This is a genomic window from Halomonas faecis, assembly GCF_010993975.1.
Classification (GTDB): domain Bacteria; phylum Pseudomonadota; class Gammaproteobacteria; order Pseudomonadales; family Halomonadaceae; genus Halomonas; species Halomonas faecis.
In genome coordinates this window covers 1-57,362 of the sequence record NZ_JAACZO010000004.1, presented here as the reverse complement: position 1 = coordinate 57,362, position 57,362 = coordinate 1, and the positions used below count along the sequence as shown (strand labels likewise).

At 64.8% G+C, this 57,362-nt stretch carries 51 protein-coding genes (1 of these 51 running past the window's edge); 28 read left to right on the top strand and 23 right to left on the bottom strand.

The features are described from left to right. Positions 1-367 carry the final stretch of an amidoligase family protein gene (locus GFD32_RS02685; RefSeq protein ID WP_163575027.1) on the top strand. 650 nt of this gene lie to the left of the window's left edge, so 367 of the gene's 1,017 nt are visible here — the last part of the coding sequence; its start codon lies beyond the left edge, outside the window; its stop codon occupies positions 365-367. Continuing rightward, entirely contained in the window at positions 364-1,050 is a 687-nt protein-coding gene (locus GFD32_RS02680; RefSeq protein WP_163575026.1) for a gamma-glutamyl-gamma-aminobutyrate hydrolase family protein, read from the top strand. The genes GFD32_RS02685 and GFD32_RS02680 overlap by 4 nt, the downstream gene beginning before the upstream one ends. A gap of 39 nt (positions 1,051-1,089) precedes the next feature. On the opposite strand, the gene GFD32_RS02675 is transcribed toward GFD32_RS02680, so the two are convergent. Further along, positions 1,090-1,521: an OsmC family protein gene (locus GFD32_RS02675; protein ID WP_163575025.1), complete on the bottom strand. Its 432-nt coding sequence runs from the start codon at positions 1,519-1,521 to the stop codon at positions 1,090-1,092. A 151-nt stretch (positions 1,522-1,672) separates the two neighbouring features. Between GFD32_RS02675 and GFD32_RS02670 the strand changes: the two genes are divergently transcribed. After that, positions 1,673-2,560: an aldo/keto reductase gene (locus tag GFD32_RS02670; RefSeq protein WP_163575024.1), complete on the top strand. Its 888-nt coding sequence runs from the start codon at positions 1,673-1,675 to the stop codon at positions 2,558-2,560. A 4-nt stretch (positions 2,561-2,564) separates the two neighbouring features. Here GFD32_RS02670 and nfi read toward each other — a convergent pair whose 3' ends face one another. Continuing rightward, a complete protein-coding gene (gene nfi / locus GFD32_RS02665) occupies positions 2,565-3,248 on the bottom strand; it encodes a deoxyribonuclease V (RefSeq protein WP_240455524.1) in 684 nt (227 codons plus the stop codon). Positions 3,249-3,323: 75 nt separating this feature from the next. Here nfi and GFD32_RS02660 point away from each other — a divergent pair, with 75 nt between their 5' ends. From GFD32_RS02660 to GFD32_RS02650, 3 genes are all read left to right on the top strand, one after another. Then, on the top strand, positions 3,324-4,574 hold the full coding sequence (locus GFD32_RS02660; protein WP_163575022.1) for an exonuclease SbcCD subunit D C-terminal domain-containing protein: 1,251 nt from the start codon (positions 3,324-3,326) through the stop codon (positions 4,572-4,574). Next, positions 4,571-7,873 (top strand): AAA family ATPase, encoded by a 3,303-nt coding sequence (locus GFD32_RS02655; RefSeq protein WP_163575021.1) that lies wholly within the window; start codon positions 4,571-4,573, stop codon positions 7,871-7,873. Before GFD32_RS02660 ends, GFD32_RS02655 begins: the two co-directional genes overlap by 4 nt. 89 nt (positions 7,874-7,962) lie before the next feature. Then, positions 7,963-8,376, top strand: a complete 414-nt coding sequence (locus GFD32_RS02650; RefSeq protein ID WP_163575020.1) for a gamma-glutamylcyclotransferase family protein — start codon at positions 7,963-7,965, stop codon at positions 8,374-8,376. A 16-nt stretch (positions 8,377-8,392) separates the two neighbouring features. On the opposite strand, the gene GFD32_RS02645 is transcribed toward GFD32_RS02650, so the two are convergent. Together GFD32_RS02645 and GFD32_RS02640 are read right to left on the bottom strand one after the other, a co-directional pair. After that, positions 8,393-8,812: a SpoIIAA family protein gene (locus tag GFD32_RS02645; RefSeq protein WP_163575019.1), complete on the bottom strand. Its 420-nt coding sequence runs from the start codon at positions 8,810-8,812 to the stop codon at positions 8,393-8,395. A 150-nt stretch (positions 8,813-8,962) separates the two neighbouring features. Then, positions 8,963-9,322: a DUF1428 domain-containing protein gene (locus GFD32_RS02640; protein WP_163575018.1), complete on the bottom strand. Its 360-nt coding sequence runs from the start codon at positions 9,320-9,322 to the stop codon at positions 8,963-8,965. Positions 9,323-9,512: 190 nt separating this feature from the next. Here GFD32_RS02640 and argE point away from each other — a divergent pair, with 190 nt between their 5' ends. Next, a complete protein-coding gene (argE, locus tag GFD32_RS02635; RefSeq protein WP_163575017.1) occupies positions 9,513-10,667 on the top strand; it encodes an acetylornithine deacetylase in 1,155 nt (384 codons plus the stop codon). A gap of 117 nt (positions 10,668-10,784) precedes the next feature. On the opposite strand, the gene GFD32_RS02630 is transcribed toward argE, so the two are convergent. Next, a complete protein-coding gene (locus tag GFD32_RS02630; RefSeq protein ID WP_163575016.1) occupies positions 10,785-12,485 on the bottom strand; it encodes a DEAD/DEAH box helicase in 1,701 nt (566 codons plus the stop codon). A 421-nt stretch (positions 12,486-12,906) separates the two neighbouring features. On the opposite strand from GFD32_RS02630, the gene GFD32_RS02625 reads away from it, so the two are divergent. Next, the gene (locus tag GFD32_RS02625) at positions 12,907-13,356 is read left to right on the top strand and encodes a YaiI/YqxD family protein (RefSeq protein WP_163575015.1); all 450 of its coding nucleotides are present in this window, start codon (positions 12,907-12,909) and stop codon (positions 13,354-13,356) included. Positions 13,357-13,424: 68 nt separating this feature from the next. Here GFD32_RS02625 and GFD32_RS02620 read toward each other — a convergent pair whose 3' ends face one another. Next, positions 13,425-14,429 carry a glutathione S-transferase family protein gene (locus GFD32_RS02620; protein ID WP_163575014.1) on the bottom strand — a complete coding sequence of 335 codons (1,005 nt, stop codon included), beginning with the start codon at positions 14,427-14,429 and terminating at the stop codon, positions 13,425-13,427. Positions 14,430-14,509: 80 nt separating this feature from the next. Then, the gene (locus GFD32_RS02615; protein WP_163575013.1) at positions 14,510-15,427 is read right to left on the bottom strand and encodes a LysR family transcriptional regulator; all 918 of its coding nucleotides are present in this window, start codon (positions 15,425-15,427) and stop codon (positions 14,510-14,512) included. Positions 15,428-15,526: 99 nt separating this feature from the next. On the opposite strand from GFD32_RS02615, the gene GFD32_RS02610 reads away from it, so the two are divergent. The 4 genes from GFD32_RS02610 (at position 15,527) to GFD32_RS02595 (ending at position 20,822) form a co-directional block, all read left to right on the top strand. Then, the gene (locus GFD32_RS02610) at positions 15,527-16,387 is read left to right on the top strand and encodes a pirin family protein (protein WP_163575012.1); all 861 of its coding nucleotides are present in this window, start codon (positions 15,527-15,529) and stop codon (positions 16,385-16,387) included. A gap of 207 nt (positions 16,388-16,594) precedes the next feature. Further along, complete coding sequence (locus GFD32_RS02605; RefSeq protein ID WP_163575011.1) at positions 16,595-18,313, top strand: peptidoglycan DD-metalloendopeptidase family protein; 1,719 nt, start codon at positions 16,595-16,597, stop codon at positions 18,311-18,313. An 87-nt stretch (positions 18,314-18,400) separates the two neighbouring features. Then, positions 18,401-20,257: an ABC transporter ATP-binding protein gene (locus tag GFD32_RS02600; RefSeq protein WP_407081065.1), complete on the top strand. Its 1,857-nt coding sequence runs from the start codon at positions 18,401-18,403 to the stop codon at positions 20,255-20,257. 316 nt (positions 20,258-20,573) lie between these two features. Next, a complete protein-coding gene (locus GFD32_RS02595) occupies positions 20,574-20,822 on the top strand; it encodes a DUF1127 domain-containing protein (protein WP_163575010.1) in 249 nt (82 codons plus the stop codon). Between the two features lie 113 nt (positions 20,823-20,935). On the opposite strand, the gene GFD32_RS02590 is transcribed toward GFD32_RS02595, so the two are convergent. Next, positions 20,936-22,540: a L,D-transpeptidase family protein gene (locus tag GFD32_RS02590; RefSeq protein ID WP_163575009.1), complete on the bottom strand. Its 1,605-nt coding sequence runs from the start codon at positions 22,538-22,540 to the stop codon at positions 20,936-20,938. Between the two features lie 138 nt (positions 22,541-22,678). Between GFD32_RS02590 and GFD32_RS02585 the strand changes: the two genes are divergently transcribed. From GFD32_RS02585 to GFD32_RS02570, 4 genes are all read left to right on the top strand, one after another. Beyond that, the gene (locus GFD32_RS02585; protein ID WP_163575008.1) at positions 22,679-23,395 is read left to right on the top strand and encodes a murein L,D-transpeptidase catalytic domain family protein; all 717 of its coding nucleotides are present in this window, start codon (positions 22,679-22,681) and stop codon (positions 23,393-23,395) included. 276 nt (positions 23,396-23,671) lie between these two features. Beyond that, a complete protein-coding gene (locus GFD32_RS02580) occupies positions 23,672-25,024 on the top strand; it encodes a NarK family nitrate/nitrite MFS transporter (RefSeq protein WP_163575007.1) in 1,353 nt (450 codons plus the stop codon). A 133-nt stretch (positions 25,025-25,157) separates the two neighbouring features. After that, on the top strand, positions 25,158-25,448 hold the full coding sequence (locus tag GFD32_RS02575) for a nucleotidyltransferase family protein (protein ID WP_163575006.1): 291 nt from the start codon (positions 25,158-25,160) through the stop codon (positions 25,446-25,448). Next, positions 25,445-25,807 carry a HepT-like ribonuclease domain-containing protein gene (locus GFD32_RS02570; RefSeq protein WP_163575005.1) on the top strand — a complete coding sequence of 121 codons (363 nt, stop codon included), beginning with the start codon at positions 25,445-25,447 and terminating at the stop codon, positions 25,805-25,807. The genes GFD32_RS02575 and GFD32_RS02570 overlap by 4 nt, the downstream gene beginning before the upstream one ends. Here the strand turns inward: GFD32_RS02570 and GFD32_RS02565 are convergent. The 4 genes from GFD32_RS02565 to GFD32_RS02550 are packed head-to-tail and all read right to left on the bottom strand — an operon-like array spanning position 25,786 to position 30,432. Further along, positions 25,786-26,178 (bottom strand): AtuA-related protein, encoded by a 393-nt coding sequence (locus GFD32_RS02565; RefSeq protein WP_163575004.1) that lies wholly within the window; start codon positions 26,176-26,178, stop codon positions 25,786-25,788. The genes GFD32_RS02570 and GFD32_RS02565 overlap by 22 nt on opposite strands. Then, the gene (locus tag GFD32_RS02560) at positions 26,162-27,553 is read right to left on the bottom strand and encodes an acyclic terpene utilization AtuA family protein (RefSeq protein WP_163575003.1); all 1,392 of its coding nucleotides are present in this window, start codon (positions 27,551-27,553) and stop codon (positions 26,162-26,164) included. Before GFD32_RS02560 ends, GFD32_RS02565 begins: the two co-directional genes overlap by 17 nt. Next, positions 27,550-29,445, bottom strand: coding sequence for a TRAP transporter permease (locus GFD32_RS02555; protein WP_163575002.1), 1,896 nt, complete (start codon positions 29,443-29,445; stop codon positions 27,550-27,552). Before GFD32_RS02555 ends, GFD32_RS02560 begins: the two co-directional genes overlap by 4 nt. Positions 29,446-29,466: 21 nt before the next feature. Continuing rightward, positions 29,467-30,432, bottom strand: a complete 966-nt coding sequence (locus tag GFD32_RS02550; RefSeq protein ID WP_163575001.1) for a TAXI family TRAP transporter solute-binding subunit — start codon at positions 30,430-30,432, stop codon at positions 29,467-29,469. A gap of 175 nt (positions 30,433-30,607) precedes the next feature. Between GFD32_RS02550 and GFD32_RS02545 the strand changes: the two genes are divergently transcribed. The 6 genes from GFD32_RS02545 (at position 30,608) to GFD32_RS20045 (ending at position 39,698) form a co-directional block, all read left to right on the top strand. After that, entirely contained in the window at positions 30,608-31,498 is an 891-nt protein-coding gene (locus tag GFD32_RS02545; RefSeq protein WP_163575000.1) for a LysR family transcriptional regulator, read from the top strand. Between the two features lie 72 nt (positions 31,499-31,570). Next, on the top strand, positions 31,571-32,260 hold the full coding sequence (locus GFD32_RS02540; RefSeq protein WP_163574999.1) for an SDR family oxidoreductase: 690 nt from the start codon (positions 31,571-31,573) through the stop codon (positions 32,258-32,260). Between the two features lie 36 nt (positions 32,261-32,296). Next, positions 32,297-32,779, top strand: a complete 483-nt coding sequence (locus GFD32_RS02535; protein WP_163574998.1) for a peroxiredoxin — start codon at positions 32,297-32,299, stop codon at positions 32,777-32,779. Between the two features lie 108 nt (positions 32,780-32,887). Then, on the top strand, positions 32,888-33,751 hold the full coding sequence (locus GFD32_RS02530; RefSeq protein WP_240455523.1) for an ATP-binding protein: 864 nt from the start codon (positions 32,888-32,890) through the stop codon (positions 33,749-33,751). After that, positions 33,748-35,076, top strand: coding sequence for an HD domain-containing phosphohydrolase (locus GFD32_RS02525; RefSeq protein WP_163574996.1), 1,329 nt, complete (start codon positions 33,748-33,750; stop codon positions 35,074-35,076). The genes GFD32_RS02530 and GFD32_RS02525 overlap by 4 nt, the downstream gene beginning before the upstream one ends. After that, positions 35,073-39,698 carry an EAL domain-containing protein gene (locus tag GFD32_RS20045; RefSeq protein ID WP_320416205.1) on the top strand — a complete coding sequence of 1,542 codons (4,626 nt, stop codon included), beginning with the start codon at positions 35,073-35,075 and terminating at the stop codon, positions 39,696-39,698. Before GFD32_RS02525 ends, GFD32_RS20045 begins: the two co-directional genes overlap by 4 nt. 20 nt (positions 39,699-39,718) lie before the next feature. Here the strand turns inward: GFD32_RS20045 and cobA are convergent, their stop codons facing one another. Both cobA and GFD32_RS02510 read right to left on the bottom strand, forming a co-directional pair. After that, on the bottom strand, positions 39,719-40,621 hold the full coding sequence (gene cobA / locus GFD32_RS02515) for a uroporphyrinogen-III C-methyltransferase (protein ID WP_240455522.1): 903 nt from the start codon (positions 40,619-40,621) through the stop codon (positions 39,719-39,721). After that, on the bottom strand, positions 40,609-43,326 hold the full coding sequence (locus GFD32_RS02510; RefSeq protein ID WP_163574995.1) for a nitrate reductase: 2,718 nt from the start codon (positions 43,324-43,326) through the stop codon (positions 40,609-40,611). Before GFD32_RS02510 ends, cobA begins: the two co-directional genes overlap by 13 nt. Positions 43,327-43,701: 375 nt before the next feature. Here GFD32_RS02510 and GFD32_RS02505 point away from each other — a divergent pair, with 375 nt between their 5' ends. The 5 genes from GFD32_RS02505 to nirD all read left to right on the top strand — a co-directional run bounded on the left by GFD32_RS02505 (position 43,702) and on the right by nirD (position 49,922). Next, complete coding sequence (locus GFD32_RS02505) at positions 43,702-44,298, top strand: ANTAR domain-containing response regulator (protein WP_163574994.1); 597 nt, start codon at positions 43,702-43,704, stop codon at positions 44,296-44,298. Further along, complete coding sequence (locus GFD32_RS02500) at positions 44,298-45,329, top strand: CmpA/NrtA family ABC transporter substrate-binding protein (protein ID WP_163574993.1); 1,032 nt, start codon at positions 44,298-44,300, stop codon at positions 45,327-45,329. Before GFD32_RS02505 ends, GFD32_RS02500 begins: the two co-directional genes overlap by 1 nt. 385 nt (positions 45,330-45,714) lie before the next feature. Beyond that, on the top strand, positions 45,715-47,043 hold the full coding sequence (locus GFD32_RS02495) for an NAD(P)/FAD-dependent oxidoreductase (protein WP_163574992.1): 1,329 nt from the start codon (positions 45,715-45,717) through the stop codon (positions 47,041-47,043). Continuing rightward, entirely contained in the window at positions 47,040-49,541 is a 2,502-nt protein-coding gene (gene nirB, locus GFD32_RS02490) for a nitrite reductase large subunit NirB (RefSeq protein WP_163574991.1), read from the top strand. Before GFD32_RS02495 ends, nirB begins: the two co-directional genes overlap by 4 nt. A gap of 12 nt (positions 49,542-49,553) precedes the next feature. Beyond that, positions 49,554-49,922 carry a nitrite reductase small subunit NirD gene (gene nirD, locus GFD32_RS02485; protein WP_163574990.1) on the top strand — a complete coding sequence of 123 codons (369 nt, stop codon included), beginning with the start codon at positions 49,554-49,556 and terminating at the stop codon, positions 49,920-49,922. Between the two features lie 102 nt (positions 49,923-50,024). Here the strand turns inward: nirD and GFD32_RS02480 are convergent, their stop codons facing one another. From GFD32_RS02480 to GFD32_RS02445, 9 genes are all read right to left on the bottom strand, one after another. Next, the gene (locus tag GFD32_RS02480; RefSeq protein WP_163574989.1) at positions 50,025-50,510 is read right to left on the bottom strand and encodes a VOC family protein; all 486 of its coding nucleotides are present in this window, start codon (positions 50,508-50,510) and stop codon (positions 50,025-50,027) included. 97 nt (positions 50,511-50,607) lie between these two features. Further along, on the bottom strand, positions 50,608-51,603 hold the full coding sequence (locus GFD32_RS02475) for an alpha/beta hydrolase (RefSeq protein WP_163574988.1): 996 nt from the start codon (positions 51,601-51,603) through the stop codon (positions 50,608-50,610). A gap of 92 nt (positions 51,604-51,695) precedes the next feature. Then, the gene (locus GFD32_RS02470) at positions 51,696-52,250 is read right to left on the bottom strand and encodes a PhzF family phenazine biosynthesis protein (RefSeq protein ID WP_240455521.1); all 555 of its coding nucleotides are present in this window, start codon (positions 52,248-52,250) and stop codon (positions 51,696-51,698) included. Further along, entirely contained in the window at positions 52,183-52,344 is a 162-nt protein-coding gene (locus GFD32_RS20105) for a PhzF family phenazine biosynthesis protein (RefSeq protein WP_205599016.1), read from the bottom strand. Before GFD32_RS20105 ends, GFD32_RS02470 begins: the two co-directional genes overlap by 68 nt. A gap of 124 nt (positions 52,345-52,468) precedes the next feature. Next, positions 52,469-53,155 (bottom strand): DUF4336 domain-containing protein, encoded by a 687-nt coding sequence (locus tag GFD32_RS02465; RefSeq protein WP_163574987.1) that lies wholly within the window; start codon positions 53,153-53,155, stop codon positions 52,469-52,471. A gap of 26 nt (positions 53,156-53,181) precedes the next feature. Next, positions 53,182-53,625 carry a hypothetical protein gene (locus GFD32_RS02460; protein ID WP_163574986.1) on the bottom strand — a complete coding sequence of 148 codons (444 nt, stop codon included), beginning with the start codon at positions 53,623-53,625 and terminating at the stop codon, positions 53,182-53,184. A gap of 91 nt (positions 53,626-53,716) precedes the next feature. After that, positions 53,717-54,493: a class I SAM-dependent methyltransferase gene (locus GFD32_RS02455; protein WP_163574985.1), complete on the bottom strand. Its 777-nt coding sequence runs from the start codon at positions 54,491-54,493 to the stop codon at positions 53,717-53,719. 90 nt (positions 54,494-54,583) lie between these two features. Then, positions 54,584-55,120 (bottom strand): GNAT family N-acetyltransferase, encoded by a 537-nt coding sequence (locus tag GFD32_RS02450; protein WP_163574984.1) that lies wholly within the window; start codon positions 55,118-55,120, stop codon positions 54,584-54,586. A 167-nt stretch (positions 55,121-55,287) separates the two neighbouring features. Next, positions 55,288-56,187 carry a LysR family transcriptional regulator gene (locus GFD32_RS02445; RefSeq protein ID WP_163574983.1) on the bottom strand — a complete coding sequence of 300 codons (900 nt, stop codon included), beginning with the start codon at positions 56,185-56,187 and terminating at the stop codon, positions 55,288-55,290. A gap of 98 nt (positions 56,188-56,285) precedes the next feature. Here GFD32_RS02445 and GFD32_RS02440 point away from each other — a divergent pair, with 98 nt between their 5' ends. Continuing rightward, entirely contained in the window at positions 56,286-57,107 is an 822-nt protein-coding gene (locus GFD32_RS02440; protein WP_163574982.1) for an SDR family NAD(P)-dependent oxidoreductase, read from the top strand. Positions 57,108-57,362 lie beyond the last annotated feature (255 nt).

Sequence of the window (57,362 nt, the reverse complement as noted above, 5' to 3'; positions counted from 1 at the left end):
CTATGCTCCGAGCCTGGACGACTTCATCGCCGACTACGTCGAGTTCAACCCCACCCGCAACCGCGAGCTGGATCTCTATCCGCTGCTCGCCTACCTGCGCCCGGACTACCCCCACGAGCTGTTTTCCGACAAGCTGGTCAAGGCCCGCCCCACCTTCCATTACCGGCTACCCAACGCCCAGCTCTCCCAGCGCGGCTGGGGCGCGGTCACGGAGTGGAATCGCTGGGTGATCGTGGAGCGCCTGGCCGCCGACCAGGCAGCGTTGCGCGAGCGTGCCGCCCGCTACGTCAGCTATCACACCCAATCGCCGCTGGTACGCGCCTTCAAGTGGCTCAGTGACTGGCTGCGTCGCCGGATGGCCTCATGACGCGACCGCTGATCGGCATCACCACCTCGGATCACAAGAGCCGCATCGCGTGGTGGTTCGACTGGTTCGCCGTGTGGCGCCACGGCGGCCGTCCGCTACGCCTCTCCCCGGCACGCCCGCGCCCCACCTACCTCGACGGCCTGATCATCGGCGGCGGCGACGACATCCAGGCGCACCTCTATGGCGGCGAGGTGCAGCTCGACGTCCGCGTCGACCCCGAACGCGACGAGCTGGAACTGGAGCTGATGGAGGCGTTCATCCCCCGCGACACCCCGGTACTCGGCATCTGCCGCGGCGCCCAACTGCTCAATGTCCACCTCGGTGGCACCCTCGACCCCGACATCTACACCACCCATGAGGGGCTCAAGCGCCGACGCACCGTGTTGCCACGCAAGACGGTGGACATCGTCGCCGACAGCCAGTTGCACCATGTCCTCGAGGTCACCTGGTGCCGCATCAACAGCCTGCATCACCAGGCGGTACAACGAACCGGCCACGGCATCGAGATCGTCGCCCGCGACCGCGACGGCCTGGTGCAGGGCATCGAGTCGCGCGAGCACGACTTCCTGATCGGCGTGCAGTGGCACCCGGAGTGGCTGATCTTCAATCGCCCTCAGCAGCGCCTGATTCGCGCCCTGGTGGATGCCGCCCGTCGCGCCGGCTCGACGCAAAACGGCCCCTGAGCGGGGCCGTCATGGAAACGAATGCGCAACCTTCGAACGTCACGCCTCGAGCTTGGCATCCAGGGTGATCTCGGCATTGAACAGCTTGGAAACCGGGCAGCCTGCCTTGGCCTTGTTGGCGGCATCCTGAAAGGCCGCCTCGTCGGCGCCGGGAATGCTGGCTCGGGTTTCCAGATGCACTTTGGTGATACTGAAGCCCTCGGAATCCTGCTCCAGCGAAACCGTCGCCTGGGTACCGATGCGCTCTGGGGTCAGCCCCGCCTCGCCCAGCACCATCGACAGCGCCATGGAGTAACAGCTGGCATGGGCCGCACCGATCAGCTCCTCGGGGTTGGAACCGGCCTCGCCTTCGAAGCGCTTGGCGAAGGTGTAGGGGATGTCCTTGAGCACCCCGCTCTGGGTGGATACTTGACCCTTGCCATCCTTGAGGCCGCCTTGCCAGATCGCACTGCCTGTCTTGTTGATGCTCATGTCGACTCCTTGTGTTGTCAGGGATGAGGCATTGCCACTACACCATAGACCATGGAGATGACAGGCTCCGGTGACAAGGGTGCATTGCCGACACGCTCCTGCCCCACCACAATGGATGGACCCCATTGCCACTGCCGAAGGTCCGCCACTCATGTCGCCTGCCACCGCTCGTGTCACCCTTGCCGCCACTGCCTACGAACCGGCCGTCGAGCTTCCCGCCATCGGCCAGGGCACCTGGCACATGGGCGAAGGGCTCACGCCTCGCCGTGACGAAGTCCGTGCCCTGCAGCAGGGCCTCGACCTCGGGCTCACCCTGATCGATACCGCCGAGATGTACGCCGACGGCGGTGCCGAAGCAGTGGTGGGAGACGCCCTTGCCGGCCGACGCGACGAAGCCTTCCTGGTTTCCAAGGTCTATCCCTGGAATGCCGGGCGCGACTCGGCCATCGCTGCCTGCGAGCGCAGCCTCGCGCGGCTGAAGACCGACCGTCTCGACCTCTACCTGCTGCACTGGCCGGGCAGCGTGCCACTGGAGGAAACCCTCGAAGCCTTCGAGCGCCTCCGCGATGCGGGCAAGATCCGCCGCTTCGGCGTCTCCAATTTCGACGTCGACGAACTGGCGGCCTTGCATGCCCTACCCGGCGGCGAAGACTGCGCGGTCAACCAGGTGCTTTACCACCTCGGCTCGCGGGGCATCGAGCACTCGTTGCTGCCCTGGCAGCGCGAGCATGGCATGCCCGCCATGGCCTACTGCCCCCTGGCCCAGGCCGGCGGCCTGCGCGACGACCTGCTCGGCCACCCCGAGGTGATGGGGATCGCCGCACGGCTCGGGGTGACTCCCGCCCAGGTACTGCTCGCTTGGGCGATCCGCCCCATCGACGGCCGCCGAGACGTGATCGCCATTCCCAAGGCGGCTCGTCCCGAGCACGTGGAGCAGAATGCCGTCGCGCTGCACGTGAAACTCGACGATGACGCCTACGCCCGCCTCGACGCCGCCTTGCCGGCACCGAGGCACAAGGTGGCGCTGGATATCGTATAGAAGGTCATTGCCCCCGACGGGATGCCAGCCGGTCGGCCAGTCGTGTCGGCTCCGGCAGCTTGGTGCGGCCCAGGCAGCGGATCACCCAGTCGAGTGCTGAGGGCAACGAGATCCGGTGACCGGGAGAGACGAAGACCGGCTTCACCCGGGCACGCGAGCGCAGCACCGCGCCGATGACCTCGTCGCCGTCACGCAACGGCACCCAGTCACCGCGTTCCGGGCCCGGCTCGGTGTGGGTACCGCACAGCCGCGACTTGGCCACGCCGATGGTCGGCAAGTCGAGCCACAGCCCCAAATGGCTGGCGACGCCGAGGCGCCGCGGATGGGCGATGCCCTGGCCATCGACCATGACGAGCTGCGGCCGGGTGGCGAGCTTGGCAAAAGCCGAGAGCGCCGCCGGCACCTCGCGAAACGACAGCAGCCCCGGAACATAGGGCATGCGCGTCGGTTCGCGATGCACCGCCTGTTCGACGAGCCCCCATTCGCCGCCATCTCCTCGCGGCAAGCCCAGCACCACCACCGCCGCGCGGGTGATCGCGCCCGCCTCCTCGAAGCCGATGTCCACCCCGGCGACATGGCGCACCTCGGCGAGGCGGTCCTCCCGCTCCACGCGACCGGCCAGTCGTCGCTGCAGGGCGATGGCCTCGGCCGGGGTCAGGTTCCAGTCGTGCAAGGGGCTGGTCGTCATGAAGGCTCCCTGAATCGTCGGCGTTCCTCGGGTTAGACTACGGCTTTTGCCGAGTGATGGAACACCGGAGGGGCCATGCTCACACTGATCCACACCGCCGACTGGCACCTCGGTCAGAGCTTCCACGGCCAGGAGCGCCATGCCGAGCATCGCGTCTTCCTCGCCTGGCTGCTCGATACCCTGGAAGCGCGCCGCGCCGATGCTCTGCTGGTGGCCGGCGACCTCTTCGACGTGGTCAACCCCTCGCTGGCCGCCCAGGAGCTGCTGTACGACTTCATCGTCACTGCCCACGAACGCCTGCCCTCACTCGACATCGTGCTGATCGCCGGCAACCACGACAGCGGCAACCGCATCGAGCTGCCCGCCCCGCTGATGCGCCGCCTGCGTACCCACGCCCTGGGCCGAGTGAGCTGGCTCGACGACGGCACCCTGGACGCCGAACGCCTGCTGGTGCCGCTCACCGACGAGGCGGGCGAGACCCACGCCTGGTGCCTGGCGCTGCCCTTCCTGCGCCCCGCCGAGGTCACCGGCCGCACCGGCCAGCCCGGCGAGGCGCCGAACGACTACGTGGCCGGCATCACCCGCGTCCACCAGCAGCTGATCGCCGCGGCCCGCCAGCGCCGCCAGCCGGGCCAGGCGCTGGTGGCCATGAGCCATGCTCACCTGCACGGCGCCGCCGTCTCGGAGGCCAGCGAACGTCCCATCGTGATCGGCGGCGAAGAGTCGATCTCCGCCGCCCTCTTTCCCGCCGACATCGCCTACGTAGCGCTGGGCCACCTGCATCGCGCCCAACAGGTCGGCGAGTCGCGCATCCGCTACAGCGGCAGCCCCCTGCCGCTGGACTTCAGCGAGACGAACTACCCCCATCAGGTGGTCGAGGTCCGGCTGGAAGGCGAAGGCATGGCCGATATCGATACGCTACCCGTGCCGCGCCCGGTGGCTATGCACCGCGTCGGCCCGGGCCCGCTCGACCTGATACTGGCCGAGCTCGAGGCTCTGGAGGACGACCCTGGGTTGGAAAGAGAACGTTGGCCCTGGCTGGAGGTACGCGTCGAGCTCGATGCGCCGATCCCCGACCTGCGGACCAGGGTCGAAGCCGCCCTCGAAGGCAAGGCCGTACGCCTGCTGCGGCTGGAACGCCGCCTGCCTACGGGGGGAGGCGATGCCACCCCGGCTCGGGTCGACCTCGAGGCCCTCGGCCCGCGCCGCCTCTTCGAGCGCACCTGGCAGGCCCGCTGGGGCGAGCCGCCGGATGAAACGGTGCTCGCCGACTTCGACCGACTGCTGCAGGACGTGCTGGACGACGACGAGGAGTTGCACGGATGAAGATCCTCGCCCTGCGCCTGGCCAACCTCGCCTCCCTGCCCGGCCCATTGGAGCTGGACTTCACCGCCCCACCGCTATGCAATGCAGGCCTGTTCGCCATTACCGGCCCCACCGGAGCCGGCAAGAGCACCCTGCTCGATGCCCTGTGTCTGGCGCTCTACGGCAGCACGCCGCGCCTGCGCCAGGCCCCGGGCCGTGAAGCGCCGCTGCCCGACGTGGCGGGCGAAACGGTGAATACCGCCGACCCGCGCACCCTACTGCGTCGCGGCACCGCCAGCGGCCACGCCGAGGTGGACTTCCTGGGCCGCGACGGTCGCCGCTACCGCGCCCGCTGGGCGGTACGCCGCGCCCGTCACAAGGTCGACGGCAGGCTCCAGGGCGCGGAGCAATCGCTCACCGACCTGGAAGACGAGCGCCTGCTCACCACCCAGAAGCGTGAATTCGACCGCCTGCTGCCGGAGCGCCTGGGACTCACCTTCGACCAGTTCACCCGCGCCGTGCTGCTCGCCCAGAGCGAGTTCGCCGCCTTCCTCCAGGCCGACGACAACGAGCGCAGCGACCTGCTCGAACGCCTGACCGGGACCGCCGAATACTCGGCGATCTCCATGGCCGCCTACCGCCGTGCCTCCCGAGCCAGGCAGCGGGTCGATACCCTGACGGCCAAGCTGGCCGACGACCTGCCCGCCGAGCCCGAGGCCCGCGCCGAACTGGAGCGGGCCGCCGAGGTCACCCAGCAAGCACTCACTCACTGGCAAGCGCAGGCCGACTCGCTCAAGGTCCGTCAACGTTGGCACGATGACGATACCCGCCTGCGCGATGCCTATCGCCAGAGCCTCAGCCAGCAGCAGACAGCGGAGCGACAATGGCAGGCGCTCGATCATCTGCGCCGCGACCGCGAATGGCGCCGTCTGATCGCCCCACAACGTCATGCCCTCTCCCGCCAGGCCGCGCTGCCGGAGGAACTCGCCACCCTGGAAGCGACGCACGCCCAAACGCAGCGCGATCTTAAGGCCGCCAGTGCCGACGAGAGCGCTGCCCGGCAGGCCCTCGAACAAACCGAACGCGCACGGGTCGAGGCCACCGCAGCACGCCGACGAGCGGAGCCCAGCCTGAGCGAGGCCCGTGAGCAGGCTCAGCAGCTCGCCACTCAGGAGAAGCGGCTCACCGACCTGGAAGTGCGCCATGCCGAGGCGAAGCGTCAGGCCGAGACTCTCGCCGAAGAGCGCCGCCAGGCCGACGAAGCTCAGCAAGCCCGCCAACGCCAGCGGGAGGACTGCCAGGCGAAACTCGCGCGACTGGTGGGCACTCACTCACGGCTCGACGCTGCCCGCCAGGCCGCCCAGCAGTCCTACGACCGTGCCGCCCAGCGCCGGTTAGCACTGGATGAGCTGACCAGCCGCTGGCAGGAGCGGCGCCGCGCCGAGGCAGAGAAAGATCGGCTGGCCGAACGGCTCGAACGGGACCAGGCCCGCCTGGCCAAGCTGCTGACCGAAGGCCAGCTCGCCCGCCAGCGCCTGGACAGCGCCCAGGCCCACTTCGATAGCGTTCATGTCTTGATCGAACGTAGCCGTGCCGTGCGCAGCGAGAGTGTGGAAAGGCTGCGCGAGGACCTGCAGGAGGGCGAGCCCTGTCCGGTGTGCGGCGGCCTCGATCACCCCTGGCGCCATCGACCGCCGGCCACCCCCGAAGCAGCGCAGCTCGCTGCCCAGCAGGCCGAGGAGGCGCGCCAGCTCAATGAAGCGCGGGAGGTACGCGACCAAGCCCAGGAGGTACGAGACCAACTGGTGGGCGAGTACCGCGCGCTCGAGCCCACCATCGAACAATGCCAGCGCGATCTGGCCGAGGCCGAACGGCGTCTTAACGCGGCCAATCAAGCGCTGGAAGCGCACGCGCTGCACACCGAGCTGGACAGCATCGCCGAAACCGAGCGCGACGCCTGGCTGCGGGCCGAACGCGATGCCAGCGAGACCTCATGCCAGCAGCAGCGGCAAACGCTGGACGCACTGGCACGAGCCGAGGCCGAATTGGCCCCGCTGGAACAGGCACTGCAGGAAGGGCGCATCTCGCTGGCTCGGCTCGAAGCCCGCCACGAAGCGCTCTCCCAAGAGCTGACCGATCTCGGCGAGCACCTCCCGCCCCTACGGCAACAGCGCGATGCGCTCGCGGGTCGCCTGGCTGCCCTGCTCGGCGAGCACGCCACGCCGGATGCCTGGCAACGGCGCCTCGACGCCGGCCGGGAGCACGCCCGCCAGGTACGGGACGAAGCCCTGGCACGCCGTACCGCCGCCCAGCAAGCGCACCAACGCCTCGCCCAACAGACGCAACACGAGGCTGAACGTCTCGCCAGGCTACACGAGGAGCAGAATACCCTGGACCGCGAGCTCGCCGAATGGCGCCACGCCCACCCCGACCTCGACGATGCCACCCTAGCGCGGCTGCTCGCCCAGACCGACAGCGAGGCTCATCGCGACGAACGGCGACTCGATGAAGCCGAGCGGGCTCGCCAACACGCGGCCGCCACGCTTGCCGAACGGCGACGCGCACTGATTGCCCACCGGCGCGACCAGCAATGGGCCGAGGGCGAAGACGACGACGCGCTGCTCGCGGAAGCGAAGGACACGGTCATCCGCCGCCACCGGGAAGCCCTGGCCGAGGAACGGCAAGCGCTCGCCCCGCGGCTCGACGAGGCCCAACGGCAGCGCGACGACGCGGCTCATGCCCTGCGCGACGATGACCGCAAGCGCGCCCGCCATCGGGAAACTCAGGAAGCGCTGGCAGCGGCCCAGGCAGAATATCGACGCTGGGGCCAGATCAGCGAGCTGATCGGTTCAGCCGACGGCAAGGCCTTCCGCCGCATCGCCCAAGCCTACAACCTGGAACAGCTGCTCGAACACGCCAACCTCCATCTGGCCGGGCTGAGCCGCCGCTACCGCCTGGTGCGCGGCGGCAGCGAACTCGGCTTGCTGGTGGTGGATCACGACATGGGCGACGAACGCCGTTCGGTGCACTCCCTCTCCGGCGGCGAGACCTTCCTGGTCGCGCTGGCTCTGGCCCTGGGGCTGGCCTCCATGGCTTCCGGCGAGTTGACGATCGAGTCGCTATTCATCGACGAGGGTTTCGGCAGCCTCGACCCGCAATCGCTGGCGCTGGCCATGGAAGCCCTCGACGGCCTGCAGGCACTGGGCCGCCGCGTGGGGGTGATCTCCCACGTTCAGGAAATGCACGAACGCATCCCGGTGCAGATCCAGGTGGAACCGCTGGGCAGCGGCACGAGCCGGGCGAGGCTGGTCAACGCATGACCGTTCCGGAGGCACGCCGAACCCGATCGCGAGTTCCACATGGAGACCGGATCGAACCCGACGACGACGCATTCAGGAGGCCACTGACGATGCACACTCCAGCCCTCGCCGTTACCCGTACCCCACTGGTGGCCGTCTACGGCACCCTGAAGCGCGGGCTGCGCAACCATCACTGGCTGGAAGGCGCCGACTATCTCGGCAGCGACTGGCTGACCAGCGCCACCCTCTACGACCTGGGGCCCTGCCCCGGCGCCAAGCCCGAACCCTCCCGTGGGGTCGAGGTGGAGGTATTCCGGGTCGATGCCCGCCTGCTCGCCGGCCTCGACCGCCTCGAAGACTACCGCGTGCGCCGGCCAGCGGCCGGCCTCTACGACCGCGTCATTCACCCCACGAGCTACGGCGCCGCCTGGCTGTACCTCTACAACCCCGACGTCACCGGGTGCCCGGCGATTCGGGAAGGCGGCTGGTGGCCAGGCCACGCCGACCCGCGAAGCCTGGGCTGAAGCAGACTCGGCGACATCAAGCGCCGTGGTAGCCATCTTCTTCCGGGTTCGCATGGTCCCCCTTGGGCAACTCGCCGACCCATTGCTTGGCGGCGGCATACTCGCGGTGGGGGAAGGTACGCACCTCCAACGCCCTGAAGAGCCGATCCTCCAGGTGGGCGACATGCTTGATCCACTCCTTGTCGGTGATCACGGCGGCGCGATGGTAGCGATCGAGGTCGCCGAGCTGAGTCAGGCCGTAGCCGAGATCCTTCAGCACAGCGGTGAGGGTCATCCAGCGCAGGTCGTCGAGCTCGACCAGCAGGCTGACGCGAGGGTGGCTGCGCTTGGCGGTTTCGATGGCGTCGATGGCCTGCTGCAGCTCCCGGGCCGTGACGACCCCGCCGACCTTCATGGCCACCACGTGTTCCGCCGGGTGGGTAATGAACTCCAACATAGTGGTCTCCCTGGAGTCATGAACAATGGGCGCTCGTCCGTCAGGCGTCGACGCAATGCCTGCCCTGTCGCCACGGACACGCTTATTGGGTGTGGCGCACCAGGAAGCGTTCCAGCAGCGCTTCCGCGTCAGTGATCAGAGTGCGCGAGCTCAAAGCCGAATCCGCTCCATGAACCCGCCCCAGAACAGCCTTTCGACGTCGAAGGGCAGCTTGGCGTGGTCCACCATGTCGGCAAGGCGCGGGTCGTTCATGACCTGCTCCAGAATGCGGTTGCGATCCTCGTGGGAAGCGTAGCGTACCCAGGCGAAGATCACCGTTTCGCCAGGCTCGAGCTCGACGTTTTGCGAAAATGAAGCGCGCTCTCCGGGGCGCAGGTCGTCGCCAACGCACTCGACGTACTCCAGGGCGCCGTACTCCTTCCAGATCTCACCGGCTCGACGAGCCAGGCGCAGGTAATCGTCCAGGCGGCCGAGGGGTACCGGTATGACGAAGCCGTCGACGTAACTCATGGCATCCTCCTCGGAGGGTTGCGGGCGGTGGGTGAACATCGCGAACGTCCAAATTCATTGGAGTGGCTTCGGTCGATTCACGTTCCCTTCCCCACCACGGATCCACACCCGTCTCCCCTCGCCCCGGCATCGTGGTAGGCTCGGCATCATCGACCCTGACATCGTCGCGCATGTTGCACGAGGAGCGCCAATGACTGCCACCGAGATCCTGGAATGCCTGGTGGGCTTTGCCACCGTGTCGCGTGATTCCAACCTTGCCCTGATCGAGTGGGTGGAAGCCTTTCTCGACGAACACGACGTCGAGCACTGGCGCATCGAAAGCGACGATGGGAGCAAGGCCAACCTGCTGGCCCGCATCGGCCCTGCAACAGCAGGCGGCGTGGTGCTTTCCGGCCATACCGACGTGGTGCCGGTGGACGGCCAGCCCTGGTCCAGCGACCCCTTCACCCTGGTCGACAAGGGCGATGGCCGCCTCTACGGTCGCGGCACCTGCGACATGAAGGGTTTCCTCGCCTGCGCACTGGCTCAGGTGCCTAGCTGGACAGGCCGCCGACTCGAGAAGCCCATCTGGCTGGCGTTCTCCTACGACGAGGAGGTGGGTTGCATCGGTGCCCCACGCATGATCGAACGGCTGCTGGCCGACCACCCACGCCCCGCCGCAGTGATCGTCGGCGAGCCGACGCTGATGCAGCCGGTGGTCGCCCACAAGGGCGCCACCAACCTGCGCACCACGGTGACCGGGCGGGCCAGCCATTCCAGCCAGGTCGATCAGGGCGTCTCGGCGATTCACGTCGCCGCACGGCTGGTGACCAAGATCGAGGACGTGATGGCCGAGCTCAAGGCCGAGGGGCGCGTCGACGAGGCTTTCAACGTGGTCCACTCGAGCCTGCACGTGGGCAAGATCGCCGGTGGCACGGCGATCAACATCATGGCCAGGGAGTGCACCTTCGAATGGGAGATTCGCCACCTGCCTCAGGATCGTTTCGAGGATCTGCTCGGTCGGGTCGATGCCTATGCCGCCGAGCTGCAAGCCGAAATGCGCCGCCGGGCACCGGAAGCCGGCATCGCCACCGAGGCGCTCAACGTCACGGTGCCGGCGCTGGCCGACGACGACAACGCCGAGGTGCTCAGCCTGTGCCACGAGCTGCTGGGCGAGCGCCCGGCCGGCGCCGTGGCTTACGCCACCGAGGCCGGGCAGTTCCAGCGCGAGGGGCTGCCCACGGTGATCTGCGGCCCAGGTAGCATCGGTCAGGCCCACCAGCCGGACGAGTACATCGAGCGCGAACAGCTCGAGGCCGGCGAACGCTTCATGGTGGCGCTGGGCGAGCGACTCGGCCACGCCTGACATCGCCACCAGGCGATACTCCATTCTGGGCGGTACCCCCCAGAACGACAGCGCCCCCGCACCGTAGACGGTGCGGGGGCGCTGTGCGAAAGCGGCCGGGAGAGCCCCCGGCAGCGATCAGGCGCGGTCGCGGCGGCGAATCGGCGCCTCGCCATCGATGCGCCGGCGCGGAGCGCGCTCGGGCGCACCGTTGTCCTCGCTGATCTCCAGCGGGCGGCCGGCCACTCGGGCGCGAGCCATCTTGGCCAGGATGCTGGCCGGTAGCGAGCTGGGCAGCTCGACCACGGAGAAGGCATTGCGGATGTCGATACGGCCGATGCGATTGCCCTCGATACCGCCCTCGTTGGCCAGCGCCCCGACCAGCTGGCCCGGCTTGACGCCATCCTTGTGGCCGACGGCGACACGGTAACGCGTCATGCCTTCGCTGGGGCCGCGGTCACGACGCGCCGGCTTGCCATCGCGCGGTGTACGCTCGCTGCGTTCCTTGCGCGGCGCCTGCAAGCGACCGATGGGCGCCTCGTCGGCACGCGCCAGGCGGGCGAAGGCACAGGCCAGTTCGATGGGATCGTGACCCTCTTCCACCAGGCGCTCCACCAGAGCGCGCTGCTCTTCGGCACCGGCGGTCAGGGCGGCGATCACCTTCTGATGGAACGCTTCGTCGCGATGGGCGCGGATGGCGGCCTCGTCGGGCACGGCCATCTCGATCATCTTCTGGCCGGTGGCCTGCTCGATCCACCCCACCTTACGACCCTCGCGGAAGCCCACGAAAGTGATCGAGATGCCGGTACGCCCAGCACGACCGGTACGGCCGATGCGGTGAGTGTAGGCCTCGGAGTCCTGGGGCAGGTCGTAGTTGATGATATGGGTCAGGCGCGGCACGTCGAGGCCGCGGGCGGCCACATCGGTGGCGATCAGCACATCGACCTTGCCGCGCTTGAGGCGCTGGATGGTGCGCTCGCGCAGGCTCTGATCCAGGTCGCCGGAGAGGCTGGCCACGTTGATGCCGCGGGCGGAGAGCTGCTCCATCAGGGTGGTGCAAGCCGCGCGGGTGCGCACGAAGACGATGGCGCCGTCTACCGGCTCCACTTCGAGGATGCGCGCCAACGCCTCCAGCTTGGCACCGCCATCGACGCGCACCAGGCGCTGCTCGATGTTTTCGCCGGTGGTAGTGCGCGACTCGATGGCCACCTTCACCGGATCCACCAGGTAACGATTGACGATGCGCTCGATCTCGGCCGGCAAAGTGGCGGAGAAGAACACCCGCTGGGCGTCTTTGGGAGTATCAGCGACCACGCGCTTGACGTCGTCGATGAAGCCCATGCGCAACATCTCATCGGCTTCGTCCAGCACCAGGGAGCTCAGACCCTCGAGCTTGAGGCTGCCGCGATCCAGGTGATCGATGACTCGCCCGGGGGTACCTACCACCACCTGGGCGCCGCGCTTGAGGGCCTGCAGCTGGTCGCGATACTCCATGCCGCCGCACAGGGTAGCCACTTCCAGACCCTTGAGGTTCTGGCCGTACTTGCTGAAGGAGACGGCCACCTGTTGGGCCAGCTCACGGGTCGGCGCCAGCACCAGCACCTGCGGCTCGCGACGGGTCAGTTCGAGACGCGAGAGCAGCGGCAGAGCGAAGGCCGCCGTCTTGCCGGTACCGGTCTGGGCCTGGCCCAGCATGTCGCGCCCTTCCAGCAGTGCCGGAATGGTTTCGGCCTGGATGGGGGAAGGGGTCTGGTAGCCCTGGGTCTCAACGGCGGCGAGAACGGCAGGCAGCAGAGCGAGGTCGCCGAAGCTCGGCGAGGCGACGGAAGTCGAGGTCATCTATCACACCTTGGTAGGCCGGTGTTACCGGCGAAAGTTCGGTGGCGTCCCTGACGCGTTCAACACGCTCAGGCGCGCTACATCCGCTATGGACAGCGCGGGACATCGGAGTCGGGGACGCCGGTCGCACCTGGCATCGGGTCCGCGCCATCGGCGATGGCGGCAAGGACCGCTGTGGCGACCGTCTGCGCCGATCTCGCCCGGTTGGCGGATCTCGGTGGCGCGCCATCTGCACAATTCGAACGCCCGTGGCTCAGCTAATGCGTTACTGGTGCCTGGCGTTTCGGCGCCGATCCTGCTGGTGTCAGCGGTGGCGTCGTCATGATGGTAGGGTCAGCACATGCGAGGAGCGCGCATGCTACCATTGCCCAATCCTCCTGGCCAGCCCTTTCGCTGCCCATCCTTTTCCTCAGGAGCCCTCATGCCGACACTCTGGGTCGATGCCGACGCCTGCCCCAGGGCGGCTCGCGACATCATCGTGCGCGCCGCGGAACGCACCGCGACCCCGGCCTGCTTCGTGGCCAATCACCAGATCCCGTTGCCGCCCTCGCGCTGGGTCAAGTCGCTGGCGGTGGCCAGCGGCTTCGACGCCGCCGACGACGAGATCGTCGAGCGCATTCAGAGCGGCGACTTGCTGATCACCTCGGACCTGCCGCTGGCCATGGCGGCCATCGAGCGTGAAGCGAAGGTGATGACCACCCGCGGCGAGATGCTCGACCCGAGCAACATCAAGGCCAGAGTGCAAATGCGGGATTTCATGGAGACACTACGCGCCAGCGGCGAGCACACCGGCGGGCCCAAGGGCTACTCGGACGGCGACCGCCGTGAGTTCGCCAATGCGCTGGATCGCTGGCTGGCGAAACGCGCCTGAAGCAGGCTGCGGGCAATAGTCCAACTCGCCCCTCGAAACCCGTGGCTCGAAACCCGTGGCTCGTGGCTTCACGCTTTCTCACGAATTCCCTTTCCCGGCAGCCGCTCGCGGTCATGCGGACGCTCGAGCTCGAGGCGCGGTCCCACTGGCACGATGCGCGTGGGGTTGATGGTGTCGTGGCTGTAATAGTAGTGGCGCTTGATGTGCTCGAAGTTCACCGTCTCCTTCACCCCCGGCCACTGGTAGAGCTCGCGCAGATAGTTCGAGAGATTGGGGTAGTCCTCGAGGCGGCGAATGTTGCACTTGAAGTGGCCATGATAGACGGCATCGAAGCGCACCAGAGTGGTGAAGAGGCGAATGTCCGCTTCGGTGAGCCACTCGCCGGCCAGGTAGCGGTGTTCCGCCAGGCGCGCTTCCAGGCGGTCGAGCGCCTCGAACAGTGCCGTCACGTGCTTCTCGTAGACTGCTTGCCGCGTGGCGAAGCCTGACTTGTAGACTCCGTTGTTGACGTTGTCATAGACGTCGGCATTGACCGCATCGATGGTCTCGCGCAAGTCCGACGGATATAAGTCGAGACGATTGCCGGTCAGCTCGTCGAAGGCACTATTGAAGATACGCACGATATCCGCCGATTCATTGTTGACGACACGGCTTTCGCGCTTGTCCCACAGCACCGGCACGGTGACCCGACCGGTGTAGTGTGGGTCGGTGAGAGTGTAGAGCTCACGGTGGTAAGCCACGCCGTTGACCGGGTCGCCACTAGAGCCTTCCGCTTCGTGGTAGGTCCAGCCCTGATCGAGCATCAGCGGGCTGACGTGGGACACTCCGATCACCTCATCGAGCCCCTTCAACCGGCGCATCACCAGGGCGCGGTGGGCCCAGGGACAAGCCAGCGAGACGTAGAGGTGATAGCGCCCGACCGCGGCGGGCAAACCGGGCTCGCCGCCAGGGCCAACGCTGCCGTCGGGGGTGATCCAGTCGCGCAGCTGCGCGGATTCGCGCACGAACTCACCGCCGTGCTTGTCGGTGTCGTACCACTGGTCGTGCCAGATGCCGTCGATCAGCAGGCCCATGGTCACCTCGTCGTTTGCTGGGAATGTGCCTACAGGGTAAGGCGAAGGGCCCACCGCTCAAGCGCGAGTTTTGCGCTCGTTCATTCGACGGACTCGAACGGTTGCCTCTCGTTGCAGGTTTCCGCGACGGCGAGCTTCAACGCCTCGGCCATGGCATGGGTCGCCGGCCCGGCACGATCCCGGTCGCGATGGATCAACTGCACCGGGTACTCCCGCACGCCGCCGGCCATCAACGGCAGGGGCTCGAGCCGCCCTGACGCCAGCGCTTCGCGCAACCGCGTCTCGGGTATCCAGGCGAACCCGAGGCCCCGCTCGAGCATGTCCAACGAAGTCTCGAGGTGGCTGACCGTCCAGCGCTGCTCGGCCTTGAGCCAGCCGGAATCCATCGATTGACGCTGCCCCGAATCGCGCACCACCAGTTGACGGTGCCGCGCGAGATCGCGCAGATCGAGCGGACGCTCCAGGCGATGCAGAGGATGGTCAGGGCTGGCCACGGCGCAAAAGCGCACGTTGACCAGCGGCTCGCCGAGAAAACCCTGAGCCGCGATCCCCGTGACCACCAAATCGGCACGCCCATCGTAGAGCATTTCGACGCCGCCATTGAGCACGGTTTCGTGCAGTTGCACGCGCACGTAGGGATAACCCGCCGAAAAGCGGCTGAGCGCCTGGGCCAGGGCATCGGCGGGAAATATCTGGTCCACGGCCAGCACCACCTCGGCTTCCAGCCCCTCGGAAAGCCGGCCGGCGACGTCTTCCAGCGCCTCGGCGCTCTCTATCAGTTGGCGAGCACGGCGCAACAGCATTTCACCGGCCTCGGTCAGGCGCACCTGGCGCCCCACCGGCTCCAGCACCTGAACGCCCAACTGCTCCTCGAGCTTGTGCACGGCATGGTTGAGCGTCGATGGGCTCTTGTGCACGGCTTCGGCGGCACGGGCGAAACCGCCATGTTCCACCACCGCTGCCAGCATCTGCCACTGCGCCAGGGTCACACGCGACATGTTCGAATCCCTCGAATCGTATCTGCGAAACTATGCGCTTAATTTTCGAAAATCCCGTCCTAGAATGCCAGGTAAACCCAGCGACGGGGGAACGAACCGATGAGTAATACCCTGACCACCGAACAGCCGCGCCGGATCGATCGGCGCATTCCCAGCCATCCCAGCCAGGATGGCGACGGCGTCAAGATTCAACGCATCCACGACTTCGGCGGCGGGCTGGACCCCTTCCTGATGCTCGACGAACTGGGATCCGACCGCGCCGACGATTACCTGGGCGGCTTTCCGCCGCATCCCCATCGTGGTATCCAGACCCTGACCTACGTGATTCACGGCGGACTGACCCACGAGGACCACCTCGGACACACCAGTACCATTCGCGCCGGCGATGCCCAGTGGATGCATACCGGACGCGGCATCGTGCACTCCGAAATGCCGCTGACCGATAGCCACGGGCTGCACGGCTTTCAGCTGTGGCTCAACCTGGCGGCCCGCGACAAGATGTCGCCGGCCACCTATCGCGACGTACGTGCCGCCGACATGCCCCACCTCGCTGCCGAGGGGAGCGAACTGATCGCCCTGGGAGGGCGCTGGAGCCGCGACGACGACGACGCCGTCGAAGGGCCGCTGGATGCCCTGGCCGGCAGCGCTGCCGTCGCCCATGTCCGCCTCGCGGAGGGAGCGCGACTGACGCTCTCGCTCCGCAGCGAAACCCTGGCGGTCTACGTCTTCCAGGGCGAGCTGCAGGTCGGCGACGAAAGCGTGGCAGCCAGCGAACTGGCCCGCCTGGGGCCCGGCGACACCTTGTCGCTGGCCAGCCATCACGGCGGCGAGGCACTGTTGCTGGCCGGCACGCCACACCGTGAACCCATTGCTCACTATGGCCCCTTCGTGATGAACGATACGCACGAAATCGAGCAGGCCCTCGCCGACTACCGCAACGGTACCTTCACACAAGGCTGAGAGGGTTGTCTTTCGAACGCCGTTCGCGTTCAATGGAGCCAGTTAAGGAACAGCGTTCACTTATTGATCGCCTTGTCTGTGCCGGCATGTCCACGGTGCAGGCAGGGGTTTCTGTATGTATATACAGACTAGGCAGGTCATACTTCATGGGTTAAGGTTCCGGTGGCTTTTTTCACTTTTTCCACTTATTAGTCATGGCCGATATCCATGTTGCGAATCCTCCATTCGCTGCCCCGCACCCATAAGTTGCTGTTGTTACCCGTTGCCACCATGGTCACGGTGCTGGGCGCTCAAAAAATCGTTAGTATCGTCGAGGACACCCAAAGTCCGGACCCGGTTGCCGACACCCACTTCCTGCCACTGTCGCCCGAGAGTCGCCCCGGTCTGCCGTCCCTCGACACCGAACACCTCCCTGTCGCCGATGCCATTGCTGTCGCCAGCCAGGCACTCGACGCCACCCGCGAAACGATTCCTCTCTCTCAACTCGTCCCCAGCGAAATCGTCGATATAGAGATTCCCGCCCGGAGCGATGAGTCCGATCTCGAGGCTACCGCCGAGCCACTCACCGCCGGCTTGTCGCCAACCCACCAGGAAGGCGATGTCGCCCCCGCACAGATCGACGATGCCGCACTGCACATCGCGCTGGTACTTGGCACGCTGACCAGCGGGATGCTCGACGACTCGATTCCGACGGGCGAGGACGTGCCCGCCACCTCCTATGACGACGTCTCCGACGAAGAGCTGGCGCTGTTCGACGAAGGTCCGATCGTCCTCGAAGAGGAGATCGCCGCCAGCGAACCCTACGTGCCCGAGTGGGAAACCTACACCGTGGAGCCCGGCGACACCTTCGCCGTATTGGCCCAGAAGCGCCTCGGCCTCGGCTATGGCGAGGCCATGGAGCTGCTGGAAAGCCTGCCCGAACCTCGCCTGCTGACCCACTGGCGACCCGGCAACCAGTTCGAGTACCAACTCGACGAAGAGGGCCAGCTGGCCCTGCTACGCGTGATGAAGAACGGCCGTGAGGGGGTGATCGTCGAACGTGCCGACGAAGCCTTCGACGTGGCAGCCATCGAGCGCACCGGCGAGGCGGCCCAACGCCTGTTCGCCGGTACCGTCAGCGGCAGCTTCGTGCGTTCGGCGCAGGCCACTGGCCTCTCCATCAACGAGATCTCGCAGGTCTCCCACCTGCTGGAGAAAAAACTCGACTTTCGCCGCGACACCCGTCGCGGCGACGAGTTTCAGGTGCTGGTGGAATCCGACGTCATCGACGGCGAGAACTACGACTCCCGGGTACTGGCAGTTCAATACCAGGGTGAGCGCATGAATCTGACCGTCGTGCGCAACAGCGACGACAGCAACTTCTACACGCCCGACGGCCAGAGCCTGGACGCGGCCTTCCGCCGTCACCCCTTCGACGGCAGCTACCGCCTGAGCTCGTCGTTCAACCCCAACCGCAAGCATCCGGTTACCGGGCGCATCAGCCCCCACAAGGGCACCGATTTCGCCATGCCCATCGGCACACCGATCGTCTCGCCAGCGGATGGCCGCATCGAGAAGGTGGGCAACCACCCCCTGGCTGGCCGCTACGTGGTGATCCGTCATGACAACGGCTACCGCACGCGCTACCTGCACCTGTCTCGACAACTGGTCAGCCGCGGCGAGCGGGTGGCCATGGGCGAGCGCATCGCCCTTTCCGGCAACACCGGTCGCAGCACCGGTCCGCACCTCCACTATGAGGTGCACGTCAAAAACCGTCCCGTCGATGCCATGCAGGTGTCGTTGCCCGAAAGCAAGAGCCTGACCGGCGAAGCGTTGGCGGCCTTCCAGAGCGAGGCCGAACCCCTGCTGGCGACTCTGGAAAGCGGTGAAACCGGCCCGGTGGTGGCCAGGGCAGACAGCGAGCGCAATACCGACGACGACAGCTGAGCCAGTGTGACCGACCTGCACTGCCCATTGCGTCACGGGCAGTGCAGCTAGCTCCCTCCTCGGGAAGTTGCCTGACCGGAGTCTCGCGTGTCATCACCCCACCTTCGACGTTCCCTGCCAACCCCACCGCCCGACAACCGACTCGCTGCCTTCTTCGGCGTTTTTCGCTACAGCCGCCGCGCCCTGACGCTGGTCTGGCAAACGTCACGCTGGCTCACGCTGGGACTTGCCCTCTGCACCCTGGTTGCCGGGGTGCTGCCGGCCGTGGCTGCCTGGCTCGGCCAACTGATCGTCGATGCCGTGGTGGCGGCCATGGAGCGTCACGAAGCCACCGGCGAGGTCGACTGGTGGGGCGTGCTGCGCTACGTGCTCGCCGAGGCCGGCGTCATCGCCGCCATCGCCTTGGCGCAGCGCGGCCTTTCGGCGCAGCAATCGCTGCTGCGCGCTCTTCTCGGCCAGAAGGTCAACGTGATGATTCTCGAGAAGGCGGGCACGCTCTCGCTAGCCCAATTCGAGGATTCGGAGTTCTATGACAAGCTCACCCGCGCCCGCCGCGAGGCTTCCACCCGACCGCTGGGGCTGGTCAACAAGACCTTCGCCCTGCTCCAGAACGCCATCTCTCTGGGCAGTTTCGGCGTGCTGCTGGTGGGATTCTCCCCCTGGGCACTGCTCGTCTTGGTGATCGGCGCCCTGCCGGTGTTCATTTCCGAGGCCAAGTTCTCCGGCGACGCCTTCCGCCTGTTCCGCTGGCGCTCGCCACAGACCCGCATGCAGATGTACCTGGAAACGGTGCTGGCCCGCGAGGACAGCATCAAGGAGGTCAAGCTGTTCGGCCTCGAGCCACTGCTGCTGGGCCGCTATCGCGATATCTTCGATACCCTCTACGCCGAGGATCGGCGGCTGACGATCCGCCGCGAAACCTGGGGCTTCCTGCTCGGACTACTGGGTACGCTGGCCTTCTACGGCGCTTACGCCTGGGTCGTGGCCGAAACCGTCACCGGCACGCTGACGCTGGGCGAGATGACCATGTACCTGATGGTCTTCAAGCAGGGGCAGGCGGCGCTATCGGCGAGCCTCACCGCCATCAGCGGCATGTACGAAGACAACCTCTACCTCTCCAACCTCTACGAATACCTCGAGCAGCCAACGCCCCGCGACGCTGGCACCCTCACCCGGGGCGAGCACCCCGGCGACGGTATCCGCTTCGAACGGGTGAGCTTCACCTATCCCGGGGCGGAAACGCCGGCCCTCAAGGACATCACGTTGCACCTGGCGCCGGGGCAGAGCCTGGCACTGGTGGGCGCCAACGGCTCGGGCAAGACCACCCTCATCAAGCTGCTCACCCGCCTCTACGAGCCCAGCCACGGGCGCATCCTGCTCGACGGCAGCGATCTGCGCGACTGGGACATCGCCACGCTGCGTCGCCGCATCGGGGTGATCTTTCAGGATTTCGTGCGCTATCAGCTCAAGGTGGGCGAGAACCTGGGCGCCGGCGACGTGGCCGCCTTCGAAGACGAGACGCGCTGGCGCGAGGCGGCCCGTCGCGGCCTGGCCGAGGACTTCATCGCCGACATGCCCGGCGGCTACCACACCCAGTTGGGGCGCTGGTTCAAGGGTGGCCAGGAGCTCTCCGGCGGCCAGTGGCAGAAGATCGCCCTGTCGCGGGCCTACATGCGGTCAGGTGCCGACATCCTGGTGCTCGACGAGCCCACCGCCGCCATGGACGCCGCCGCCGAAGCCGAAGTCTATGCCCAGTTTCGCGAGCATGCTCACGACAAGATGACCTTGCTCATCTCGCATCGCTTCTCCACGGTGCGCGCCGCCGACCAGATCCTGGTGGTCGACGGCGGCGAGATCATCGAGCGCGGCGATCATGCCAGCCTGATGGCACAGAACGGCCGCTACGCGCGACTGTTCCGACTGCAGGCCAGGGGGTATCGCTGAGAAGAATGCCGCGCCCTGCCGCTGCATCGATTGACGCTTGTTCAGCGATTGTTTAAAAAGAGAAGAGTCGCATCGCATGATGCGGCTTTCACCCTCAACCGAGAACCCTCTCATGCGCTGGCAAACCCGCGTCAACGTCCCGAGCAAGCTGCATCGCACCACTAAGAATGCGATGCCAGCCTGCCGTTGCCGCATGCCAGTCCGACACTGAGAAAATCCTGGCCGCGGCATGTGTCGCGGCCATGTGATCACCCAGCCTTTATCGATCATCTGCTGTTCGCGCCACATCCCGGCCTCCACTCGAGGAGACCGAGAAATGGCAATCGTCCGCACCACCCTGCGCCTGCTGCGTACCATCCGCACCCACTACGCCCATCGGCGAGACTATGCGGCACTGAGGGACTACGACCCGCATCTGCTCAAGGATATTGGCCTGCGCTGGGAGCGGGGCACCCTGGTCGCCATCAACCCCGAGACCAAGCCGGAAGCGCCGACTCGCCGATACAAGGCCATCACCCGCGATGCCCATGAAACCTGTCCCCACTGTGGGAGAAGGCTGACGTAGCCAACGCCCCGGTCACAGGGAGTGGCCGGGGCGTTTTCATGGCCATGAGACGTCGATACCAAGTAGCGAAGTTTCTACCGTGCGGCGCGCGAGCCTGTCGGGCTGACCGTCGTCTACAGCGCCAGCGGCCGATCCAGTGCCTCGAGCAACGCATCGTCGCGATCATAGATGTCCGGCCGGAAGGCAAGGGCGCCATCTTCCGCCGGATGTACCGTCCAATAGTGGAGAACCACCGGTACGTGCCGGGCCAACGACACGTTACGGGTATTTCCGCTGGCGATTAGCGCTGCCAGGTCGCGCTCGGTGCCGGTGTCGTCGAGCAACCGCTGGGCGAAGCTCTCGGCCTGCTCGACGCGGATGCAGCCCGAACTGAAAGCACGCTGCTCGCGAGCGAACAGACCTTGTGCCGGCGTATCGTGCAGGTAGACCAGATGGTCGTTGGGAAAGCGAATCACGACGCGTCCCAGCGCATTGTTGGGCCCCGGCGCCTGGCGCAAGATCACGTTGCCGGGGCGCGACCAGTCGATCGCCCAGGGATCGAGAGGCTCACCACCGGGGCTCAGCACCTGGATTCGCTCCCGCCACAAGTAGCCCAGGTCCTGGCGCACCTTGGGCAGCACGTCCTCACGACGGATGGTAGGTGGAATCGTCCAGCTGGGATTGACGGTGAGATGGGTGATCTCGGAGCGCAGCGACGGCGTGCGCCGGTAGGGGCGTCCCACCACGATTCGCGACCGCCAGATCTCGCCGCCCGGGCGGAAGTAGCTGAGCCGATAGCCGGCGATGTCCACCAGCACGAATACCTCCGGCAAACCGTGGAGCAACCAGCGAGCGCGTTCCAGGTTCAGGCGAATCTGATCGATGCGCCTGGCCACCGGCACGTTGAGCGCGGCACGGGTCTTGCGACCCACGATGCCGTCCACCTCGAGCAGATGGCGCCGCTGGAAGCGCTTCACCGCGGCTTCCAGTGACGCATCGTAACGATGTGTCTCGGGGGCATCCTGTGCCGCACCAGGGAAGGCCGCGGAGTCGACCGCCATCACCTCCAGCTCACCGATGATCGCTAGCCGTTGGCGCAGCAGCTCAACGTCGGCATGAACGTCGCCGGGGCGCAACGCAACCTCGCGTTCGGGCAGGGTCGGCCAGCCGCCCAGCCGCTGGATGTTACGGTAGCGCGCCAGCCCCGTGCGCAGGCGCTCATAGGGTGCATAGTCGGGCCGCGCCTGCTCGAACGCTTGCTCGAAGCGCTGGCCGTCGATGGCTTGGGATACGCCCGCCAAATCCAGCTCCGGCGGCTCGATCGGCACCTCCCAGTCGGGATCGATGGCATGGGGATCCACCTTGCCGCGCTGCAGATGTTCGAGTGCGGTGAGCAAGGTACGGCTCGCCGCTAGCTCGAAGCGGGCCCGCGCCTCGCGGTCGTCCGCCGCTAGCTGACGATATTGCGCCAGCAGGTGATCGGGCCGGTAGTCCTGCGGATCGAGGCCATCACGCTCCAGCGTGTGCAGTGCCGCGGCGAAAGCCGCCACCCGTTCGTCCTCCTGCCAGGCGGGGCGGGTGTCACGAGCGTCGTAGAAAGCCCGCAGCACATCCCCCTCCTCCTCCAACTGGCGCACCAGCTCCCTGCCCAGCGGGCGGGCTTCGTCACCCTCCGTCAACGCCGCCGATACTGGGCTCGACAGCATCAATAGCATGCCTATTGCGACAAAGACCCGCATGATCGTCCCCTGTTTCGTTGATTCGTGCCCTAGCCATCTCGGCCTTGCTGGTCATAATAGCCACAGTCGCGGGGCGACAGAGAAGTCTGCCCCTTTTCGATCGCCTGATGCACGCAGACTCGACGAGCCGGAGAGCCCATGCCCCGCTTCACCCTGCTGCCCGTTATCGGCCTTGCCGCCCTACTGTTGTCGCTGCCCGCCGCCAGCGGCGATTTTCTCGTTCGCGCACGCCTAGCCCCCGACAGCGCTTCCTCGCCACTGGCATCCACCTTGAGGCGACTGGCCCCCCAGGCCGACCCTCAGGTGCTCGAGCTGGCAGCCTCTTCGCTCGCCTGCGCCGATCCGCACGCCGAGCGTCTGGCGGTCATCGACTTCTCGCTGCCCTCCACCGAACCGCGCCTGTGGGTCTTCGACCTCGACGAGCGACGCCTGCTTTTCAAGGAATTGGTCTCCCATGGCCAGGGCTCCGGCAATGCCATGGCCACCGCCTTCTCCAACGTGCCCGACAGCCACCAGTCGAGCCTGGGGCTGTTCCGCACGCAAAACAGCTACGTCGGTCGCAACGGCTACTCGCTGCGCCTGGAAGGGCTCGAAGCCGGTGTCAACGATCTCGCCTTCGAGCGCGCCATCGTCATTCACGGTGCCGACTACGTCAGCGAAGCGTTCATCGAGAGGACCGGGCGCCTGGGGCGCAGCTACGGCTGCCCGGCCGTTCGTCAAGACGTCGCCGCTCCGTTGATCGACAGCCTCAAGGAGGAGCACTACCTGTTCGCCTACTATCCGGACCCGGCCTGGCTGAGGGACTCCGCCTTTCTCGACTGCTCGAACGACGACCGCCAGTTCGCCATGCGGTGAGCACCTGCCGGGCACCATCCCGGGGCACGTGGTCGCTGCAATGCACCATGACGCCCCTTCTCGTGTCCGATCAGCCGCCCGCCCAACCCCGACAGTTTTCGCAACACACTGCCAATAAAGCAGAAAATGGATGTTGGCAAGATTATCGCTTGAGACAAGTCAAGACTGGGTAGGCGTGGACCAGGCTCTCCGACCCGGGAGTACGAGTGCGTCGAACCTGACCTTCAACGCCGAAGGACACGTTCATGTATTCGCTACCCCGCGAGGTCGACACCCATGGAAATCCTCGGCAAGGCCAACAGGATACGCCTGTTCAATTTCAACACCCCCCAGATGCGCGCTTTCCACTTCTCGTGGTTCGCCTTTCACATCTGCTTCTTCGGCTGGTTCGGCATCGCCCCACTGATGGCGGTGGTACGTGACGATCTCGGCCTGACCAAGACTCAGATCGGCAACACCATCATCGCCTCGGTGGCCATCACCATCGTCGTGCGCCTGGCAATCGGCGTGCTCTGCGACCGTATCGGGCCACGCAAGGCCTACACCTGGCTGCTCTGCCTGGGCGCGCTACCCGTGATGGGCATCGGCTTCGCCGACAGTTTCGAGACCTTCCTGCTGGCGCGCTTGGCCATCGGCGCCATCGGCGCTTCCTTCGTCATCACCCAGTACCACACCTCGGTGATGTTCGCCCCCAACGTAGTGGGCACCGCCAACGCCACCTCGGCCGGCTGGGGCAATTTGGGCGGGGGGACCACCCAGATCGTGATGCCGCTGATCTTCGCCGGCGTGCTGATGCTCGGCGTGAGCGAAACCCTCGGCTGGCGGCTGGCCATGGTGGTGCCGGGTATCGTGCTTTTCGTCACCGGCATCGCCTACTACCGCTTCACCCAGGACGCTCCCAACGGCAACTTCGAGGATCTGCGTGCCAGGGGTGAGCTGCCGGCGGCGAGCGGCGAGAGCGGCGCCACCCAGACCTTCATGGCCGCCGCCAAGGATTTCCGCGTCTGGGCGCTGTTCGTGGTCTATGCCGCCTGCTTCGGCGTGGAACTCACCATCAACAACATCGCCGCCATCTACTTCTTCGACAACTTCGATCTGACACTGGCCACAGCCGGCTTGATCGCCGGACTGTTCGGGCTGATGAATCTCTTCGCGCGCACTCTGGGCGGTATCTTCTCGGACCTCTTCGCCAAGAACGGCGGCCTCAAGGGACGCGTGCGCTGGCTGTTCATCGCCATGCTGTGCGAGGGCATCGCCCTGATGTTCTTCTCGCAGATGCACGTGCTGGCGCTGGCCATCGGCATCATGCTGGTGTTCAGCCTCTTCGTGCAGATGGCCGAGGGCGCCACCTTCGGGGTGGTACCGTTCATCAACAAGAAGGCGCTGGGTGCGGTGGCCGGCATCGTCGGCGCCGGCGGCAACGCCGGGGCGGTGGCGGCGGGCTTCCTGTTCCGCTCGGAATCGCTCTCCTACCAGCAGGGGCTCTTCTACCTGGGCATCGCCGTGATCATCGCCGCCCTGTGTTGTCTCGCGGTGCGCTTCACCGAAGCCACTGAAGCCGAGGAAGCCAAGGCCTACACCGACGCGGTGGGCGACGACACCGGCGCCGGCGCCCTGTCGCTTCGCTGAGGCCACTAGCGACGATCAAGGCAAAGCAACACGCCCAGGCTGGGGCTGAGGTGTTGCTTTGCCCTCATTCGCGCACAGAAGATGGCTTGGCATGCTATAACAGAACCCATCGGCAGCCAGGGAGTACCACGACATGTTATTAGAGGAGCTGCATCGAAAACGTGATGCCATCACCGCATTGGCACGGCGTTACGGGGCCCGTCATATTCGCGTGTTTGGTTCGGTGGCCCGAGGTGAAGAGACACCCGACAGCGATGTCGACTTCCTGGTCGATTTCGACCGTGGCTATGACCTCTTCACCCAACGGCTCCCACTGGCAGAGCGACTCGAAGAAATCACCGGCCACCGCGTGGATTTGATTCCCGAGCACGAGCTCAACCAGCATCTGCGTGCACGGGTTCTAGCAGAGGCCCGCGAGCTGTGAAGGCTGACGAGGCCAAGGATTGGACGCTCTATGCGCATCATATCCTCGATGCGATTGCCAAGCTGGAGCGGATCGAGGCCCGAGGCGACATTCAGCAGGACGAGGTGCTCTACGACGCCGCCCTACGCAATCTGCAAACGCTGTCGGAAGCTACCCAACGGCTCCCAGATTCCCTCAAGAGCGCCTATTCAGCCATCCCCTGGAAGCAAATCAGTGGATTTCGCAACATATTGGTCCACGACTACCTGGGTGAGATCGACCCCTTGGCCATTGAAGGCGTGCTCCAGCAGCACATTCCTGTATTGAAAACGGCTGTCGAACGGATGCTCAACACGGATCATCCCCCATCTGACGATTGACGGCTCTCTTCGTGAGACCCGGCTATCGAACAGCTCTCGATCTCCATGCCGAGCAGCAGAAACGACAGGGTCTTGCCGTGACCGTCGAGATTGAGCGCACCGTTGACGCCACCCTGCAGCACGTCGTCGATCACCAGGTTCATGCCCGCCAGGCCCGGCATCAGATAGCGGCGCACGCGGCTGGCGCCGCGGTGGGCAAACAGGGCCAGCACGCGCGACTCGGTGATCTGTTCGACCAGCAGCGGATAGTCTCGCTCGGCATAGGCGAACAGCGCGAGGTTGAGCCGGTCGCCCTTGTCGCCGGCCCGCGCGTGGGCCAGACGATGCAGCGGCACGCTCGCCGACGTAGCGACCTCAGTGACTGGCGGCATGGGCTTCGCTCCTCTCGTCGAACAGGGTGGCATGGGCAACCACGTCGCTGCGCTTGACCAGGTAGGAGGCCGTGCACACGCGGCGCTGGAAGTGGCGACGCACGCCGCCACCGCCCGCGGGCCCCGCGCAGTAGAGCGCCAGCAATTCCTGGGTGGCGCGCTCGACCCAGCGGCGCTCGGGGTGCTCGACGGCCAGCCGCAGGCGATAATCGCCCGACTCGCTCGACTGTCGGCGCGCCTGCAGCTCGCCGTCGTCGCTGTCGAAGACGCTGGCATGGCCGATCAGATCCAGCCGCGAGCGCAGCTCGGGCGGCGCGCGAAAGCCCAGCCGCTCGCGGAGAATGTCGGCCGCCAGTTGGGCGCGGGCCAACGCATTGGGCCCGGCGTAGGATATCTCCGCCTCGCCCTGCCAGCCGCCTTCGTAGCAGACGGTGGTCTTGAGCCGTTCCGGTGCCGATTTGCCACGGATTCCGCTGACCGCCACCCGATCGGGCCCCACCTCGCGCACCACGACCCGGGAGAGATCCACCACCACATCCGGCGTCAGGTAGTTGGCGGGGTCGTGTACCTCGTAGAGCAGTTGCTCCTTGACCGTACGCTCGGTCACCAGGCCGCCGGTGCCCGGAGGCTTGGTGACCGTCAGACTGCCGTCCTCCTCCACTTCGATGATGGGATAGCCCACCGTGGCCAATCCGGGCACGTCCTTGACCCCCGGGTCGGCGAAGTAGCCGCCGCTCACCTGGGCACCGCACTCTCCCAGATGCCCGGCCATCATGCCGGCGGCAAGGCGGTCCCAGTCGTCCCAGGCCCAGCCGAAATGGTGTACCAGCGGGGCCAGGAACAGTGCCGGATCGGCGACGCGCCCGGTCACCACCACCTCCGCCCCTCGTTCGAGCGCTTCCACCAGGGGAGCCGCCCCGAGATAGACGTTGGCCGAGATCAACGCTTCCTCGCCCGGCAGGTCACGGTTTTCCGCCTCCCAGCGCTGCAAGTCGAGGCCCGCCAGGCGATCGCGAATGTCGTCTCCTTCCACCAAGCCGATGCGCGCCCTCTCCCTGCCCACCGCCTCGGCCAGCGAGCGCACGCGCCGGCACGCCCCCAGCGGATTGGCGGCGCCGAAGTTGCCCAGCACGCGAATGCCATGGGCCAGGCAGTCGCCGAGCACGGGAGAGAGCAGCTCATCCAGCAGCGGTTCATAGCCCTTGTCAGGATCGTCGCGCATGGCGCGATGGGCTGCCGCCAGAGTGCGTTCGCCCAGGGTCTCGAAGAGCAGCGCACAGGGCTGGCCACGCCGAATCAGCTCGGCCACCACCGGAATCGCCGCATCGGTGCGGTCGCCGGAGAAACCCGCGCCGCTTCCCAGCAGAAAGGTCATGGGTGGGTCTCCTCGGCCGGCAGCTTCCCGGCAGCGTTGCAGTATGCCCCTCGCCGCCGTCGCGTGCCGTACAGCGCCACCAGCGCCAGCAGCGCCGCGGTGGTGGTGAGCCAGCCCGGCGTCAGCGCCAGACCGATCACCAGCACCAGACCGGCGACATCGAGCCAGCGATGGGCGGTGATCGCCACCCGCGACATCAGCGAGGCGAAGGCCAACACGAACACCACGCCCTGACAGATCGCCAGCAGAATGTCGACTGCACCGCCGAAGCCGGCCAGGGCGGGGTAGATCAGCAGCAGGAAGGGAATCACGTAGATGGCCGCCGCCAGGCGCACGGCCTCGCCGGCCGCCGGCAACCAATTGGTGTCGGCGATGCCCGCCGCCACGAACACCGCCACGCACACCGGCGGCGTGATGACCGACAGGGTGGCGAAGTAGAACACGAACAGATGGGCGATCAGCGGCTCGACGCCGATGGTGGTGAGCGCCGGCGCCAGCACCGAGGCCACCAAGACGTAAGCGGCGGTGGTGGGAATGCCCATGCCCAGGATCAAGCACACGCCGCCGACGATGCCCGCCACCAGGAACAGCGACTCGCCGCCCACGTTGACGATCAGGCTGGCAAGCGTCACCCCGATGCCGGTCATGCCGATCATCGCCACCAGGATCTGCGCCCCGGCGAGCAGCACGCCGATGATCACCATGCCCCGGCCGGCATCCATGAGCCCCGACAGCAGCTTGGCAAAGATCTCACGCCACGCCGTCCGCGCCAGCAGGGCAAAGGGGACGAAGGTCAGCACCGTCATCAGGATGCCGTAGAACGCCGACATCTGGATCGAGTGCCCCGAGAGCACGCCGTAGAACAGCCCGCCCAGGGCCGCGAGGATCGGCACGATGCGTCCCGGGCGCAGCACCTCGGTCCAACTGGGCAGTTCGTCGTCGGGCACCACACGCAGCTGGCGTCGCCTGGCCACCAGGTGGATGGTCAGGAACACGCCCAGATAGAAGAGAATCGCCGGCAGCAGCGCCGCCAGGGCGATGCGCACGTAACTCTCGCCGAGGATCTCGGCCATGATGAAGGCCGCTGCCCCGAGGATCGGCGGAGCGATCTGCCCGCCGGTGGAAGCCACGGCCTCCACGCCGGAAGCAAAGGGCCGAGGGTAGTCGAGCCGCTTCATCATCGGGATGGTGAAGTTGCCGGTGGTGGCCACGTTGGCCACCGCACTGCCACTGACCATGCCGAACAGTCCCGACGCCACGGTGGCCACCTTGGCCGCGCCCCCCGGCGAACGCCCGCTGATGCGCAGAGCCAGATCCATGAAGGTCTGGCCGCCACCGGTGTGCAGCAACAGGCAGCCGAACAGCACGAAGGCCGCAATGGTGGTGGCGGCGACGCCCACCAGCATGCCCCATACGCCCAGGTCGCCGAGATAGATGGTCTCGGTCATGTAGGCCAGATCGAAACCGCGATGTCCCAGCGGACCGGGTATGAGCGCCCCGAACCAGGCATAGGCCAGGCCGGCCACCACCAGCAGCGGAAAGATCGCCCCGACGGCCCGCCGCGACAGCTCGAGGATGGCGACCAGCAGCACGCCGGTGAAGAGCATGTCACGCGGCCCCGCCCAGGGCAGTTCCACCAGGATGCGCTCCTGGTTCATCACCACGTAACCGCAGGCCAGCACCACGCCTACCGCCAGCGACGCGTCGACGGCCAGGCCCAGGGGCCGCCAGCGGGTGCCGGCCCCCAGGGGATACACGGTCAGCCCCAGCAGGATCACCAGCGCGAGAAAGATCCCCCGCTGGATCAGGCTCTCGAAGGGGCCAGTGGCCGAGGTATACAGGATCAGCCCGCCCAGCGTCAGGGCCAGCACTCGGGTCAGGTTCTCGCGCATGGGAAGTTCCTCGACCGAGCCTTATTCCGCGGGCTGCAGAGCGTCGGGAATCTCCATCCCTTGCTCCTCGAAGTAGCGGGCAGCACCGCCATGCAGCGGCACGGTACCTACATCGAGGGTCATCTCCGCCAGGTCGGCACCCTTGACCGCGGAGAAGGCGTTGGCCTGGGGCTCGGGGTTCTCCATCACCGCCTTGACGATCTGGTAGGCGGTCTCCTCGTCCATGTCCGGATGGGCATGCACGGCCACGCCGAAGGCCCAGGTGGTATAGGCGGGAATACCCTCACCCGCGCCTTCGGGAATGTCCACCACGGCAATGTCGGGCATCTCGCTGCGCAAGGTCTCGGCCTGCTCGTCGCTGAGCGAGAGCACCTCGATGGGCGTGAAGGTGGCGATGTCCATGGTCGAGCCGTCCAGGCGGTTGCCGACCCCGGACTTCACGTAGCCGGCGATGCGATCGTCCTTGATGGAGTCGACCACATCAGTGGTGGAGCCGCGCACGTACTCGGGGGCGATGCCGAGGGTTTCCAGAACGGCCTCGGTAGTGCTCTCGGTGGCCGAACCGGTGATCCCCGGATTGAGGCGTACCCCGTCCAGATCGTCGAGGCTCTCGACCCCGGCGTCTTCGCGCAGCACCACGTTCTGCGGCGCCACGGTGTAAACCCACAGCAGTCGGCTATCCACGGCACGGTCTGCGAAGTCGCCCTGTCCCGCATAGGCGTGATAGCCGGTGTTGGTGGTCACCAGCCCCATGTCGATCTGATCTCGGCTGAGCCGGCGCAGGTTGTCGACGGTGGCTCCGGTCTCGGCGACGGAGGAACTCACGCCGTCGAGCTCGCCGTTGATGATCTGGTTGACCGCCACGAAGTAGCCGTAGTGGCTCGACGAGCTGGAGGTCGAGCCGATCAGCAGGCGTTCCTGGGCGGGAACGGTGGCAGCGGTGAGGATGGCGGCACTGGCGGCCGCAGCGGTGAGCAGCGTTTTCATGGTTGGCTCCTGCCCGCAATCGGGCTTGTTGTTGTCACGGATTGCGCCTATGGGCTGCGCAGCCGGGGATCGGCGTCCCCGCATGGCGGCGGCCCGGTCACAGCACACTGGCAGCATGGACACCGCCTTATTTTTTGTATATTGAATTGTTTTTAAAATCTGTTTTACTTTCTAAATGAAACCCAGCATCCGGCAGCTCAGCGCCTTCGTGGCCGTGGCGCAATCGCGCAGCCTCGCCGAGGCCAGCGAGCGCATTCACCTTTCCCAGCCCGCCATCTCCATTGCCCTGCGCAAGCTGGAAGAGAGCGTGGGTGGCGCACTGTTCTCGCGCACCACCCGCCAGCTGTCGCTGACCCCGGAAGGCGAAGCCTTTCTGCCAGTGGCCATTCGTCTGCTCAACGACTGGACGGAAGCCTTCGAGGATCTCGACGACCTCTTCTCCAAGAATCGCGGCAAGGTCACCGTGGCGGCCTTGCCCACGCTGGCCGCCGGCCTGCTGCCGGGCATCATCGCCGCCTTTCACGACCGTTACCCGCGCATCAACTTCGCCCTGCACGACGTGCTCGCCGAGCAGGTCAACGCCATGGTGAGAGAAGGCCGCGCCGATCTGGGGCTCTCGGTACCGCCCCTCGACGCCGAGGAGTTCCACTTCGAGCCGGTGCTGGAGGACCGCTACGTCGCCGTCTGCCCCAGCGACCATGCGCTGCTCGCCCAGCCACAGGTCGAGTGGGCTCAGCTCGCCGGCCACCCGTTCATCGGCATCCACCGGCTGTCCAGCTCCCGCCAGGACATCGACCGCATCATGGCGGACGTGGGCAAGACGCTCGACATTCTCTGCGATGCCAGCCAGATCGCCACGGTCGGACGGATGGTCGCCGCCGGCGTCGGCATCAGCGTACTGCCGGAACTGAGCTTCCGGCAGATCGCCACCCACGGCATCGCGTATCGGCCGCTGGTGCAGCCCCATATCGGACGCCCGCTCGGCATCATACAGCGCCGTCGTCACCCGCTTTCCGCCGCGGCGGCGACGCTGCGCGAGATGATCGTCGCCCAGGCCGAGGCATGAGCACCATTTGCAGCACGTCGACGCGGTAGCCATGCTGAAAGGGATGTCCATTGACTGGCACAGGAGACGAACATGCGAGATCGTGTACTGCTGATCACCGGCGCCTCCAGCGGCATTGGTGCAGCCACCGCGCGGGCCGCCTCTCGGGCAAACTACAAACTGGTTCTGGCGGCTCGCACGGAAGCCAAGCTGGAGGCCCTAGCTCGCGAACTCGGCCCGGAGAACGTGCACACCGTACGCGTGGACGTCACCGACATGGCCGACCAGCAGGCGATGGTGGAGCAGGCGCTGGAGCGTTTCGGTCGCATCGATGCCGTGTTCGCCAACGCCGGGCGCGGCGGCTCGCCCGGCGGCTTTAGCGGGGCCGACCACCAAGCCTGGCGCGACATGATCTTGACCAACGTCTACGGCGTCGGGCTCACCGTCCAGGCTACCCTGCCGGCGCTGCGCAGAAGCCGTGGCCACGTGCTGCTCACCGGCTCGGCGGCGGGGCGTGCCACCATCCCCGGCTCGATGTACAGTGCCACCAAGTGGGCGGTGACCGGCATCGGCTACAATCTTCGCGAGGAGCTACGCGGCAGCGGCATCCGCGTGACGCTGATCGAACCCGGCATGGTCGACACCCCCTTCTTCGACGAAGCGCCGGAACATGCGCTGGAGGATCGCGACGTTGCCAATGCCGTGCTCTACGCCCTCGGCCAGCCGGCCCACGTCGACGTCAACGAAATACTCGTGCGTCCCACTCCGCCGGAAAGCGACTGAACCCGGCCCACTTTCCCCCGACATCAGGAGTCGTCAATGTCCCTCTCCGTAGGCGATACCCTTCCCGACATCACCGTGAAGACACCCGGCCTCGACGGCCCCGAGGACATCCGCACCGGCGAACTGTTCGCCGGCAAGCGCGTGGTGCTGTTCGCCGTACCCGGTGCCTTCACCCCGGGTTGCTCCAATACCCACATGCCAGGCTTCGTGGTCAATGCCGACAAGATATTGGCCAAGGGCGCCGACGTCCTGGCCTGCCTGTCGGTGAACGACGCCTTCGTGATGGGCGCCTGGCAGAAGGACCAGAACGCCGAGCACATCCTCATGCTGGCCGACGGCAATGCCGACTTCACCCGTGCCATCGACATGGATCGCGACGCCAGCGCCGGCGGCATGGGCGTGCGCAGCTACCGCTACGCGCTGATCGCCAACGACGGCGTGGTGGAGTACTTGGGCGTCGACACCCAGCGCGGCGTCGTGGAAGACAGCAGCGCCGACGCCATCCTGGCTCATCTATAAAAGTGGTATTCCACACTCAAGAAATGGCCAATCATGCCGAATAAATAGCTGGAGGTATCCGACTCCCGGCCAGGCATGCCTGGCCGGCCGACACGCTCAGGGGGTGACATGTCTCATGCCGAGCATCAGCGCGCGGCCCAGCTGTTGCGTGACCTGGAACAGGCCAACAGCCAACTGCTGCAATCCGAGAAGCTCGCTTCCATCGGCCAGCTCGCCGCCGGGGTCGCCCACGAGATCAACAACCCCATCGGCTACGTCTTCTCGAACCTGAAGACGTTGGCCGACTACGTGCGCGACCTGCTGGAAATCGTCGACGCCTCGGATAGAGTCACCTGTCTGGAAGAGCTGCAAGCCCTCAAGAAGCAGCTCGATTACGGCTACATTCGTGAAGACGTTCGGGCACTGATCAGCGAATCCGAAGAAGGCATCGAACGGGTCAAGTCCATCATCACCGCCTTGAAGGACTTCTCGCACATCGACGAGGAGGACTTCGTGGCCGCCGACCTCCACCGCGGCCTGGAAACCACGCTCAGCCTCGTCAACAACGAGCTCAAGTACAAGGCCGAGGTGGTCAAAGAGTACGGCGAGCTTCCCGCCGTGGAGTGCCTGCCGTCTCAGATCAACCAGGTGGCGCTGAACCTGTTGACCAACGCCGTCCAGGCCATCGACGGGCGCGGGCGCATCGTCATCCGTACCGGCTGCGACACCGAACGCGCCTGGTTCGAGATCGAGGATACTGGCCACGGCATTCCCGCCGAACACCGTGAACGCCTCTTCGAACCCTTCTTCACCACCAAGCCGGTGGGTGAAGGCACGGGGCTGGGGCTGGCTCTCTCCTGGAGTATCGTGCAGAAGCACGGCGGCCATATCGACGTATCGAGCGATCCCGATCAGGGCAGCCGTTTCCGGGTATGGTTGCCGATCCACCAACCCCGTGCCCCACAGCCAGAGCCGGAGTCCGATCCACGATGACCGACACGCCCACCACCACTCTGCTGCTTGTCGACGACGAGCCCCACGTGCTCGCCGCCTTGCAACGAGAGCTGCGTCACGAGGGCTACCGCCTGTTGACCGCCAACGATGGCGAGGCAGCGCTCGCCCATCTGGCCACCGAGCCCGTCGACGCCGTCATCTCGGATGCGCTGATGCCGGGAATGGACGGCATCGAAATGCTGGCGCGAATCCAGCACGAACATCCCGACTGCCTGCGCCTGCTGCTCACCGGCAAGGCCGACCTGAACGCCGCCGTGCGTGCCATCAACGAAGGGCATGTCTATCGCTACATCGCCAAGCCCTGGGATGCCACCGAGCTACGCCAGACCCTTCAACTGGCGCTGGCTCATCAGCAAGCCCAGCGCGAGCAGCAACGCCTGGAGGCGCTGACCCAGGCCCAGAACCGCGAACTCAGCGAACTCAACGCCACCCTGGAGCGGCGGGTCGCCGAGCGCACCGCCGAGCTCCAGCAAACCGCCGACATGCTCGACGCCGCCTACGGCGAGCTGGAGCAGAGCTATGTCACCGCCACGCGCGTATTCTCCTCGCTGATCACCCAGCGTCTGCCGAAAGACTTGCAGACCAATGCCACGGTGAGCGAGCTGCTCAAGGCCTTCGCCGAGCAGCAGGAACTCGACGAAGAGACCCAGCGCGACCTGCAGATGGCGGCGGCCCTTTACAACCTCGGCAAGCTGACCTGGAACGACCACCTGCTGACCACGCCCTCCGAGCGCCTCTATGCTGCCGACCGCGATGCCTACCGCCGCTACCCGGAAAGCGGCGAGAGCCTGCTGATGGCCCTGGAACATCTGGAAGGGGCGGCGAAGATCATCCGTCATCATCGCGAACGCTGGAACGGCAGCGGCTATCCCGACCACCTCCGCGAGCACGCCATTCCCTATGGCGCCCGACTGCTGGCGCTGGCCGTGGATTTCGTCGAACTGCAACGCGGCATGATCCTGCCGCGCAAGGTGCCTCGGCACAGTGCCCTCGCCCTGCTGGAAAAGTTCGCCGGCCGCGTCTACGACCCGGCACTGGTTGCGCCGTTCGTGGAACTCTGCGTCGAGCAGGCCCCCGACTTGGGACTGGGCGGCAAGAAGGTGCTGTCGCTGGAAACCGCACGTCTGGAGCCCGGCATGCAGCTCGCCCAGGATCTGCTCTCGCCCAGCGGTACGCTATTGTTGAATCGGGGCAAGGCGCTGTCGCGTAGCCTGATCGACAAGCTCATGCGCCTGGAAGAGCTGGAAGACGTGCGGCTCGAACTGCTGGTGCATCCGCCCGAAGCAACCGAAGACGAGCCTTGACCTCGTTTCGAGAGGCGACGTTGAACGACAACGAGACGACAACCACCCCCCTGTATCGCGCCGTCGCGACCCTGCTGGTGGCACTGAGCTGCCTCGGCATCGGCCTGTTCGCCCTGCTCGATGCCGCCATCGGTGCGTTTCCGGTCGCCGAAAGGCCGCTGATTCAGGTGGATGGCGGCCTGGCAACGGCGCTACTCGGCCTGGCGGTACTCTTTCACGCTTTCGCTCGCCCCGTCAGCTCCCGTCTGACGGCGTTAGCGCTGCTCGGCATCGCCGTGACCAGCCCGTGGCGAGCCTTCCCCGGCAGCATGCCGGATGCCATGGCACTGATGTTCACCCTCATCGCCCTCGGCATGCTGGCGAGTGGCTGCCAAAACCGACGCCTCCGACATGCCGCTCGCCTCCTAGCCTGGCTGGCGGTGGTGTCTGGCGGTACTTTCGTATTGCTCGGCTGGCTGACTCCCTTGCCGGAGGCGCTGTTCACCCACGCCACCACGGCAGTGATCGCCGGGCTGATCGTCACTGCCGGTGGAGCGGTGATCCTGATTCAGGGCCAGCTGAAGCGATGCCCCCCGGTACGACTTTCGCCGCTACCGCTGGCGGCCGGTGCCCTTGGCATCCTGCTGGCAGTGAGTGGCTGGTATTACCTGAGCAGCCAGAGCTTGCAACGGCTGGAACAAGGCGGCGTCTTCACGCTCTCGCACGTGAAAGCCACGATAGAGCACGACATCGAAGACCGGGTTCGGCTGCTGCAGCGGCTGGTTGGACGTTGGGAAACGCTCGGGCGAATTCCTGCCGCACCGCTGCGCCAGCACGAACTCGACAGTTACCTGGAAGACTTCCCTTCGCTGGACTTCATTGCCGTGCTGGATGACGACTTCCAATTCCTGGACGGCGAATCGCGTCATCCCGATATCGATGACGGCTGGATCGCCAATGTCCTGTCATCGGCCAGCAAGGCCAAAGATGACTCCCCAGTGGGTCGCCATGCGCTCCACAGCACGGCCATCCGCGGTCCTCGGGGTGAGCACTGGTTGCTGCTGGCACTCCCCCTGTCGCTGTCGTCGCCACACTGGCTGGTATCGAGCATCAATGTGGCCACGCTGTTCGAGCGCCAGGAGTCACACACCGATCCTTTTCATCTCCAGGTGGCACATGAAGGCGAGGTGCTTTTCGACTCCCTCGAGGCGACGTCCGACCAGGCGCTGCAGGCCATTGCCCAACAGCACATCGAGATTCCCGGCAGCGGTGGGTGGACCCTGACCGCTGCCCTGCCGCGCTCGCACCTTCGACTCAGCGCCGTGATGCCGACCTTGACCCTGCTGAGCGGCCTGCTGTTCACCTATCTGCTGATGATCAGCCTGGGGCTGAACCAGCTCTCCCGAGAGCGCCGCCACCGGCTGAACGCCAGCCATCGCGCCCTCGAGCAGACGATGAAACAGCGCGACCAGTTCTTCACGCTATCGCTGGAGCTCTTCTGCCGCGTCGACCTGGAGGGGCGATTCCTGCAGGTGAATCCGGCATTCCAACAGTTACTGGGGTTCAGCCACGATCAACTCATCGGAAGCACCTACGGCCGGCTGATCCATCCCGACGACCAGCCGCTGATCGCCCAGGCCATACAGGCACTGGCCGGAGGAGGCAGGATTCAACAGCTGGAAGCCCGCGTCGTCGATGCCCGCGACGAGACGCACTGGGTCGAGATCAACGCCGCCCTTGGCGACGAGTCGGTCATCTACGCCGTGGCAAGGGACGTCACCCTGCGCAAGCAGGCCGAGGCACAGCAGGTTCGCGACCGCAGACTGTTCCGTATCGTCGGTCGCACCGCTCAGATCGGTGGCTGGTACTTCGATCTCAGCGAGGGACGACCGATCTGGTCCGACGAGGTGTGCGCCATTCACGACGAGCCTGCCGGCTTCCAGCCTACCCTCGAGCAGGCCATCGCCTACTACAAACCGGCCTACCGCGAGCGCCTGCAGCAGGCTTTCGAAACCTGCGTGCGCGAGGGCAAACCGATCGACGACGTCTTCGAGATCGTCACGGCCAAGGGTCGCCATCGTTACGTGCGCGTCATCGGCGAGGCGATGCGCAACGAGCAGGGTGAAGTCATCCGTGCCCAGGGCTCGACCCAGGACATCACCGAGCGCAAGCGCCTGCAGGACGAGGTGCACCAGCTCGCCGAACGACTCACCACTACGCTGGAGAGCATCACCGACGGCTTTTTCACCCTGGATGCCGAGTGGCGCTTCAGCTACTTGAACCACGAGGCGGAACGGCTCCTGCAGCGCTCGCGACAGGAACTGCTAGGTCAGGATATCTGGCAAGCCTTTCCCGAGGCAGAGGGCACGCTTTTCGAGACGGAATACCGGCGTGCGGTCGCCGACGGTATTTCCGTCACCTTCGAGGAGCACAATCCGCGGCTCGATCTATGGGTGGAAGTGCATGCCTACCCCTCCGACGAAGGGCTGGCCGTCTACTTCCAGAACATCAACGCTCGCAAGGCCGCCGAACGCCAGCTGCGCATTCTGGAGCGCGGCATCGAGTCCAGCGTCAACGGCGTCGTGATCGCCGACGCCCAACAGCCGGGCTACCCGATCATCTATGCCAATGCCGCCTTCGAAAAGATCACCGGCTACACCCGCGAAGAAGTGATCGGCCACAATTGCCGCATGCTGCAGGGCGAGCACACCGATCCCGGGGCTAGACGCGCCTTGCGCCTGGGCATCGAGGCACGGCGCATGCTTCACGTCACGCTGCTCAACTACCGCAAGGACGGCTCGCCCTTCTGGAACGACCTGTACATTTCGCCGGTATTCGACGACCAGGGCGAGGTCACCCACTTCATCGGCATCCAGAACGACATCTCTACGCAACGCGAGTACGAGTCTCGGCTCGCCTATCATGCCAGCCACGACGCGCTCACCGGCCTGCCCAACCGCACCCTCCTCGAGGACCGCCTGGCCCAGAGCAGCCAGTTCGCCCATCGCTATGCGCGCAGCCTGGCCGTGCTGTTCGTCGATCTCGACGATTTCAAGCCGATCAACGATACCCTGGGCCACGAGATCGGTGACCACATTCTCATCGAGGTCGCCCGTCGCCTGGAAGCCGGGGTACGCCCCGGCGACACCGTGGCCCGCTTCGGCGGCGACGAATTCGTCATCCTGCTGCCCGACCTGGCCCACCAGGACGACGTCCTGCCCATCGTCGAACGACTGCTCGACAGCGTCGCCCGCCCCTACCGCGATGGCGACAGCGAGCTGCGCCTGACGGCGAGCATCGGCATCGCCCTGCACCAGGACGACGACCTACGGCCCACGCGTCTCATCCAACAGGCCGACCTGGCCATGTACAAGGCCAAGCGCCACGGCCGCAACACCTACCAGTGGTTCACCCAGGATCTCAATCACAAGGTCAGCCAGCGCGTGACGCTGCGCAACGCCCTGCAGCGCGCCATCGAAGAGGAGCAGTTCGAACTCCACTATCAGCCGCAAATCCACGGCGCCAGCGGCTCGGTGATCGGTTTCGAGGCGCTGATCCGCTGGCGCCATCCCGAGCGCGGCTACGTGTCGCCCATGGAGTTCATCGGGCTGGCAGAGGATACCGGCCAGATCATCCCCATCAGCGACTGGGTGCTGGCTACCGCCTGTCGCGACAACCGCCATCTCAACGAGCTGGGGCTGGGCCCATTGGTGATGTCGGCGAACGTCTCACCCATGCAGTTCCAGCGCAGCCGCTTCGTGAGTCATGTCCACGACACTCTGGCCACTACCGGCCTGGCACCCGAGCTTCTCGAGCTGGAGCTCACCGAGGGCGTGCTGATGGACGGCTCCGAAGGCGTGATCGACACCCTGCACGTCCTGCGCGAGCAGGGCATCAAGATCGCCATCGATGACTTCGGCACCGGCTTTTCCAGCCTGAGCTATCTGAAGCAGCTGCCCATCGACAAGATCAAGATCGACCGTTCCTTCATTCGCGACGTTATCAGCGACCATCGGGATGCCGCCATCGTCAAGGGCATCATCTCCATGGCCAGCTCGCTGCCGGTCAAGGTGGTGGCCGAGGGCGTGGAGACCCAGGCACAGCACGCCTTCCTGCAGAAGCTGCCGTGCGACATGTATCAGGGCTACTACTTCGCCCGCCCCATGCCGCTGGACGAGCTCGAGGGCTTCCTACACGACAACCATGCCGCCCAGCGCCTGCGCCTGGCACGCGAGAACGGCGAAGCCGGTAAACCCACGGTGCTGTTGCTCGACGACGAGGCCAACATCCTGAACGCCTTGACTCGCACGCTGCGCCGCGATGGCTACCGCATCCTGGCAACGGAAAGCCCCCAGCAGGCTTTCGAGTTGCTGGCTACCGAGGACGTTCAGGTCATCATCAGCGACCAACGCATGCCGGAGATGAGCGGCACGGAATTCCTGCGTCGCGTCAAGGAACTCCATCCGGAGACGATCCAGATCGTATTGTCGGGCTACACTGACCTGAAGACCGTGACCACGGCAATCAACGAAGGCGCCATCTTCAAGTTCCTGACCAAGCCCTGGGACGACGACGAGTTGCGCCAGGTGGTGCAGCAGGCGTTTCGCAAGGCGGCATTGATGCAGGTTCAGGCGCCGTCTTGATCGACCGACGACGCAGCCATTCAGTCAGGCCGGGCATTAACGCCGCTGAGCGGACTCGCCGGGCTGGTCTCGCAAAGCCGCACCACGCTGCCCACCACGATCAGGCAGGGCGAGGGCAGCGGCGAAGCAGCGAGCTTGTCGGGCATATCGGCCAGGGTACCGACCAGTGCCCGCTGCTCGGGCAGGCTGGCGTTGGCCACCAGCAGGATCGGCCAGTCATCGGGCAGGCCGCCATCGCGCAGCTTGCGGCAGATGGTTTCCAGCTTGCCCAGCCCCATGTAGAACACCAGCGTTTCGTCGCGGCGGGCCAGTGCCTGCCAGTCGGGCTCGCCGCCCTGGCGGCACAGCTGAGCGGTGACGAAACGCAGCTGCTGGGCGTGGGCGCGATCGGTGAGTGGAATGCCCAGCGCCGCGCTGGCCGCCGAGGCGGCGGTGATGCCCGGCACGATCTCGGCGGGCACTTCCGCCTCGGCCAGTGCCGAAAGCTCCTCGCCCAGGCGGCCGAAGATGCCGGGATCGCCGCCCTTGAGGCGCACCACCGACTTGCCCTCCTGCGCCAGCGCCACCAGCCGGGCGCCGATCTCCCCCTGGGGCACGCTGTGCTGACCGCGCGCCTTGCCCACATAGCAGCGCTCGGTGCCGGCGGGGATCAGCGCCAGCACCTCGTCGCCCACCAGGCGGTCGTAGACCACGGCATCGGCCTCGCCGAGCAACCGCGCCGCTTTCAGGGTCAGCAGCTCCACGTCGCCGCTGCCGGCCCCCACCAGGTAGACGGTGCCGGGCCGGCACTGCCGAGAAGGCGCGCCCAGCCCCCCGCCCGCCGTCATGCCCGACCGGGCGGCAGCATCCGCACGCGGCCGCATGAGCCGAGTCAGGGCGGCACTCAGCCAAGTTTTCCACCGCCCCTTGCTCATGACGCGCATACCGCCGTCTCCTCCTCGATCATGGCCTTCAGCTCGGGAACGCAACTGCCGCACTGGGTGCCGCAGGTCAGCCGGGCGCCCAGCGCCTCGACGCTGCGGTCGCCGCCGCGTATGGCCTCAAGGATACAGCGCTGCCCCACCTGATGACAGCTGCACACCAGCGGGCCCGCGTCGGCAACGCCGTCGTCGCAGCCGGCCAGTAGCCGGCGCCGCCGGGCGGTATCCAACGCGTCGCCGCGGGCGGCCTCGGCGAAGCGCTCGTCCAGCCAGCCGAGCCCCGGCAGCTCCGCCGGCGGGCCCACCATCAACCACCAGCGCAGCCGACCGGCCGCGTCGAGCCCGGCGGCGCGCCACCGGCCGCCGGTCGGGTCGTCGCACCACAGGCTGGGCGCCACGGGTAGCACCCGCTGCACCCAGGCCAGCCAGTCGCACGCCTGCCCCGGCTCGCCACCGGCGAGCTGCCAGCGTTGGGCGTGGGCCAACGGAATCCGCGCCCAGTACGCGGCCTCGTCGCACCACGCGGGTGCGCCATCCTTAGCGGCGGCCACCAGCAGGGTCGCTTCCCAGCCGAGCGCCAGAGGAGCGAGGGACACGGCACCGTGCTTGCTCTCGGGCTGGCCGGAGTGGGGATCGAGGTGGGCGGCGAGCAGGTCGTTGCAGCGCGCCTGCTGGCTGAAGCGGTCGCTCCAGTGCATGGGCACGAACACCTCGCCGCGCCGCTGACCGCGTGCCAGGCGTATCCGGCCCAGGTAGTCGCCACCGGCGCCGCTGAGCCGCGCCAGCTGCCGGTCGGCAACGCCGTATGCCTGGGCATCGTCCGGGTGCAGCTCGATGAAGGGTTCCGAGCGGTGGTTCATCAGCCTCGGGGCGCGGGCGGTGCGCGTCATGGTGTGCCACTGATCGCGGATGCGCCCGGTGTTGAGGCGCAGCGGCCGAGCGGCGCCCAGCGCCTGGGCCGGCAGCCGCGGCCGCACCGGCACCAGCCGCGCCCGGCCGTCCGGCGTGGCGAACTCGCCGTCAGTGAACAACCGCAATGTGCCCCGCGGCGCGGTAGCGGTCACCGGCCACTGAATCGGCGCCAGGGCATCGTAGCCGTTGCGGTCTAGCCCGGCGAGGCCCGAAATGTCGAACAGACGAGCCCCATCCTGGCTGAGGTCGGCGTCGTTCTCGAAGCCCGAGAGCCGCGCATGCTCGGCGAAGATCTCGCACGGATGCGCATAATCGAAGGCCGCGCCGAAGCCGAGCCGACGCGCCACCTCGGTCATGATCCACCAGTCGTGGCGCGCCTCGCCCGGCGGCGCCACCAGGCCGCGCTGTCGCGAGAGGCAGCGTTCGGAGTTGGTCACCGTACCGTCCTTCTCCGACCAGCTCGACGCCGGCAACACGATATCGGCGTAGCGCAGCAGGTCGGTGTCGGTCACGCACTCGGAAACGATCACCAGCGGGCACTTGGCCAACGCCACCCGTACTCGCTCGGCCTCCGGCAGGCTCACCGCCGGATTGGTGGCCATCACCCACAAGGCATGCACCTCACCACGCTCGATGGCCTCGAACAGCGCCACGGCCTTGTGACCGGAGCCTTCGGGCAAGGTTGGCACCAGCCCGCCGACGCTCCAGAACCGCGTGACGCGATCCCGCGCGCCGGGGCTGTCGTAATCCATGTGCGCGGCCAGTTGGTTGGCCAGCCCCCCGACCTCGCGACCGCCCATGGCGTTGGGCTGGCCGGTGATCGAGAAAGGACCGGCACCGGGCAGGCCGATCTTGCCGCCGGCCAGGTGGCAGTTGATGATCGCCCCCGCTTTGTCGGTCCCGCTCGACGACTGGTTGATGCCCTGGGAGAACAGCGTCACCACGTGCAGGTGACTGGCGAACCAGTAGAAGAAGGTTTCCAGCCGCTCGCTGTCCAGGTCGCAGTCGGCGGCGATGGCCTCGAGGCAGCAGTCTTCCTCGCGGGCCGCGGCGAGTGCCCCCTCCAGCCCCTGGGTATGGCGTTCCAGGTAGATATCGTCGAGCTTGCCCTTCTCGGCCATCCACGCCAGTAGGCCAGTGAACAGCCGCGCATCGCTGCCGGGCGCGAGCCCCAGATAGAGGTCGGCGATCTCGCAGCTGTCGGTGACCCGCGGGTCGATCACTACCACCCGCAGCAGCGGGTTGCGCTGCTTGGCGGCCTTGAGGCGCTGGTAGAGCACCGGGTGGTTCCACGCCAGATTGGAGCCCACCAGCACCACCAGCTCGGCCTCTTCGAGGTCTGCGTAGCAGCACGGCACCCCATCGGCGCCGAAGGCGCGCTTGTGAGCCGCCACCGCCGAGGCCATGCACAACCGCGAGTTGGTATCCAGGTGCGGCGTGCCGAGAAAGCCCTTGAAGAGCTTGTTGGCGACGTAATAGTCCTCGGTCAGCAACTGCCCGGAGAGGTAGCCCGCCACCGCCGCCTTGCCGTGCTCGCAACGCGTGGCGGCGAGGCGCTCGGCCACTGCGGCCAGCGCCGTCTCCCAGTCCGTCTCGCGGCCGTCGACCTGCGGACGAGTGAGCCGCCCGCGATCGCCCAGCGTCTCGTGCAGCGCCGTGCCCTTGACGCACAGCCGGCCGAAATTGGCCGGATGCGTTTCATCGCCGGACACGCCGACGACCCGGCCGTCGTCGATCTCCGCTCGCACGCCACAGCCGACCCCGCAGTACGGGCAAGTGGTTCGCGTTGCTTGCATGAAGTTCTCCCAGGCAGTGCCTTTCACCAACGACGACGCCCGCTCGAGCTTCCCCCTGGCGGGTAAAGCACGGCGGGCGTCGTTGCCGGGGAGACGACAGCGCCTCCCTTGAGTGTCGTCCTGAATCAAGCAAACGGCATGCCAAGGCCTCCCAACGCCATCGCCACCGGTCGGTTGAGCCAACCGGCAGCGTTACCCGCCCCCGAGAATGCACCAGCATCGGCGAATGCTGCGCACTTTCGCACCGCGGCAGTGCAGCATTGGCGCTACCGTCGATCCCGCCATGGCCCTCACCCTCGGCATCACCACCCAAAGACGAACCTGGAATGCATCTTGCTTGGCAGTGGCAGAAGCCACCCAAAGAGCCGAGCCGCCATGCCCGAACCCCTGAAGATCCTGCTGGTCGACGACGAACTCGTGCGCACCACCATGGTCGAGGAAGCCCTCACTCAGGAAGGCCACGAGGTGATCTGCCACCTGACGAGCGCGGCCAGCCTCAACGCCATGGTCGAGCGCCACGGTCCCGACGTGGTGATCATCGACATGGAATCCCCCGACCGCGACACCCTCGACAGCATGGCCCTGCTCAACCGCGAGAACCCGCGCCCGGTGGTGTTCTTCGCCGATCAGCACGACCCCGACACCCTGCAGGCGGCGCTCAAATCCGGCGTCAGTGCCTACGTGGTCGACGGCCTGGTGCCGAGCCGGGTCAAGTCGATCATCGAGGTCGCCGTGGCACGCTTCGATGCCTACCAATCGCTGCGCCAGGAACTCGACCGCACGCGTACCCAACTGGCCGAACGCAAGCGCATCGAACGCGCCAAGGGCCTGCTGATGAAGCACCAGGACTGCGACGAAGAGCAGGCCTACCGCATGCTGCGCAAGCTCGCCATGGACCGTGGCCAACGCATCGGCGACGTGGCCGACAGCGTCATCGACATTCTCGAACGCCTCGACAAGGGAGCCTTGTAATGGGAACCAACGACGCCGTCACCCCGACCCCGGAACGCGAGCGCGTGACGCTGGGCTTCATCCCGCTGCTCGATGCCGTGCTGCTGGTAGTGGCCCGCGAGCAAGGTTTCTTTGCCGAGCACGGAGTGGACGTGACCCTCTCCCGCGAGAACGCCTGGTCGACGCTGCGCGACAAGCTCGCCGCCGGCCTGCTCGACGGCGCCCACCTGCTCGCCCCGCTACCGTTGGCGATGAGCCTCGGCCTGGGGCGGGCGCCCAGCGACACCCTGGCGCCGGCCACTCTCTCCCGCAACGGCAATACCCTGGTGCTCTCCTCTGCTCTGTGCGAGCGCAGCGGCGCCGCCTTCGACGACGACCCGGCCACCAGCGCCCGCGCACTGGCGGCCTGGCTGGCGGCATCGCCTCGCCAGCGACGCCCGCGTCTCGCCATGGTCTACCCCTACTCCTGCCAGCACTTCCTGCTGCGCGACTGGCTAGCCCGTGGCGGCCTCGCCCCCGAGCGCGATCTGGACCTGGTGGCCCTGCCGCCGCCGCGCATGGTGGCAGCGCTGCGCGAAGGGCAGATCGATGGCTTCTGCGTCGGCGAACCCTGGGGCAGCCTGGCCCAGCACGACGGTGTCGGCCGCATCGTGGCGAGCGGCGCCCAGCTATGGCCGGAACACCCCGAGAAGGTACTCGGCGTGACGCGCTCCTGGGCGCGCCGCTACCCGAGCACCCTTGCTGCCCTGCTGCGCGCCCTGCAGGCGGCCAGCGACTGGCTGGCCGAATCGCCCGCCCATCGTCGCCAGGCGCGAGACTGGCTCGCCCTGCCACCCTATCTCGACCGCTCGGTGAGCCACCTCGAGACGCTGCCATCGGCCGAAGCCCCCATTCACCAACGGCTGTTCGGCGGCGATCTGCTGCGCCCCGACCTGGCCGCCCTGGGCCGAGTCGCCGACGCCCTGGCCAGCCAGGCCGGTCAGCCGCTGGACAGCCGAACCGTCGAGGAGTGCTACGACCCCGTGCATTACCAGGCTGCCCTGCACCAGTGAAGTGCAGTCCGCCTTCGGCAAGGTGCCTGAGGGCTCACTCCACCGAAGCCCCAACTCACTGACGAGGCAGCCAAAAACGGCGCGAACCGGGCACTTGGCCAGGTTCTTGATACACACAGCATAGAACCGGCAATCAACGGCGATTGCCCCTTTTTCAGACGAAGACGTCTCTGCGCCCCCGCTGCCGGGGTAGCGCTGAGGCGTCTTTTTCGTTTGCGAGTTAGAGAAACGCTGAACAAATCGGCGAGCGGAGTAAAGCGCAAGGCGCACGGAGCACAGGAACCGGAGCCTATGGGGTATAGGTGAGGATTCCGCGCACCGCGCAACGCAGCGATTTGACCGCGCAGACATTTGTGCAGTGTTTCCTCAGCGGAGGTGCCAAACCATGCACTCAACCCAAACTCCCACCGGCGAACGGCTGGTGATCGTCGGCAACGGCATGGCCGGCCATCGGCTGGTGGAAACGCTGCTTGCCCACCCCGCGCGACCGGCGCACATCACCGTGATCGGTGCCGAAACGGCGCCCGCCTACAACCGCATCCTGCTCTCGCCGCTGCTTGCCGGCGAGCTGGAGCGCGATGCACTGACCCTGCACGACGCCGAGTGGTACGCCGAGCAGGGCATCGAACTCATCCTCGGCGAGCGGGTGGAGACCATCGACCGCGCCGCACGCACGCTCACCACCGATGCCGGTCGCCGGCTCGACTACGACCGCCTGGTACTGGCCACCGGCTCGAACCCGGCCCGCCCGCCGGTACCGGGGCTCGAACTGCCCGGCGTTCATGTGTTCCGCGACCTGAACGACGCCGATGCCCTGGTTCGCTTCACCCAGACCCAGGCCGCCGAACGAGGCGGAAACGCCGTGGTGATCGGCGGCGGCCTGCTCGGCCTGGAAGCAGCGGAAGGGTTGCGGAAAAGAGGGCAAGGCCAGCGCGGCATGCAGGTGAGCCTGCTGCAGCGCGACGACCGGCTGATGAATCGCCAGCTCGACCTCACTGCCGCCCGCCTGCTGGAAAGCGAGCTGCGCAGCCGCGGGCTCGACGTTCGTACCGGTGCCCAGTTGGAGTGCCTGGAGGAGGGTTCCGACGGCCGGGTGTGGGCCGTGCACCTGGCCGATGGTACCCCCTTGCCCGCCGACTGCGTGGTGGTCGCCATCGGCATCGTGCCCAACGCCGAGCTTGGCCGCATCGCCGGTCTCGAGGTGAACCGCGGCGTGGTCGTCGACGAGTGGCTCACCACCTCCGATCCGGCGATTCACGCTCTGGGCGAATGCTGCGAGCACCGGGGCCAGACCTACGGGCTGGTCGAACCCATCTGGCGCCAGGTCGAGGTGCTGGCCGACCGGCTGTGCCGCCCCGCCACCGAGCACGTCGCCGGCTATGTCGACGCGCCCTGTGCCACCAAGCTCAAGGTCAGCGGAGTCTCGCTCTACGCCTTCGGCCCCACCGAGGCCGGTCCCGACCACGAGGTGCTCAGCTACCGCGATCCCCAGCAGGGCGACTACCGCCGCCTGCTGCTACGTAACGGCCGCCTCGAGGGCGCCGTGCTCTACGGCGACACCGCCGCCGGCCCCTGGTACTTCGAGCAGGCGCTGGCCGGTAGCGATCTTTCCGCCTGCCGCCAGGCACTGCTGCTGGGCGCTGCCGATGCCCAGGCACTGCTCGACGACGCCGCTACCGATTCCCCGACAAGCCCCGTCAAGGAGGCCGCATGAACACGCCCGTCAAACCGCAACTGATCGTCATCGGCAACGGCATGGTCGGCCACCACCTGGTCGAACAACTGGTCGAACAGGGCGCCACCCAGCGCTATGCCATCACCGTGTTCGGCGAGGAGCGCCACCTGGCCTACGACCGGGTGCACCTCTCCGAGTACTTCAGCGGCCGTGACGCCGAATCCCTGGCCCTTTCCACCGCCGACTACTATGCCGAGCACGGCATCGAACTACGCCTTCACGAGGCCGTGACCGCCATCGACCGCGACGCCAGCGAAGTCGTCACGCCCCAGGGGCGCTACCCCTACGACCGGCTGGTGCTGGCCACCGGCTCCTACCCCTTCGTACCGCCGATTCCCGGCAACGACCGCGACGGCTGCCTGGTCTACCGCACTCTGGAGGATCTCGACGCCATTCGCGAAGCGGCCGAAACCGCCACCACCGGCGTGGTGGTGGGCGGCGGCCTGCTCGGTCTGGAGGCCGCCAACGCCCTGCGCGGCCTGAATCTCGACACCGCCGTGGTGGAGTTCGCCCCGCGGCTGATGCCGATGCAGGTCGACAGCGAAGGCGGCGAACTGCTGCGCGAGAAGGTCGAAGCGCTGGGCGTGCAGGTGCTCACCGGCCGCGCCACCCAGGAGATCGTCGACGGCGAAGCCAGCCGCCACCGCATGGTGTTCCAGGACGACAAGGTGCTGGAAACCGACCTCATCGTGTTCTCCGCCGGCATTCGCCCGCGCGACGAGCTGGCCCGCGACAGCGGCCTGGAGAGGGGCGAGCGCGGCGGCGTGGTGATCGACGACCGCTGCCTGACCAGCGACCCGGCGATCCTCGCCGTGGGCGAGGTGGCGCTGTGGCAAGGCAGCATCTTCGGGCTGGTGGCCCCCGGCTATCAGATGGCCAAGGCCGCCGCCGCCACCTTGGTGGAGGGCGATGAAACGTTCCGGGGCGCCGACATGAGCACCAAGCTCAAGCTGCTCGGCGTCGACGTGGGTTCCATCGGCGACGCCCACGGCGACCGCACCCCCGGCGCACGCATGTTCCGCTATCTCGACCCGCTCAAGCAGCAGTACCGCAAGCTGGTGGTCTCCAGCGACGGCAAGCGCGTGGTCGGCGCCATGCTGGTGGGCGACAACAGTTACTACGACACCCTGCTGCAGTACTACGCCAACCGCATCGAACTGCCCGAAGACCCGGCCGCGCTGATTCTGCCGGCCAGCGGCGAAGGCGCCCCCACCCTGGGGCCGGACGCCCTGCCGGAAACGGCCACCATCTGCTCGTGCCACAACGTCACCAAGGGCGATATCTGCGCCACCCTCGACGCCGGCGCCACCGACCTCGCCACGGTCAAAGGCGAGACCAAGGCGAGCACCGGCTGCGGCGGCTGCGCCGCGCTGCTCAAGAGCGTGGTCGACCATGAACTGGCCGCCCGCGGCGTCGAGGTCGACCAGTCCATCTGCGAGCACTTCGCCCATACCCGCCAGGAGCTCTACGACATCGTGCGCGTGGAGGGCATCAAGACCTTCAGCGAACTGATCGACAAGCACGGCCATGGCCTCGGCTGCGATATCTGCAAGCCGGCGGTGGCCTCGATTCTCGCCTCGTGCTTCAACGAGCCGATCACCGATGCCGCGCACATCCCGCTGCAGGACACCAACGACACCTTCATGGCCAACATGCAGAAGAACGGCACCTACTCGGTCGTTCCCCGGGTGCCCGGCGGCGAGATCACCCCCGACAAGCTGGTGGTGCTCGGCCAGGTCGCCGAGAAATACGGCCTCTACACCAAGGTCACCGGCGGCCAGCGCATCGACCTGTTCGGCGCCCGCCTCGAGGACTTGCCGGACATCTGGGGCGAATTGCTCGACGCCGGCTTCGAGACCGGCCACGCCTACGCCAAGTCGCTGCGCACGGTGAAATCCTGCGTGGGCAGCACCTGGTGTCGCTACGGCGTGCAGGACAGCGTGGGCATGGCGATCCGGCTCGAGAATCGCTACAAGGGCCTACGCTCGCCGCACAAGCTCAAGTTCGCCGTTTCCGGCTGCACCCGGGAATGCGCCGAGGCGCAGAGCAAGGACGTGGGCGTGATCGCCACCGAGAACGGCTGGAACCTGTACGTGTGCGGCAACGGCGGCATGCGCCCGCGCCACGCCGAGCTGTTCGCCACCGACCTGGACGACGACGCGCTGATCCGCACCATCGACCGCTTCCTGATGTTCTACGTGCGCACCGCCGACCGGCTGCAGCGCACCTCGGTATGGCGCGAGAACCTGGAAGGCGGCCTGGACTACCTCAAGGAGGTGATTCTCGACGACAGCCTGGGGATCGGCAGCGAACTCGAAGCGCAGATGCAGCGAGTCATCGACGCCTACCAGTGCGAATGGGCGAACGCCCTCTCCGACCCCGAGAAGCTCAAGCGCTTCCGCAGCTTCGTCAACGACAGCCGACCCGATCCGGACATCATCGTGACCGAAGAGCGCGGCCAGCTCCGTCCCGCTTAAAGGAGATTTTCCATGACCACCGCAGCAGCCAAGACCATGACCCGAACCTGGCAACCTCTCTGCACCCGCGCCGACCTGGTGCCCTACTCCGGCGTCGCCGCCTGGATGGAAACCCCCGAAGGCCCCGCTCAAGTGGCGATCTTCTACTCGCCCGGGCACGCACAGGAACTCTACGCCCTCGACCACCACGACCCCTTCTCCGGCGCCAACGTCATCGCCCGCGGCATCGTCGGCGACCTCAAGGGCCAGCCCGTCGTCGCCTCGCCGATTTACAAGCAGCACTTCCGCCTGGAAGACGGCCAGTGCCTGGAAGACGACAGCGTGGCGTTGCGCACCTGGAAGGCGAGCTTCAAGGGCGACGAGGTGTGGATCGAGGCGTGAGGTTTCGGCCATTGGAAAAGAAAAGCCGCCGACGCTGGGATAGCGTCGGCGGCTTTCGGCGAGTCGCAAATGTCGGCCAAGCGCCGTTAACCCGCCCTCACCTCAGCCGCGAAACGCAGTCTCGATCTTGGCGATGTCAATTTTCCGCATCGTCATCATGGCATCGAAGGCCCGCTTGGCGGCGGCACGGTCGGGGCTGGTGAAAGCTTTCGTCAAAGCGACCGGCGTGATCTGCCAGGAGATACCCCACTTGTCCTTGCACCACCCGCATTGGCTCTCCTCCCCGCCATTGCCGACGATGGCGTTCCAGTAGCGATCCGTCTCCTCTTGGTCTTCGGTGGCAACCTGAAACGAGAACGCCTCGCTGTGCTTGAACATAGGCCCGCCGTTCAGTCCGAGACACGCGACGCCCAGCACGGTGAACTCGACCGTCAGAACGCTCCCCTCCTTCCCCGCTGGATAATCCCCAGGCGAGCGATGCACTGCGTCGAGCGATGAATCGGGGAAGGTCTCGGCATAAAATCGTGCGGCTTCCTCAGCGGCGTCATCGTACCAAAGGCAGACCGTATTCTTTGCCATGTGCTTCATGATCAGCTCCGTTCTCTGGGTGATTGCCATAGGTGGCAATCTAACGTCGGACAGCGCTGACCGAAATCGACAGCGGTGGTGGTGTCTAACGTTCAGGTTAGGAACCCGGTCCTCGGGGTAGTCGCTGGACATGGGCAGTGAACCCGACGACACGCTCCACCAGCAGCGGGGCTACAGGCAGCGATGGGTCGGAGTACGAAGCGTCCTGCCGCGCCGGATTGAGCGGAACCATCTTGAGCACGTGGTTCATTCCTTCCACAATCAACAGTTCCGCATCTGGACGCGCTTGCTTGAGCGCCTCCGCTTCGCTCGGGCTGACCTGCACGTCCGTGGTGCCGTGGACGATCAGCGCCAGGCCGGGAGCACGCTGGATCTCCTCGGTCGGCACGTACCGGAACCACGAGATCAGGTACGGTTGCACGCTCGAACGGAACAATGAGGCCAACGCCGGCGGCACGTTCCCTGTCGTGCGACCTTGCTCCAGCTCGGAGAGAATGCGCTCACTATCCTGCCACAGCTCCGCCGAAAGCTGCAGGCGCAACTGCTCGCGGAGAATGTCCGACGCACGACGCGCCGGTGCAGCAACCGAGATGAAGGCGTCCGCACGCGCCTGCTTTGCCGCGAGCATGCCGATCAGCGCTCCTTCGCTGTGCCCGAGCAGGGTGATCGTGCCGAAGCGTGGATCCATCCGAAGCTGACGGACCCATGCTGCGGCATCATCTACGTAGGTGTCGAAGCGAAGATCACTCTCCGAGGGTGCAGCGGCTGCACTGGCCGCAACTCCCCGCTTGTCGTAGCGGACCGAGGCGATCCCCCGCGCAGCAAGCGCTTCGGCAAGCAGCTTCAGGCTGTTGTTTGTACCCGGCACGAGAGCACTGTTGCCGTTGCGATCCGTGGGACCGGAACCGGCATGCAGCAACACAAGCGGATGTGGGCCGGTTGAGGACGGCAGGAGCAGAGAGCCGTAAAGGGTACCGGTGGCGGTTTCGAGACGAACGGCCGATTCGGTGGGCTGCGCCGGGACAGGTGGCTCGCTCGCCGAGCCGCACGCCGAGAGCAGGATCAGGAAACCAAGAGCGATGCGCAATATCATGAGAACACAACCATCGAAAAACCCTTTTCCGACCATCCAACACCCTTCCTATTGGTTCAAATCTTCCGGCATAGCGGCGTCCGGCCCATCATTCATGAATCACGCCACTGATGCCGATGACGATCTCTATCACTCCCTCTATCGGTAGCGCCCTGACAGACACCCTCCTCCTCATCATCACGCTGCCAACCTGCCTCAGTACCTGGCGCGGTAACAATTACACCACGCAAATCGAGTTGGCCAAGCAAAGTATGGTCTGGAGTAATGGATCGAACGGTCGCCTCACTATCAAACACGGTTACGTAAACATCGGCGGCCAGTACCTCGTTAGGGCGTAACCCAATGCCTTTAACCAAGATTTCGGAAATCTCGCAAGGAGTTGGTGGGAGCGCCGAAAAATTCATTTTTAATTGATTTCCATCCTTTCCCACGCAAAGGGTGCCGCTACGCGCCTCAAAGACAATGACCGGCCCTGCATAATCAAGAATTTCGAAGATGACATGAACCGTTGCCAATGTGGCATGCCCACATATACCAACCTCTTTAGCAGGAGAAAACCATCTCAGACGAAATTCATTTTCAGTGGGCACTGAAGAACGCTGTTTCTGACAAACTGTTTTCTTCTGCGATGGTTTGCAACACGTCATCTTTCAGCCAGTTTTCCAATGGACATACTGCCGCCGGGTTCCCCTCGAATGCTCGGGTTGCAAAGGCATCTACTTGGTATTGTTTTATTTTCATGTCCGGTATTGTATGATAGGAAAGCTAACGCTCGCAGCGACCGCCGCATTGTACTGGATCCGAAAGCGCAACGAAAAAGCCACAGGATTGTCTGCGATTGTTATGTGATTTTCTCACGGGTTTCTCATACTAACCATTTGAAAGACTGTTGTAAGAACCTTTCAGCATTTTCATTGACGATTCTACCGTGAGCCATGACCAGTATTTGAGGGTTCCAAGACAACAACCTATTGAGGTGTTTCCTAGCGTCCGCTCTACCAAACATGAAGCTTAAACGCCAATCCAAAGGCGTTTTTCCATTAGGGGCAAGTATACCAACCCCTTTGGCCACAACACGCTGCCAGTAGTTAAAGTCTTGACCTGAAAAGTTTTCAACCAGATCAGTAACAATTAAGGTACTTGAGCTGTTATGAAAAAAAACACACTCTTCCATTAACGGAGAGCCAGAAAATAGTTCATGCTCAATGTCTGGCTCCCAAGCGTAACCTTGTGAGTTATTAAGCGAGGCGTGAAAAGAGATATCGCTACGCTTTTTTATAACTTGGTTTGTGCCATAAGCTTCTGCGTTTGGATAGACAGCAATCCATTCGGATAAAAACAAGTGGTGCAAATGATTGGGGGCAATTAAATATTTAACAGAGCCTAGATTGTCAATTTCCTCTATAATTGACTCAGATAACCTGATCGGACTATGAACCCATAGCTCGCCACTAGAAAGTCTAACAACCGTCATCCGAGTGGAAAAAGGCAACCCTAAGAACTGAACAGGTTCACCATCGAATATCCATATTTCATGCGCTATTTTTTCCATGTTTCTCCAATCACGTAATACTGAAATCAGTCGCGCCTATTTTGCGCCGGCTGAACTTCCTTGTTAGCTGATTCGTCGCCATGCAGGTAAGCACGCAATATGTACATAATAAGCACGCCAGAAATCAGGCATGATGCAAAAATTATCGCTCTCAAACCATAGGCGACGTTGGACAGGAGGTCCTGGCTAAATTCAACAATTACCCCATCGATCTTTGTGAGCAGGTAGCCAGACAAAAATGCCGATATAACTCCAGCATACTTTTTGAAAGATTTTGACTCTCTAGCATCTGCAGGCGACGACAAAACACCGAGCATCCATCCACACAAGACCCCGAAAACTCCAATTACCACTGTCAACCAGAATCCATTATCACCTATATTTTGGTGTGTGCAGTAAGCTCCCAAGACCATTAGTACATACATGCCGTTAATGACGGCAATAGACAACAAGGCATTTAATCTATTCATGACTGACTGTTTCTAGTTGAAAAGCTTACGCCTGAGTAAAGGGGCTGGCCTGTAAAGGCCAGTCCCGTCGCAGGCGAACTTGAACGAATTGTTAGAAGCCACGTTTCTCCGCCCATGTGGCGATGTATGTTGGACTGTACCCGTTCAAAGGTGTTGCCTCATCGCTCCAGTAGTCCTCATACAGATCACGCAGAATGAAACCAATCGAAAGCTGTCCACCAATCTGGGACTCCAAGGTGTGACCGAACTCAAGGGCGCGTCCGCCTTCTTCTACTGCTACCCGTCCGGCCTCCGAAAAACTCTCGGGCTCCCTATATGGAAGTTTGAATTTTACTTTGAGCGGGTCGGATTTTGACTCGTGATCAAAAAGGAAAAATAATGGATTCATGAACCCCGCGAGCAAACTGCCACCAGATTTCAGTACACGATAGCACTCACGCCAAACTGGAACTACATCCGGAACAAATACATTTGCGACGGGATGAAATATCAAATCAAATTCCGCATCTGAAAAGACCGACAAGTTCGCCATATCACCGCGAATGCATTGAATTCCGAGTCTATCGCGGTCGGAAACCAACCGATCTTTCTCCAGTTGCTCCTCTGACAGATCAAAACTTACTACCTCGGCGCCAGCAGCGGCCAAAATTGGGGCCTGTTGGCCCCCGCCTGATGCAAGGCACAAAATCCTCTTGTCTCGAAGTTCTCCCAACCAACGGCTGGGGACAGGTTTATTGGGCGTAAGAATCACCGTCCAGCGGCCATCTTTAGCATTTTGGATAATCGATGAATCCACTGGGCGAGACCACTCGCCAGCTTCAGCTGACTCGCGGTTCCAAGCGTTACGATTGTGTTCGAGGATATTCATAATGGCTTCTAATGCGTAGCGAAGCGGCGGCCCGTCAGGGACGTCCGCCTCACGCGAATTGTTATGTAATTCCCGGTCCGATAGATAGGGTTACCAATACTGAGGATCATTGAATGCCTCAACGCAACAAGCCTGTCCCAGTGGGAGCTCAAGACTGCTTCCATCCAACGATTGCCCCAGCCAACCCTCTGGATGGGCTAGATTAAACGGCGCTTCCGCAACCTCTTGAGGTACGTGCTCGAAACCCACTTTCGAATAGTAGTTCGGATCACCATAGGTAAAAATGAGTTCGACACCCAGTTCGCGCAAGCGCTTAATGCCAAAATTAATCAGTTTTTGGCCAACGCCTTTGCCCTGATGGTCTGTATCAACGGCTACGGGTGACAACATAAAAGCTTGTACGGAGGAGCCGAATGACAATCTCGTGAAAAAGATACAGCCGACTATCTGCCCTTGCCCGGTAGCGATGAACCCGAACATGTCATCAGTTTCGGTGCCGTTCACCAACTCATGCACCAAATGCCCAATCAGCTTTCCCTCAGACTCACCTTCTGAATCAGAGAACGTCCGGGTAAACAGGGCCTCGATTTCCTGTCGATCAGACTCGCTATACTTCGAAATCTTCATGCCCTAGAAACCCAATTGAGACCAATGAAGAACAGCCCGCATTTACACATAACGCCGCATTGCACCGGCATGTCCGGTGCAATGCTTTGTTAGCTGGCTCGTTAATCGTAGCAGTAGAAGGTGTATACATCTTTTACTTTTTGGCCTACTGAGGGGTTCTACCCCTATTAACTCAACGAAACCACGTCCCGCAGTGCATTCTTGAAGTGTGTGAAAGCGGATGTTTGCTGTCGGCGACTCGGATAGTAGAGGTAGTAACCCGTGAACGGCTCACACCATTCTTCCAGCACACGCACCAGCGTACCAGACGCGATTTGACGGCTAACTATGTCCTCAAGGATGTAAGCAAAGCCGTACCCCTCAGTTGCTGCGGCAACCATCAAATCACTGTCGTTGAAAATTGGACCTCGACCAGGCTTGACTGTGAGCTTGCGCCCATCCTTTTCGAAATCCCAAGGTGATAGCTCGCCGCTACGATTCCTGAAGCTGATGCAGGAATGCTGGGAAAGTTCGGAAGGTGTTTTCGGCGCGCCGTGTCGCGAAAGATAAGAGGGCGCGGCGACAACAGCGACCCGCATCCGAGGGCTGATTGGCAGTGCCACCATATCGTTCTCAAGCCTTTCGCCCAGTCGGATGCCAGCGTCAAACCTACCCGCGATGAGGTCAACGAAATCGTTTTCTATCGAGACCTCGATTTCAATGCCCGGATGCTGTCGAATTAAAGAACTCAGCGCCGGCCAGAGAATCGTGTCGGCCGCGTGTTTTCCGGCACTCACCCTGACAGTACCGATCGGTTCATCGCGCAGGCTAGCGAGCAACTCGATTTCGTTGGTCAGTTCATCGAGCGCGGGCGAGAGTTTTGTCAGCAGACGGGCACCGGCATGTGTAGGGGAAACGCTGCGCGTTGTGCGCGCCAGCAGCCTGATCCCAATGTCTTCCTCCAATCGCTTAAGCGTTTGGCTGAGCGCCGACTGAGTAACGCCGAGCCGCTTAGCTGCGCGCGTAAAACTGCCTTCAGCAGCGATGATGCGGAAAATTTCCAGATCGCCGAGCAGGTTTGGGCGCATTCGTAAGCTCTCCTTATCAACCCTATAATTAATAAGCAGATTATCACAACTCATTAGTAAATGTACTATGTAATAACATTTCAGATAAGGAGCAACTCATGGTTAGAAACTGGCTCATCACGGGCGCAAGCCGTGGACTAGGTGTGGAGGTCGCTCGTGCGGCACTGGCTGCTGGTGAAACCGTCGTCGCTACGGCTCGGTCTGTCAATGACATTACGGAAGCACTCGGAACAAACAGCAGACTTCACGCACTGGCGCTCGATATTACGGACGAAGATGCTGCCATCGCCGTGGCACAGGAGGCAGTGGATCTGCTTGGCACGATCGACGTGTTGGTCAACAATGCTGGCCAAGCACAGCTCGGCTGGTTCGAGACGATCAGCAGCAAACAAGTGCGACGCCAGTTCGAGGTGAATGTCTTCGGCACGATGAACGTAACCCGTGCTGTGACTCCACACATGCGTGCGCGTCAATCAGGCCTCATCATCACCATTTCTTCCGTTAACGGGCTGCTCGCAAACCCGGGAGGATCGGTCTACGCATCGTCAAAATTTGCCATTGAGGGCTGGATCGAGGGATTTGTGCAGGAGCTGGCGCCCCTCAATATCAAATCGATGGTGGTTGAGCCGGGGATGCTGCGCACGGATTTCCTTGACGACAAATCAGCCGCGCACGGTGATATCGAAGTTCTGGATTATGCAGAAGCGACCAAGCAGTTCCGCTCGTTTATCGCCGCCGCCAATCATAACCAGCCTGGTGACCCGACCACGCTAGCAGAACGAATAGTCACCCTCGGCATGTCGAACGAGCCGCCCGTCCGTTTCGTTTTTGGTGAGGATGCACAGGAATGGGCCACCGACAAGGTAAATCGTCTCAAAATGGAGATCGAACAATCAGTTAATATCACGAACGGAAATTAAAGCAATGAAATCAGAGTCATTGATTTTGTGACTATCTCCACTTAGCAAGGCAATGAGCAGCCGGCCAATGAGCGTTGACCACTCATACTCAGGATCAACCATCCGTACCATTTGCTATTCTCTACTCTTAACGAGGCTGTAGAAAAACCCTTTTCCGGCCATCCTACACCCTTCCTATTGGTTCAAATCTTCCGGCATAGCGGCGTCCGGCCCATCATTCATGAATCACGCCACTGATGCCGATGATGATCTCTA

Coding starts and splice junctions, on each gene's coding strand:
- GFD32_RS02680 (WP_163575026.1), top strand. CDS start 364: ATGACGCGACCGCTGATCGGCATCACCACCTCGGATCACAAGAGCCGC.
- GFD32_RS02675 (WP_163575025.1), bottom strand. CDS start 1,521: ATGAGCATCAACAAGACAGGCAGTGCGATCTGGCAAGGCGGCCTCAAG.
- GFD32_RS02670 (WP_163575024.1), top strand. CDS start 1,673: ATGTCGCCTGCCACCGCTCGTGTCACCCTTGCCGCCACTGCCTACGAA.
- nfi (WP_240455524.1), bottom strand. CDS start 3,248: ATGACGACCAGCCCCTTGCACGACTGGAACCTGACCCCGGCCGAGGCC.
- GFD32_RS02660 (WP_163575022.1), top strand. CDS start 3,324: ATGCTCACACTGATCCACACCGCCGACTGGCACCTCGGTCAGAGCTTC.
- GFD32_RS02655 (WP_163575021.1), top strand. CDS start 4,571: ATGAAGATCCTCGCCCTGCGCCTGGCCAACCTCGCCTCCCTGCCCGGC.
- GFD32_RS02650 (WP_163575020.1), top strand. CDS start 7,963: ATGCACACTCCAGCCCTCGCCGTTACCCGTACCCCACTGGTGGCCGTC.
- GFD32_RS02645 (WP_163575019.1), bottom strand. CDS start 8,812: ATGTTGGAGTTCATTACCCACCCGGCGGAACACGTGGTGGCCATGAAG.
- GFD32_RS02640 (WP_163575018.1), bottom strand. CDS start 9,322: ATGAGTTACGTCGACGGCTTCGTCATACCGGTACCCCTCGGCCGCCTG.
- argE (WP_163575017.1), top strand. CDS start 9,513: ATGACTGCCACCGAGATCCTGGAATGCCTGGTGGGCTTTGCCACCGTG.
- GFD32_RS02630 (WP_163575016.1), bottom strand. CDS start 12,485: ATGACCTCGACTTCCGTCGCCTCGCCGAGCTTCGGCGACCTCGCTCTG.
- GFD32_RS02625 (WP_163575015.1), top strand. CDS start 12,907: ATGCCGACACTCTGGGTCGATGCCGACGCCTGCCCCAGGGCGGCTCGC.
- GFD32_RS02620 (WP_163575014.1), bottom strand. CDS start 14,429: ATGGGCCTGCTGATCGACGGCATCTGGCACGACCAGTGGTACGACACC.
- GFD32_RS02615 (WP_163575013.1), bottom strand. CDS start 15,427: ATGTCGCGTGTGACCCTGGCGCAGTGGCAGATGCTGGCAGCGGTGGTG.
- GFD32_RS02610 (WP_163575012.1), top strand. CDS start 15,527: ATGAGTAATACCCTGACCACCGAACAGCCGCGCCGGATCGATCGGCGC.
- GFD32_RS02605 (WP_163575011.1), top strand. CDS start 16,595: ATGTTGCGAATCCTCCATTCGCTGCCCCGCACCCATAAGTTGCTGTTG.
- GFD32_RS02595 (WP_163575010.1), top strand. CDS start 20,574: ATGGCAATCGTCCGCACCACCCTGCGCCTGCTGCGTACCATCCGCACC.
- GFD32_RS02590 (WP_163575009.1), bottom strand. CDS start 22,540: ATGCGGGTCTTTGTCGCAATAGGCATGCTATTGATGCTGTCGAGCCCA.
- GFD32_RS02585 (WP_163575008.1), top strand. CDS start 22,679: ATGCCCCGCTTCACCCTGCTGCCCGTTATCGGCCTTGCCGCCCTACTG.
- GFD32_RS02580 (WP_163575007.1), top strand. CDS start 23,672: ATGGAAATCCTCGGCAAGGCCAACAGGATACGCCTGTTCAATTTCAAC.
- GFD32_RS02575 (WP_163575006.1), top strand. CDS start 25,158: ATGTTATTAGAGGAGCTGCATCGAAAACGTGATGCCATCACCGCATTG.
- GFD32_RS02565 (WP_163575004.1), bottom strand. CDS start 26,178: ATGCCGCCAGTCACTGAGGTCGCTACGTCGGCGAGCGTGCCGCTGCAT.
- GFD32_RS02560 (WP_163575003.1), bottom strand. CDS start 27,553: ATGACCTTTCTGCTGGGAAGCGGCGCGGGTTTCTCCGGCGACCGCACC.
- GFD32_RS02555 (WP_163575002.1), bottom strand. CDS start 29,445: ATGCGCGAGAACCTGACCCGAGTGCTGGCCCTGACGCTGGGCGGGCTG.
- GFD32_RS02550 (WP_163575001.1), bottom strand. CDS start 30,432: ATGAAAACGCTGCTCACCGCTGCGGCCGCCAGTGCCGCCATCCTCACC.
- GFD32_RS02545 (WP_163575000.1), top strand. CDS start 30,608: ATGAAACCCAGCATCCGGCAGCTCAGCGCCTTCGTGGCCGTGGCGCAA.
- GFD32_RS02540 (WP_163574999.1), top strand. CDS start 31,571: ATGCGAGATCGTGTACTGCTGATCACCGGCGCCTCCAGCGGCATTGGT.
- GFD32_RS02535 (WP_163574998.1), top strand. CDS start 32,297: ATGTCCCTCTCCGTAGGCGATACCCTTCCCGACATCACCGTGAAGACA.
- GFD32_RS02530 (WP_240455523.1), top strand. CDS start 32,888: ATGTCTCATGCCGAGCATCAGCGCGCGGCCCAGCTGTTGCGTGACCTG.
- GFD32_RS02525 (WP_163574996.1), top strand. CDS start 33,748: ATGACCGACACGCCCACCACCACTCTGCTGCTTGTCGACGACGAGCCC.
- cobA (WP_240455522.1), bottom strand. CDS start 40,621: ATGCGCGTCATGAGCAAGGGGCGGTGGAAAACTTGGCTGAGTGCCGCC.
- GFD32_RS02510 (WP_163574995.1), bottom strand. CDS start 43,326: ATGCAAGCAACGCGAACCACTTGCCCGTACTGCGGGGTCGGCTGTGGC.
- GFD32_RS02505 (WP_163574994.1), top strand. CDS start 43,702: ATGCCCGAACCCCTGAAGATCCTGCTGGTCGACGACGAACTCGTGCGC.
- GFD32_RS02500 (WP_163574993.1), top strand. CDS start 44,298: ATGGGAACCAACGACGCCGTCACCCCGACCCCGGAACGCGAGCGCGTG.
- GFD32_RS02495 (WP_163574992.1), top strand. CDS start 45,715: ATGCACTCAACCCAAACTCCCACCGGCGAACGGCTGGTGATCGTCGGC.
- nirB (WP_163574991.1), top strand. CDS start 47,040: ATGAACACGCCCGTCAAACCGCAACTGATCGTCATCGGCAACGGCATG.
- nirD (WP_163574990.1), top strand. CDS start 49,554: ATGACCACCGCAGCAGCCAAGACCATGACCCGAACCTGGCAACCTCTC.
- GFD32_RS02480 (WP_163574989.1), bottom strand. CDS start 50,510: ATGAAGCACATGGCAAAGAATACGGTCTGCCTTTGGTACGATGACGCC.
- GFD32_RS02475 (WP_163574988.1), bottom strand. CDS start 51,603: ATGATATTGCGCATCGCTCTTGGTTTCCTGATCCTGCTCTCGGCGTGC.
- GFD32_RS02470 (WP_240455521.1), bottom strand. CDS start 52,250: ATGACGTGTTGCAAACCATCGCAGAAGAAAACAGTTTGTCAGAAACAG.
- GFD32_RS20105 (WP_205599016.1), bottom strand. CDS start 52,344: ATGAAAATAAAACAATACCAAGTAGATGCCTTTGCAACCCGAGCATTC.
- GFD32_RS02465 (WP_163574987.1), bottom strand. CDS start 53,155: ATGGAAAAAATAGCGCATGAAATATGGATATTCGATGGTGAACCTGTT.
- GFD32_RS02460 (WP_163574986.1), bottom strand. CDS start 53,625: ATGAATAGATTAAATGCCTTGTTGTCTATTGCCGTCATTAACGGCATG.
- GFD32_RS02455 (WP_163574985.1), bottom strand. CDS start 54,493: ATGAATATCCTCGAACACAATCGTAACGCTTGGAACCGCGAGTCAGCT.
- GFD32_RS02450 (WP_163574984.1), bottom strand. CDS start 55,120: ATGAAGATTTCGAAGTATAGCGAGTCTGATCGACAGGAAATCGAGGCC.
- GFD32_RS02445 (WP_163574983.1), bottom strand. CDS start 56,187: ATGCGCCCAAACCTGCTCGGCGATCTGGAAATTTTCCGCATCATCGCT.
- GFD32_RS02440 (WP_163574982.1), top strand. CDS start 56,286: ATGGTTAGAAACTGGCTCATCACGGGCGCAAGCCGTGGACTAGGTGTG.